This is a genomic window from Mycoplana sp. BE70 (genome assembly GCF_031455855.1).
In the GTDB taxonomy this organism is placed as follows: domain Bacteria; phylum Pseudomonadota; class Alphaproteobacteria; order Rhizobiales; family Rhizobiaceae; genus Mycoplana.
Genome location: NZ_JAVDTM010000005.1, coordinates 57,672 through 115,342, shown reverse-complemented (window position 1 = coordinate 115,342; position 57,671 = coordinate 57,672). Strand labels below are relative to the sequence as shown.

The following is a 57,671-nucleotide window of genomic DNA, read 5'->3' as shown; positions in this document are numbered from 1 at the left end:
CACGCAGATCTCCAGAAAACCATCGCGCGACGACGAGGCGAGCGAATAGTAGCGCGGGATCGTGCAGCCGGGCGGGACGATGCCGATGAGATCGCCGGCATCGAAGCGCGGCCATCCGCGTCCGGACAGGCGCTCAAGCAGGCTACGCTTTGCAGGCGCAAAGCGCAGGGTGGCGGTCGGCGCCTGGACCTCGGCGCCGTAGTCGCGGCGCGAAACCAGTGTCAGCGCATTGGTGCGCGGCATCCCCGGCCTATGGTCGAGCACGAGGTTCTTGCCGAGGACCGCCGACAGTGCCTGTCCCCAGCGGGCAAACTCCTGCGGGCACTGCCGGTTGATCGTCTCTGCAGGCATCAGGAAGCGCCAGCCGTTGCGGGCAAGTGCCGATTCGACGTCGCGGGAGAACTGGCAGAATTTCGGGAACTGTCGATCACCGAAGCCGAGCACGGCCACCGGATAGGCGGGCGGGGATCCGACCTTTTCGATCCGATCGAGAAACGAGCGGGAGTTGGCGGGCGCCTCGCCGTTGCCGTATGTGGCCGCAAGGATGAACATTTGACGGCAGGCTGGATAGGACTGTGCCAGCTTGTCCATCGGGGCGGCATGCACCTTGTGCCCGGCGTCTGCCAACGCCTTGTGCAGCGTCGCGGCAAACCCCCAGGTGCTTCCGCCCTCGCTGCCGACCAGAATGATCGTGTCGGCGGACGCAGTGGCGGCGTTTGCAGCGATCCGCGGACGTCCTTGCCGGCCGGACCACCAGACGATGGCGCCCGTCGCGCTGAAGAGCGGGACGCTGAGCGAGGTTATGCCGAGGATCAGGCCCAGCCACCACAGGCCTTGTCCGGTATGCAGCATCCGAATGAACCCGTAGATCTGCTGCGGCAACGGTCGATCCTGCCATGCCACCATCGCGCCGGTCGCCGGGTCGATCAAACCTGAGCCGCCAATGGTCTTGAGTTCCAGGGCGCCTTTGGGATCGCTCACATCGGGAAAGGTCAGATCGCGCAACTCCGACAAGTCGAATCCCTGCAACGCTTGGATCTGCTCGATCGGCAGGTGCGGGCCGCCGCTGATTTCGACGGGAGCGTCAAAGGCCGGCGAACCCTTGCTGGGAACGAGCCCGAATGTTGCTGCCGACATATAGAGCGCGGTGAGGGCGGACAGCAGAAGACCGGCAGCTGCCAGCCGTCCCATCTCGACATGCAGGCGCTGGGAGCGGCTGCCCCGCGCACGGCCGAAAAGATGGCGCCAGCCGCCCATGCGCCGCGCCGTCATCTGCAGCCCCGTCAGGGTCAGCAGAAGCATGGCTGCGGCGCCCAATGCCGCAGCGACCCGCCCGCCATCGCCGAGAAAGAGCGAACGGTGCAGGTTCTTCGTCCAGCGTTCGAAGGATGATCGCTCATAGGCGCCAAGGGACTGCCCTGTGTTGGGATCGACGACAACCGCCGCCGGGCGGTCGTTCTCGAAATGATGGACGATGATCGTACCTGCCGGGGTTCGCTCGATCTCTTCGATGCCCTGGTAGGTTGCCGCGATCCGTCCTGCCAGTTCCGCAACGGTGACTTGGCCTTCGGCAACGCTGATCGCCCCGGCCCGTTCCATGGCTGGGACCACCGACAGTATCGCGCCGCTGACCGCGAGAACACTGACGAGAAGAGCGGCAAGAAGGCCGGAAAACTTGTGCAATTGACGCAGCATGGGGTCAATCCTCGATACGTGCGTTACATGCTGTAGGTGAAGGAACGGACATAACGGCGCCCCGATGTCGCCTGACCGGAACCGCCGGCGGTCAGGGGTACGACCACATCGGCGGGACTGTCGCGCATGTCTTCGACTGCCGCATCGATGTGCAGTTCATAGCCGGCGTCGAACAGGGCGTCGGCTAGGTCCAGGGTGATCTTCAGCGTTCGGCCGGCCCCGACGCTCGCGCCGGTGATGCCGCTGATCTCGGCGGTGTCTCCGCCTGAAAGGCGTGCCCAGTCGCTGAGGTGGCTGTAGTACTTGGATTTGCCTCCCGCCATCCAAAGGGTCCCTTTGTAGGCACCGGCCGCGTCGGTGACGTAGAGCGTCAGATAGGCACCGTCTCCGCCGTAATTGTCGAGCGTCGTCGTCAGGGTGACAGGCCGGGCCAGGGCCAGCCCCGGCAGGGTCAGCGCGGTGGTGAGGACCAGACCGGCGATCAGCGACTTCAGCATGGGTATCTCCATTGGTTGTTATGGCCCGGAGATTGTGGTTGCCGACTGACCACCCCCTGAAGCTTCGCGCAATTCTGCTTCAGCTTGCCGTCAGCTTTCCGCCGCTCGAAAACAAAACGCCCCGCACAGGGCGGGGCGCGCGTTGTTTCGGACAGGCTGACGGGCGTTACTGGACCTCGACCTTTGGCGGGGTGCCGCTGCCGAAAAGCCCGTTATTGGGGGGTGTTGTCGTTCCCGAAGTGGTCGTCTTGTTGCCGCCGTTGCGGTCGCGATCGCCTTCATGTTCCTCCTCGTGTTCGCGACGCTTGTTTCGATCGCGGTCGCCGGCATACTTCATGCCCATGACCTCGAGCGTGCCGGGATTGACCTTCGCCCGCAGGTTCCGGCCGTCCTTGTCCTGTGCCCGGATCTTGTAGCAACCATCATCGGTCTTGATCTTTTGAATGGTCCAGCCGCGGGCTTCCGCCATTTTTTGCACCGCCTCGCGAGGCTGCCAGCTGGCCATCGGGACGTTGCAGTCGTCGTCGTCATCATCCGCCATGACGGCGCCGGCGCCCAGTCCGCAGAGGACAATGGCCGCAAACAGGATGGTCTTCTTCATGATCGTACTCCGCATCAGGCTTGTCGTAGGCTTGTTTTGAGGCCACATCCTTACCGGCAGCTGAAGTTGGCCGATTTTCAGCTTAAGCGAGCCGTCAGTTTCGCGCGGTAGTGAAAGGCGGCAAAGTCGAATGGAACTTCCGATGCGGATATTGCTGATCGAAGACGACACAATACTGGGCGCTGCGGTGCGCGACCAGATCAACGCCGACGGCCATTGCGTTGATTGGGTCAAGCGGCTCGACATTGCGGCCGACTATGCCAACAACGCCGCCTATGACCTCGTTCTGCTTGATCTGATGCTGCCCGACGGACGCGGGATCGGCTTCCTGCGAAACCTCCGCGCAAAGGGGGATGTCACGCCGGTAATCATCCTGAGTGCCCTCGACCAGGTCTCCGACCGCATTGAGGGACTGGACGCCGGCGCCGACGACTACATGATCAAGCCCTTCGACCTGTCGGAACTGTCCTCCCGGCTCAAAGCTGTTGCGCGGCGCTATGCCGGCAATCCCAACCCCCTCATCGAGATCGGCGACCTGCAGATCGACCTGGCGTCCCGGTCGATCCGGCGGAACGGCAAGAACATCGGCCTGACGGCGAGAGAATGGGTCCTCTACGAGGCTTTCCTTCAGCGACCAGGACAACTGATGTCCAAGGCGCAACTGGAGGAGCGCCTCTATTCCTTCAGCACCGACGTGGACAGCAACACCATCGAGGTGCACGTCAGCCGCTTGCGCAAGAAGCTCGGTCACGGCGCCATCGATACGGTGCGTGGTGTCGGCTATCGCCTTGGGACGACCCCATGAGGGCACCTCGCAGCCTGCAATGGCGCCTTTCCCTCTGGCTGGGAATGGGCATCGCATTGCTGTGGCTTGCAACGGCGCTGGTCACGATCCGCAACCTGCGCCATGAGTTGGACATTGTCTTCGACAGTGCCCTGGAGGAGACGGCGCAGCGAATTCTGCCCCTTGCCGTCCTTGATATCATCGGTCGCGAAGACGAAGGCGTCACCAGCCAGAAAATCGCCACCCTTCGCACACACGACGAATACTTCACCTACGTTGTTAGGGACGACAAAGGCAACGTTCTCCTGCGCTCGCACGGTGCGGACGATGCGAATTTTCCGCCCTATAGCGGGATGGGCTTTGTCAATTCGCCGACCCACCGCATTTATTTCGATGCTGCGTTGCAGGGAACGGTGACGATTGCGGTTGCCGAGCCGCTGGCGCACCGCCGCGCGGTGGGGAACCAGACGTTCTTCGGGCTTATGCTGGCCTTCGGCCCCCTCGTGGTGCTCAGCCTTTTGGGCGTTTGGCTCATCGTCCGGGTATCGATGGCGCCCGTTCGGGCGTTCCGCACCGGCATCGAACAGCGTGGCGGCGGCGATCTGACTCCACTTCCCGCCGTGGAATTGCCCTCGGAAATCGAGCCGGTTGCGGAAGCGCTGAACAACCTGCTGGATCGGCTGCGCCGCGTGCTCGAGGCCGAGCGCAGCTTCACCGCGAGTTCCGCCCACGAACTGCGCACGCCGGTGGCTGCGGCGCTGGCCCAGACACAGAGACTGATTTCCGAATCGACAGATCCCTCGACCCTCGAGCGGGCAACGCAGATCGAGACGGCCCTGCGCCGGCTTGCGCGGCTATCGGAGAAGCTGATGCACCTGGCGCGGGCGGAGGGCGGGCGTCTTCAGGTGGAGCAGGCAGCCGACATTGCGCCGGTTCTTCGGATGGTCACGAAGGAGATGGCGAAGGACGCCGCCGACCGCATCGAACTGTGCCTACCGCTCGGTCCGGTCCTGTCGAGGATCGACCCGGATGCCTTCGCCATCCTGTCGCGAAACCTGATCGAGAATGCGCTGAAACATGGGGCGCATGACGACGCGATCCATGTCGGCTTGTCGGAAGAGGGTGTCCTTGTCGTCACCAATGCCGGATCTGCAGTCACGCCGGAGACGCTCGCGCGCCTCACCCGCCCCTTCGAGCGCGGCGACACGCGCGCCAGCGGTTCCGGGCTCGGCCTTGCGATCGCAAAAGCGATTGCCTCCGGTGTTGGCGGCGCACTGACGCTCACCTCCCCGCTGCCCGGGCAGACTGGTGGTTTCGAGGCGAAGTTCGACCCCAGCCCGGATGACTTCCGCAAGGGCGTCTTTTCGTGATGCACTTTACCCGATCTTCTCGACAACCGGCGGAATCTGCACCACTTTCAGGTCCGAGTTGCCGGAATCGATGATCTCGAAGACCGCGTCGAGCATTCCCGGGACATCCTGCCGAACCATTTCGATATGGTCGCCAAGCATGGCGACAAACGGATCCCAGTCGAAGCAGCCGAGCATTGGCATGCCGTCGGTATACTGGCCCGAACGACGGATCCAGCGCATGACGCCTTCAAGGGAAATCGTCGAGTTGACAAACATGCCTTTCGGCAAGGTCCCGGTCTTTTCCGCAAGCTGCCGCATGGCAGTCTCGGCCTTTTCGGGAGCGTAGCCGCAGGTCAGGATGAGCGATTCATCGATGGCCACGCCCGCTTCGGCATGGGCGGCGCGAAAGCCCCTGACGCGCTCTGACGTATTGTGGTCGGTGCCCCGTCCGCCGATGAACAGGAGCGGTGTCATTTCCCCATACTCCTTCTGGCAGTTTGCCAGCACGCGCCGCGTCAGCTCGAGGGCACCGCCGAAGTTGTCGGAAATCACGGAGGGGGCTCGTGATCCCGGCAGGTCGAGGTTCACGGTGCGAACGCCGGCCGCCGCGCATAGCTCAACGATGCGATCCGGATCGGTCGCACCGGTCGCGATCAGACAATCAACCCGATAAGAAAGCATCGCACGCGCCGCCTCCAGTTCCAGAGCCGGGTCGCGGCGTGTGCAGGTCACGATCGGAAACAGTCCCCTCTCGCGGGCCATGGCTTCGAATTGCTCCACAATGGAGCCGAAGTAGCGGTTGTCGTACTTGGGCACGATCATGCCGATGATCTTCGATCGGTCGCGGCGCAGCACGCTCGCCTGCATGTTCAGCGCATAGCCCTGCTCCTCGGCAAGCCGGGTGATCCTTTCCGCAAGCTGGCTGCTTATGCGGCGCTTCTTCCAGTTGCCGTTCAGGACGGCACTTACTGCGCTCGCCGACGTCCCCGCCAGCTCCGCCAGATCGTAGATCGTCGTCCTCTTGGTCTGCATTCCACGCTTCACGAATAACGCCTCCACTTTCGAGTCACCTTGACATCAATAGCCATAGGTGGCAATTCTGCTTCATCGATTGAGCAAGCGTGCTCAATCGATGAAGTGCCCCAGCAAAGCGCAAGCTGACTCAGGGAGGAGTCGGATCAGGAACCGATGTGATCGACGCGGCAGCGCAGCTGCAACGAACGATCACGCGCGCCGCGAGAGCGCGTGGCGGAACGAGATCCGAAGTCTGACAGCCTCCCCCGGAAGCTTCTGCTCGCCGGCCCAAATCATTTGTGGAGGAAACATATGAAGACGCTCACTTACTTGCTTGCCACGACCGGTCTGGCCGTGTCTCTCGGCGGCGCTGCGATGGCGCAGGAAGCAGCAACCGTTGCCTTTCTCATGCCGGACCAGGCTTCGACCCGCTACGAGCAGCACGACTATCCGGGCTTCAAGGCGGAGATGGAAAAGCTTTGCCCGAGCTGCACGGTCATCTATCAGAACGCGAACGCGGACGTGGCGCTCCAGCAGCAGCAGTTCAATTCCGTGATCGCCCAGGGCGCCAAGGTCATCGTCCTCGACCCGGTCGATTCGGCCGCTGCCGCAGCACTGGTCGAGATCGCCCAGTCCCAGGACGTCAAGGTCATCGCCTATGACCGCCCGATCCCGGACAAGCCGGCGGACTACTACGTTTCCTTCGACAACGAGGGCATCGGCCGGGCGATCGCCCAATCGCTCGTCGATCACCTGAAGGCTTCCGGGATTGCCGACGGCGCCGGCGTGCTTCAGATCAACGGCTCGCCGACCGACGCCGCCGCCGGCCTGATCCGCGACGGTATCGATTCCGCGCTCGACGCATCCGTCTACAAGACGCTCGCCGAATTCGATACGCCGGACTGGGCGCCGCCGAAGGCACAGGAATGGGCTGCCGGCCAGATCACCCGCTTCGGGGACCAGATCAAGGGCATCGTCGCCGCCAACGACGGCACGGGCGGCGGCGCCATCGCGGCCCTGAAGGCCGCCGGCGTCAAGCCGGTTCCGCCGGTGACCGGCAACGACGCGACGATTGCAGCCCTTCAGCTGATCATTTCGGGCGACCAGTACAACACGATCTCGAAGCCTTCCGAAATCGTTGCGGCCGCAGCGGCAAACGTTGCCGTCAAGCTGCTGAAGGGCGAGACGCCGGAAGCCCCGAACTCGCTCTACAACACGCCCTCGCAGCTGTTCGTCCCGGCGGTCGTCACGGCGGAAAACATCAAGGCCGAAATCTTCGACAAGGGAATCAATAAGCCGGAAGAAATTTGCACCGGAGAGTATGTTGAAGGTTGCCGCAAACTTGGCATCATCAACTGACGCTGCCCACTAACGTGCCCGGCCGCAGACATTGCGGCCGGGTGCCCCTTTCGGTCGAGAGGTCATAAGGCCATGACAGCTAATATCCAGAGCATTCCGGCAAAGGGCGAGCCCGTGCTGCGCCTCCGCGGTATCTCCAAGCATTTCGGTGCCGTCTCCGCGTTGACCGACATCGAACTCGACGTCAACGCCGGCGAGGTCGTGGCTCTCGTGGGCGACAACGGCGCCGGCAAGTCGACGCTCGTCAAGGTTCTCGCCGGTGTGCACCAGCCGTCCGAGGGGACCATCGAATTCTGCGGAAAGGGCGTGACCCTCGACAATCCGGCCAAGGCGCTCGACCTCGGCATTGCGACCGTGTTCCAGGATCTCGCCCTGTGCGAAAACCTCGATGTCGTCGCCAATCTCTTCCTCGGCCACGAAATGTCGCCATGGCATCTGGACGAGGTTGCCATGGAAGTGCGGGCCTGGACACTGTTGCGCGAGCTGGCCGCCCGGATCCCATCCGTCCGCGAACCCATTGCCTCCCTGTCGGGCGGTCAGCGCCAGACGGTCGCGATTGCCCGTTCGCTGCTGCTCGACCCCAAGGTCATCATGCTCGACGAGCCGACGGCGGCGCTTGGTGTGGCCCAGACCGCCGAAGTGCTGAACCTGATCGAACGCGTCCGCGACCGCGGGCTAGGCGTCATCATCATCAGCCACAACATGGAAGACGTGCGCGCGGTGGCGGACCGGATCGTCGTGCTGCGCCTCGGTCGGAACAACGGCGTCTTTGCGCCGGATTCGTCCAACCAGGAGCTCGTTTCCGCGATCACCGGTGCCACGGATAACTCCGTTTCTCGTCGCCTCGACCGCAAGGCCGGCCTCGTCAACGAAACAAGCGGGGGAGCCGCATGAGCCAGAACCTTTCGCCCACCCCCTCCCAAGGCCAGCAGAAGCTGGACCGCAGCGATGAACGCGTGCGCCATGACGAGGGCATCCTCGGCATGGCGCGCGGGTTCATCGATCGCGTTCGTTCCGGCGATCTCGGCATGCTCCCGGTCGCCGTCGGCCTCATCGTCATTTCGGTCGTCTTCTCGACCCTTAACCCGGTCTTCCTCGCGCCCAACAATCTGGTGAACCTCCTCTTCGACTGCGCCACCGTCGGGGTGATCTCGCTTGGGGTCATCTGCGTGCTGGTGCTCGGCGAAATCGACCTCTCGGTCGGTTCGATGAGTGGGCTTGCATCAGCTACCGTCGGTGTGCTGTGGGTCAATATGGGCTGGCCGGTCGCTGGAGCGATCATCGTCGCGCTTCTGGTCGGCGCCGCAGTCGGGCTGCTCTATGCAACCCTCTACAACCGTCTTGGCATGCCGAGCTTCATTGCGACGCTTGCCGGCCTTCTCGCACTCCTTGGCCTGCAGCTCTACATTCTCGGGTCGACCGGTTCGATCAACCTTCCCTATGCCTCGCCGCTCGTCCGGTTCGGCCAGGTGCTGATCATGCCGGACTGGCTGTCGCATGGACTGGCGCTCCTGCCGGGGCTGGTAATGATCGGCAAGGGCGTGCGGACCATGCGCCAGCGACAGGCTGCAAACCTGTCCGCCCAGCCGCTCCGCGCGCTGGTCCTCAAGGCTGTGGTGCTGACCGTGGCGCTGGAGCTGGCCGTTTTCTATCTCAATCTCGGACGCGGCGTGCCGTGGATGTTCGCCCTGTTCGTCGCGCTCGCGGTGATCCTGAACTATGCGTTGACGCGCACCAAGTGGGGCCGCTCCATGTTCGCCGTCGGCGGCAACAAGGAAGCGGCGCGGCGTTCGGGCATCAACGTGAAGCGGATCTACATGAGCGCCTTCGTCCTTTGCTCGACGCTCGCAGCCCTCGGTGGTGTCCTTTCGGCCTCGCGCCTTGCCTCCTCGAGCCAGCAGGCCGGTACCGGCGACGTCAACCTCAATGCGATCGCGGCAGCCGTCATCGGCGGCACCAGCCTCTTTGGCGGACGCGGGAGCGCCTATTCGGCGCTGCTTGGCATCATCGTCATCCAGGCGATCTCGAACGGCCTGACGCTGCTGAACCTCAGCTCGTCGCTTCGCTACATGATTACCGGCGGCGTGCTCGCAATCGCGGTCATCGTCGACTCGCTGGCCCGGCGCTCGCGCGTCAGCCACGGCCGCGCGTGATCCAACAGATCAGAATGGAGTTTTCAAAATGGCAGACCTCATGAAGGGTAAAGTCGCGGCGATAACCGGCGCCGCCTCCGGCATCGGGCTCGAATGCGCCCGCACGCTTCTGGCCGAAGGTGCCAAGGTCGTGCTCATCGACCGCGCCAAGGACAAGCTGGAGCAGCTCTGCAGCGAACTGGGCCCGAACGCGCTGCCGCTCGTCGTCGACCTGCTGAACCCGGCCGAAGCCTCCGGCATGCTGCCGCGCATCATCGAGATTGCCGGCAAGCTCGACGTGTTCCACGCCAATGCGGGCGCCTATATCGGCGGTCCGGTCGCCGAGGGCGATCCCGACGCGTGGGATCGTATGCTCAACCTTAATATCAATGCCGCCTTCCGCTCGGTTCATGCGGTGCTGCCCTACATGATCGAGCAGAAGTCGGGCGACATCCTCTTCACAAGCTCGATCGCCGGCGTCGTTCCGGTCATCTGGGAGCCGATCTACACGGCCTCGAAGTTCGCCGTGCAGGCCTTCGTCCACAGCACTCGGCGTCAGCTCGCCCCGCACGGCGTGCGCGTCGGTGCGGTCCTGCCGGGCCCGGTCGTCACCGCGCTGCTCGATGACTGGCCGAAGGAGAAGATGGACGAAGCGCTTGCCAATGGCAGCCTGATGCAGCCGAAGGAAGTGGCCGACGCGGTGCTCTTCATGCTGACGCGTCCCCGCAACGTGACGATCCGCGACCTGGTGATCCTGCCCAACAGCGTCGATCTGTGATGTGAACCGGCGCAAGGCTGCGGCCCTGCGCCAATCCAAACTCCTGTTTGCAGGCGGTAAGACCATGACCAACACTTCCTCCGCACGCCCCGCGGGCGGCGAACGGTATCTCATCGGCGTCGATGTCGGCACCGGAAGCGCCAGAGCGGGTGTGTTCGACCTGAACGGCCGGATGGTGGCGTCGGGCAAGCGCGATATCACGCTCTTTCGCGAGGCTGGGTCCGTTGTCGAGCAATCGAGCACGGAGATCTGGTCAGCCGTCTGCGCAGCCGTGCGCGAAGCGGTCGCAACAGCGGGTATCGATCCGCAGAACGTGGCAAGCCTCGGCTTCGACGCGACCTGCTCGCTGGTCGTTCTGGGCGAAAACGGCACGTCGTTGCCCGTTGGGCCGTCGGAAGACCCGCAGCGCGATATCATCGTCTGGATGGACCACCGTGCGGTCGAGCAGGCCGAGCGGATCAACGCCCAGGGCCATGAGGTGCTGCGCTATGTCGGGGGCCGCATCTCGCCCGAAATGGAAACGCCGAAGCTTCTCTGGCTGCGCGAGAACCGGCCACAGGTCTTCGATGCCGCCTGGCAGTTTTTCGACCTTGCCGACTTCCTGACCTGGCGGTCGACGGGGGACCTCGCGCGTTCGACCTGCACGGTGACGTGCAAGTGGACCTACCTGGCACACGAAAAGCGCTGGGATCCGAGCTACTTCCACCAGATCGGCCTCGGGGTTCTCGCGGATGAAGGCTTTGCCCGCATCGGCCAGCACATCGTCGAGCCGGGGACCCCGGTCGGAAACGGCCTGACCGAGCGCGCCGCCGAGGAACTCGGCCTGCCGGCGGGCACTCCGGTCGGCGCGGGGATGATCGACGCCCATGCGGGCGGGATCGGCACCGTCGGCGTCGACGGCCCGCCCGAAAGCAATCTCGGTTACGTTTTTGGTACGTCTTCCTGCACGATGACGTCCACCAAGGAACCCGTTTTCGTGCCGGGCGTGTGGGGACCGTACTATTCGGCGATGGTACCGGGGATGTGGCTCAACGAGGGCGGCCAATCGGCTGCCGGTGCTGCGATCGAGCAGTTGCTGTCGTTCCACCCGGCAGCGGGCGAGGCAACGGAACTGGCGAGGAGCCAAGGTTCGTCGCTCCCCGTCCGGCTGACGGAACTGGCCGCGCAAAAGGCGGGGTCGCTCTCGGCCGCGGTCCGCCTGGCGGACGGGTTGCACGTCGTTCCGGAGTTTCTTGGCAACCGCGCGCCCTTCGCCGATCCGAATGCCCGGGCCGTCGTCGTGGGGCTCGGCATGGAGCGCAACATCGACAATCTTGTCTCGCTCTACATCGCCGGCCTATGCGGTATCGGTTATGGACTGCGGCAGATCGTCGACGTTCAGGCCTCGTCGGGCGCACCGATCGACAAGGTCGTGATCAGCGGCGGCGCAGGCCAGTTCGATCTCGTTCGCCAGCTTCTTGCCGATGCAACCGGAAAGCCGGTGCTCGCCACGCAATCGGAAGAGCCGGTGCTGCTGGGCGCGGCCATCCTCGGAAGCGTCGCGTCGGGTTCATTCCCGGATGTCGGAACGGCGATGGCAAAACTCTCGCGGACGGATCGCACATACGCGCCCGCCGGTGCCGAGATCGCAGCGGCACATGCACAGCGATACGAGGCTTTCAAGAAGCTTCAGGCGCTGGCGCGGGAAATTCGGTAAGGCTTTGAATCGGCGGGTTGAAAAGTGCTCAGGCAGAGCGGTTTGCCTGAGCCGCCTCGCGATGTCGAATTTTGCCGTTGCGAACTCAACCGAACCGCACCGTCGCGGCGAACATAACCAATTATTAAGCCTGTTTTGATCTTCTAAGCCCTACGAGCCAATCGGCGCAACGCAGCAGGCCAATGTATACCGCCAGCAGTAACAACCGCGGTCCGAAGATCCGGATCCCCGCCCGTACCGCAGCGGTGACGGGCCCATCGCCACCGATCGTGCGGGTCAGCACGCGCGCGGGGGAATGGCGTGCGACACAGTCGGCGCAGGATGAACCCGTCCATCCTGTCGGGCAGGAGACGGCCGCCGCGGCAATGGTGGCGCGAAACGAGTTCGGAACGACCGTTGCAGCATGGCTTGAGGTTGTGACAATCGGCAATGCCTTTCGCTGGCTGTTGTCCTACAAGCTCCTGATCATCGCCGCGGCCGCGGCGGGCGTTCTTGCGGGATTGGCATTCGTCGTGACCGTGCCGCCGCGCTACAGCTCCAGCGCGGAGCTGTTGGTGGAGCCCACCGATCTCAACCTGGTCGCCGACGACATTTTCGTTCAGAGCCTTCAGAGAGACTCACAGTTGCTTGCCGTCGAAAGCAAGTTGCGGCTGCTGACCTCGGGCAATGTCCTGGCGCGGGTGGTCAAGGATCTCGATCTCGTCAATGACCCGGAGTTTGCCGGGCAGGGAAGCAAGAACCCGACCCGGGATGCGCTGGGCGCGCTGGAGAAGCGGGTCGCCGCGAGCCGCGACACGCGCTCTTTCCTTGTGAGTCTCAGCGCATGGAGCCGCCAACCGGAAAAGTCCGTCGAGATTCTCGACAAGCTGATCGCATCCTTCCAGGACGAACTCGTCAGTGCGCAGGCGGAAGGTGCCGGGCGCGCTGCCGGTGCTTTGGCCTCCCGCCTTGAGGCGCTCAAGTACGATGTGCGGCAGGCCGAGGAGAAGGTCGAGGAATTCAAGCGCAGCAACGGCTTGCGATCAAGCGCCGGCGAACTGGCGAGTTCGACCACGGCCAACCAGGTCAATGCACAGATGGTCGATGCAAGGGAGCGCCTCATCCGGGCGCAGTCCCGATACAAGGAACTCACGTCCGATTCGGAGGAAAGCCGGCTGAATGCCGCGAGCCTGCAATCGGACACCATGACGGCGCTGCGCACACAGTATTCGTTGATCCGCCAGCAGATCACCTCGCAATCGGCCGTCCTTGGTCCACGCCATCCCGAGCTCATCGCCCTTCAACCGAAGGCCAAGGCGCTCGAGGCGCAGATTCAGTCCGAGACCGGGCGCCTCGTCCAATTGGCCCGCGCCGAGCTGGAACAGGCGCAGGGGGCGGTCAATCGGCTGGCCAAGGAAGCGGATGCCGCGAAGGGCTCCGTCTTTACCGATACCGCCGCGCAGGTCCAACTGCGCCAGCTCGAACGCGAAGCGCAGGCCAAGGCCTCGGTGTACGAGGCCTTCATGACGCGTGCGAGCGAGGCAGCCCAACGACAGCAGATCGATGCGACCAACGTGCGGGTGGTGAGCCAGCCGCTGCCGCCGGTCTCCCGCAGCTTTCCGCCGCGAAGCGCGATCGTCCTGGCTGCCGGCCTGGTCATGGGCGCCGTCGTGGGTGCGGTTCTCGCACTGCTGTTGGGCTTCCTGCGGGAAGTGTTCGGAGAACGGTGGTGGAAGAGACCGTTCCGAGCCAACGCGGCATGAGTGGCGTCAGCGCCGCGTCTGCAGCGGGAGGCAGGCGCCTCACCGTTCTTTTGCTGGCGGTCATGGGCTATTTCTGGGTCACGCTTTCGCCGCTGCCGAACATGTCCGGACTGACGTCGGATACGCCGTGGGGCGGGACGTCCAACGTCATCAACCAGATTGTCGTCCTTGCCATGTTCGGCGTCCTCCTTTCCTGCGTGGGGACGCGGGGCGTTTGGGGGCTGCTGTTTCAGCAGCGGCTGCTGCTTGCCGCCCTGTTGTTCTGGTTTCTCCTGACCGCCATTCTCGGGGACGATCCGGGTTCGGCTCTGCGCCGCGTGATCTTCGGCGTCATCGTGATTTTCTGCGCCAACGCCTTCCTGCTGCTGCCGCGCAATCAGACCCAGTTCAACGCGGTTATCACCGCTGTCCTCTGCGTCGTCGTACTGCTGTCCTATTTCGGTGTCGCGGCGATGCCGGGACGGGCGATCCATCAGGCGACGGACGGCCTCGAAAGCTCGCTTGCAGGCGACTGGCGCGGAATCTACAGCCACAAGAACATCACCGCCGCCGCCATGGCGATGTCGGTTTTCTTCGGTCTCTATCTCGCCGCGACCGGCTCCAGGAGGCTTGGGTGGTTCCTGGCGGCCGGCGCCTTGCTGTTCGTGCTCTTCTCGGGAGGGAAGACCTCCACGATCATGGTGCCGTTCACGCTGCTGGTCGCCTGGCTCTTCGAGCGCTGCAGGAGCCTTCGCGCGCTGTTGGTGTGGGGGACGCTGATCGTTGCCAATACGATCATGATCGGCGCTGCCGTTTCCGACCAGATTGGCGGCGCGCTGTCGAGCCTTGGCATCGATGCCACCTTCACGGAACGCAGCTCGATCTGGCGGCTGGCGATGTCGGCAATCGCAGAGCGGCCGCTTCTCGGCCACGGCTTCCAGTCCTTCTGGCAAACCGACAAGTTGTTCACCGGCCAGGCGGCGACGGAAACCTGGGCCGTGACCGCGGCAAATGCGCATAACGGCTATATCGAGGCCGTGATCAATGCGGGAGTTCCCGGGCTGATCCTGACGCTGCTCTGGCTGGTGCGCTCGCCGATGCGCAGGGCCGCCGACGCCCTGGACGGCGGCAACGACATCCAGTTGACCCGGCTGTTTCTGCGCATCTGGCTGTTCGGTATCTTCCTCGCCTGCCTGGAAAGCGCATTCTACGTCAACACCGGGCCAGTTTGGTTCACGATCCTGATCGGCGTCCTCGGCCTCGGCTTGCAGGCACGCTCGACCCTTGCGCTGGACGGCGAAACCGCCGTCCACTCAGCGGCGCCGATGCGGCCCATGGCTATGGAGCCTGCCGCGCCACGGCCCGCCTATCCCGTTGTCCAGCCGGCCATACGGATCGGGGCGAAGATGACGGGATCGCCGGTCATCCGGATCAGCCGCGGCGCCGGTTAGCTCTTCGCCTCATACGGCTTGGGCAGAAGCCCGAGCAGCGGTGCCATGCGTCCAACCGACATCAGCAGGGGATGCGTCGCCGGCACCAGTTGGCCCGTGCTCACCAGAATCAAGAGCGAGCGCACCATGCCGAGGCCGAGGCTGACGAGATTCTTGACGATCACCTTCGGTGTTGCAAACACGCCCATATGCAGGCGGTCGATGACGCAGTTGATGCTGCCGGTCCGGATGGAGCGCGTCATCAGCCATCTGGCATTGGCGCGGTCCGCTGGCACGGTCTCGTGGATCACGGCCTCGGCGCACCACCAGAAGCGATATCCCGCGAGGCGGCAGCGGGTGAAGAACTCCATGTCGCCCCCGCCGAGGAAGTTGAAGCGAAGGTCGAAAAAGGGAAACGGCATCCGCTCGAAGACATGGCGACCGATCAGGCAGTTGCCCGAGCCGTGGATCATGGACACGGCGCGGCTTTCGCCATCGATGCAGCCGAACAGGCTGTGATTGCGAATGGCAGCAGGTGCCGCCGTTTCGAAGGTGCGGATGACCGGGCCGCCGACAATATCGGCCTCATTCATGCGGGCGGCATCCACCATGTTCTGCAGCCATGCGTCGCCTGCTGTCTCGTCGTCGTCGATCATCAGCAGGTAACGGGCGCTCGGATAGCGTTCGAGCGCAAGCCGGAACGCGGCATTGATGGCGTGGCAGTTCCCCTGTTTCCGCTCCACGTCGACCGCGTGGGCAATGCCATGCTCGCTCAACAGTTGACCTGCGACCGCCGCACCGGCGGGATTGACACCGTCGTTGTCGATCACCACGACGGCGAACGGGAAATCGATCTTCTGCGCCAGCAGGGACAAAAGCGTCCCTCGTAGCCATTCCGGCCGGCGGAAGGTCGGTATGCAGACGACCGCTTCGATCGCTGCGCCAGAAGTGGGCTGGTTCATCGGATTCTACCGCAACTTTAGCGATCGCTTGCGCAATCGGGCAATTCCTCGGGTTGGGCCGGAGCCGGCCAGACAGAGCCCTGCGCACACTAGGGCTGCAACCTGAAAGACGGGTTAACGGTGGTCTTTAACGCTCCGATCACATCTGCGCGCTATCCTGGATGCATATCAGACGTGCTGTCGGCGCTCCGGACTTGGCGACGCGAGACGCTGGCGCACGCCAACTGAGAGAATTGTTTCATGCGCAGAAGAGAATTCGTCGCGGCGACAGCGGCTGCCACCCTGGCGCTTTTGCATCGCGGTGCGACCGATGGCGCTGCCGCGGCTGGTCAAGCGAAAATACCCTTTGGTGCCGCGGTTCGCGATGGTCCCCTGCAGGAAGACGAGGCCTACCGGCAAGCGCTCGTGAAATACTGCCAGCTCGTCGTCGGGGAAGGCGGCCTGAAATGGGTCGATCTGCGTCCTGACCCGTCGACCTTCAATTTTCACCAACCCGACCGTCTGCTGGCGTTCGCTCGCCGGAACGGCATGAAAATGCGCGGCCACACGCTGGCCTGGTATGCCGCCATGCCGGATTGGGCGAACGCGATCACCGGTGCAGCCGAGGCGGAACGAGAACTGACCACGCACATCGAAACCGTCGTCGGGCGCTATCGCGGCGAGATACCGAGCTGGGACGTCGTCAACGAGGCGCTATCAGATGATGCGAAAGCAAGCGTCGGCCTCCGGGACTCGGTGTGGGCCGCGGCTTTGGGCGAAAGATATATCGACATCGCCCTTCACACCGCACGCGCCGTCGATCCGCAGGTCCAATTGGTCATCAACGACTATGGCCTTGAGGCTGCGACGGAGAAGGCCAAGGCGCGGCGCCTTGCACTGCTCGACCTCGTTCGACGGCTGCGCGACCGCGGCGCACCGCTCGATGCCGTCGGCTTCCAGGCGCATCTGCCCGGAGATCTCGACATCGATACGGATGGCGTGTCGCAGTTCGTCGCCGACTTGAAATCCATGGATGTCGATGTCCTGGTCACCGAACTCGACGTCATCGACGACGCGCTTCCGGCCGAGACCGCAGAGCGCGACGCGATCGTTGCAAGGCGAGTTCAGGACCTGCTTGCGGCCATCTTGTCGGTCACGCAGCCGTCGGCAATCCTGACCTGGGGATTGACCGACCGCTACACCTGGGTGCCGATCTGGTACAAGCGAAACGATGGCCATCCCAACCGACCGCTGCCGCTCACCGACACCTTCGAGCCCAAGCCGATGATGCAGGCCATCCAAGCCGTGGTGGGAGGCTAGGCAATGCTTCGCCAGGCATCGACCTATCTTGCCGCGCACGCGGTCTCGGCCCTGTTCGGCTTTGCCTCGATCGCCCTCTTCACGCATCTCCTGAGCCCGGCAGAGTATGGTCTCTATGTGGTGACGATGAGCCTTGCGGGCGTCATCTCCGCCGTGCTCTTTTCCTGGATCCGTTTGTCGATCGTCCGCTTCAATCAGGGGACACGGGAAACCGATATGCGCGGCACCGCGTTGGTCTGCTATCTCGCGCTGATGCTCGTCAGTCCGGCGGTCGCCGCCATCGTCGCCTGGGTGTCGAATATCCCGCTCTGGCAGGGCGCGTTCGCGGTGCTGGTCGCCTTCAGCCTTGGATTTTTCGAGTTCGGACAGGATATCTTCCGATCACGGCAGACGCCGGGAGCCTATGCCGGTGCCCTCATCGTGCGTGCGGCCACGTCGTTCGCCTTTTCGATGGCGCTCGTGCTTGCCGGCTACGAAGGCGAAGGCATGCTGATCGGTATTTGCCTTGGATATGGATTAGCCGCACTTCTCTTCGCCCCGAAGGTCTGGCGTATGCCTCTAAGGGGCTTTGATCGGGAAATTCTCCGCAAGCTCGCCGTTTTCGGGATACCGATGACGGTGTCTGGAAGCGTGTTCGCCCTGCACGCCCTGTTCGACCGGCTGATCATTCTCGCCTATATCGGCGAGGCGGGGGCGGGGGCTTACGGCGCGGCGGCAGACCTGGTGCGGCAGATCATCCTGTTTCCCGCGATTGCCATCGGATCTGCCATCATACCGGTCGCAGCACGCCTGCTTGCCGATTCGGGACCGGAAGCCACGCACCGCCATCTGGAACGCAGCGCCGAGCTTATCGTCGCTGTCCTGCTGCCCGCCGTCGTCGGCCTCGCGCTGGTCTCCGGTCCTCTTTCCGACCTCATGCTGGGGCCGGAATTCCGCGAGGCGGGGAAAGAACTCATCCCGATCCTCGCCTTTTCCTGGCTGTTCCAGGCGGTCACGCAGCAATATATCCATGCGAGTTTTCATCTTGGTCAAAAACCGGTCCTGCTGCTGGTCCAGGCATTGGCCATGCTCGCGGTGAACGCGGGCGCAATGTTTGCACTCGTTCCGCGCTATGGCCTCCAGGGGGCGGCCTGGGCTCTCGTCATTGCGGAGCTGTTCGGCATGGTGATCGGCTACGCCCTGTCCTTCCGCGCGCAGCGCCTCTTCTTCAAAGTGTCGGATTTCATGAAGAGCGGAGCGGCAACGGCCGTGATGGCCCTGTCCACTACGATCTGCCTGCATCTCGGCCCCGAAGGCTCGTTCCCGACCCTGATCGCCAGCATCCTCGTCGGTATTGCGTCCTATGCCGCGGCCGCCGTGTTGTTGAATGTCCTTGCGCTGCGCGGGGAAGCGCTTGGTTTCCTCCAAAGACTCAAGGAGCGGCTCGCCTGATGGACACCACGAACCTCCGCAGCGGGTCGGATGTCGCCGGCGCGTCGAAACCGGTGCCTATGGAACGCTATCTGGTCCTGACGTCCGAAGCCGCCAACCTGTGCGGGGTCGAGGCCTTCACCCGGCACATGGCAGCGCATCTGGGCAAGCGGGCCGATACGCTGGCTATGACCGCGAATGTAGGGCGTTTGAACAAGGCCCTTGAGAAATGCGACGGTGTCATACTGAACTTTCCCATTGTCGCCTGGAAAAAGCGGCTTGTCGAACCCGTCATCGTGGCACTGCTCGCGAAGCTCAGGCGCAAGCGGCTGACCGTCGTTCTTCATGAGTGGGCGAGCCTCGACTGGAAGCGGCGGCTTGTGCTCCTTCCGGTCGTCAAGCTGGCCGATGCGATCCTGTTTTCGGCCCCTGAGATCCGCGACGAATGGTCTCGAAGCCACTCGGCAAGCCGCTCCAAGAAAATCGCCCTGATTCCAATCCCCCCAAACCTCCTCCCATCGCCCATCGAGTCGGACGTCCCGGCCGCCACCGCAATCCGCGGGCTGCGGCAGGATGGGCGGAAGATCATCGGCCAGTTCGGCTCCATCTATCCGAAGAAGAACTGCGCCGAATTGCTGTCGATCGCGGCCGAGCTTCGCAAGGCGGGGCAGGACGTCGCCGTCGCCTTCATCGGATCGTTCATCAAGGCCACGGACAACGTCGAGGACGAATTTCATGCGCAGGTGAGGGCACACGGCCTGGAAGACCGGGTGCTGGTCACTGGCTACATCGCCGAGGACAGCCACGTCTTCGCGGCACTGCGCGAACTCGATGTCGTCTGCTACAAATTCACCGAAGGGCTGACATCCCGGCGCGGCAGCGTGCTGGCCGCTGCCCTGTCCGGTCGGTGCGTGGTGACGAATGGCCCGCGGGAGATGTCATCGCTGTCTCATCATGGCCTGTTCAACGCCATGATCGCAAATGGCAACATCAGGCTGACGGCAACCGACGCGGATTCATCCGCCATGGCGGGCGAAGTCGGCCGGGCGTTTCAATGCCTCCCCGGAACACTCGATTTCGAGCGTGAGCTGGATATGCTCTGGAAAACGATCATCGATCGGCTCGATGCGGTTCATGCCGGTGAATCTGCCCCGTCGCGCTACAAGTAATGATTGTTAAAAATTAGCTAAAACTTTCCATTGTTATTGAAATTGCTGCAGTTTTTTAACGACGACACCAATCCTGGTTTGACATAGTTCCCCTATAAAGTGCATAGCGCTCCTATGAGTATTGCGTGTCTTGAGCGTTCCGTCATGTCTGTGCAGATCGACGAGTCCTCTGAAGCGGAGGATGGTCCCGTTTGGGCGACCACAGTGCTTGGCGGGCTTCCGATAACGGTCATCGACATGCAGGAGTCGGCGGACGAGTTCGTTCGAATTGCCCTTGAGGCCAGAGGCCGCGACCAACTCCCCTATTATTCGACCTCGGCCAACGGTCAGGTCATCGCCATGGCGTCGCGCGATCCCGAGTTCAGGGACCTTTTGCTCACCGCCGACCAGATTCATGCGGACGGCATGCCGATGGTGCTGTTGTCACGGATGCTGACGCGCAACCCGCTGAGCGAGCGTATCGCCACGACCGATCTCGTGCACGCGGTGGCCGAGACCGCCGAAAAGCAAGGTCTCAGCTTCTATTTCCTTGGTGCAGACGCCGAGATCAACAAGCGCGCTGTGGCAAAAATGCGCGAAAAATACCCGAAGTTGAAATTTGCCGGCGCCTCCCATGGCTATCTGTCCGGCCAACAGGAAGTGGACGTCGTGGACGAGATCGCCCGCCTCAAGCCCGACATTCTCTGGATCGGCATGGGGGTTCCCTACGAACAGCAGTTTGTGGCACGCAACCGCGAAAAGTTGCGCGGTGTCGGCGTCATCAAGACGGCCGGCGGGTTGTTCGATTTCCTCGCGGGAAAGAACAGTCGCGCGCCAAAATGGATGCAGAGGATCGGTCTTGAATGGGCATACCGGACCATTCTGGAACCGCGCAGGCTGGCGTTGCGATATCTGACGACCAATCCGGTGGCGCTGCGGCAGATCCTTTTGAACTCGAACTGACAATGCCGGGTCGGGCGCGCTTTCCGCAGCCCGGCTGGCAGGGAAACAAGGAAGACAGGATGTCTTGGTTGCCCGTCGCCGCCACCGTTTACCTTGTCGGAGCGGTCTTCTTCTTTGCCTGCACCTATCTTGAGGGCATGAGGCGCGTCCCCGCATGGGACTTCCACCGTTTTATCGGGCTCGCGGCCTCGGCGGTCTGGCCCCTGGTGATTGCCTATGTCTGGCTGATTAGCACAGATCTCCGGAAAAATGCTGCAGCAATTGACCGATAGGCCGCCGGCGCTGCGCCTTCGCCGACAAGACTCAAGCCTTTCTTAAATCTCCGCTGCTATGACGCGCCGATGCGGATGCACGCGCGTCATCGCTGATCGGATGACGAAAATTCGACAGGGTGAAGCAATCATACCGGGAGCGAAGTGAGCAAAGAGGCGACACAGAGGACTGCGGACGCGGCCGGAAGCCCGATTGCCGAAGCCGTGGCGGCCCCGCGATCTGATGGGGAAGATCGCCCCGCCGTTGCGGTGCCGGTTACGCTGAGCGTCAGCCATGCCCTCTTCACGCCAGCAACCGCCCGCGATGCGCGCAACCTTTCAGTTCTGTTCATCAGTCCGTGGGGACTGGAAGAACTGTCGACCCGCCGCTTCTACCGGGTGCTGGCGGAAGCCTTCGCCGAGGCAGGCATTGCCAGCCTGCGCTTCGATTTGCCGGGCACGGCCAACGCACGCGATTTCCTTCCGGACCAGTCGGGTCTTGCGCCCTGGCAGGCGGCGGTCGCCGAAGCCGTGACGCGCCTGCGATCGTTGACGGGAATCAAGCCGGTCGTGCTGGTCGGACAAGGGATCGGCGCCACCCTCGCTCTCACGAGCCCATTCGACCGGCAGTGCGTCGCCGCCGTCGCCGCGCTGGCGCCGGTCGTAAACGGCCGCGGCTACCTGCGGGAACTGTCTGCCTGGAGCATGATGGCCGATGCGGCCCTGTCGATCAGACGCGGCGATGATTTGCCACCGCCCGGCGCGATCGCCGGCTTCGAGCCGCCTCCGGGCATCGCCGAGGCATTGAAGACGCTCAAGCTGCCCCATGATGGGCTGCCGGAGATCGCCAATTTGCTGGTCGCCGCGCGGCCGGGGGATTCTACGCTGGCGCCGCTTGCCGACCATTACGCGACAAAGGGCAGCAATGCGCAGGTGATCCCCTTCGAAGGCTACCAGGATCTGCTGCAAAGCCCGATGTCGCAAACCATTCCCGAAGGCCTGGTCTACCAGTTGCGGGATTGGCTCGTGTCGCTCGATGAGCCCTTGCGGCCCGTTTGCCACGCTGAAGTTGCAATTGCCCGGTGCGATGCGGGCGCGTTGGAAGACATTGAATTTTCCGAGCAAGCGACGCGTTTCGGCCCCGGCGGGCGATTATACGGGATTGTTTGCGAACCACGCTCCGGTCCGGCAAAGGCGACCGTCATCATCGTGACGACGGCGCACGATCCTCTTTCCGGCTGGGCACGCTTTTCGACCGATCTCGCCCGGCGACTTGCGCGCCGCGGCATTGCCTCGTTTCGCTTCGACAGCGCCGGTGTCGGCGACAGCCTGCCCATTCCCGGCCGGCAGCGCCAAATCCTCTACGATCACGCCCAGATCGAGGACATGCGCGCGGCGATCGACCTGCTCGAGGAGCGCGGCCTTCACCGCAACCTGACGGTCTTTGGGCGCTGCAGCGGCGCCTACCTCGCCTATCACGGTCTGTTGGCCGACGAGCGGCTAGGAGGTTGTATCTCGGTCAATCTTCGACTTTTCCGTTGGCGTGCCGAGCCGACCGACGAGCAGATTTCGCAGGCCCCACGTTCTCTCGATACCTACGCCCGCAAGGCCGTTTCCATCGGCACTGCACGGCGATTGATCGCCGGTGAGATTGATGTGCGCAAGGCTGCGACGAACATCGCCCGGAAGATTCACGAGCGGCTCGAACTGAAGGTGATGCGGTTCACAGGCTCGCTGCTCGCCGTCGGCCGCTTCAACCGGCTCGTGCACGAGGATTTTCGCCGCATGTCCGCGAGTGGGAAAAGAATCGTCCTCGTCTATTCGGAGCACGACGAAGGCGAAGAGAGCTTCGCCTTCCATTTCGGCAAGGACGGTTCCGGCCTGCGCCGCTATCCTGGTGCGCAGCGCTACCGGATCGAAGCGACGGATCACAACGTGACTGACAAGGCCGCGCGGGCCGAACTCTTCCGCATTGTCGAAGAGGCGATCGACCTTGGCATCCCCTGACACGACTTCCTTGCCGATCATCGCCCGGGTCCGGCGTGGCCAGGTAGTCAATCCAAAGGCCTGACGTGTAGCGCGAGCCAAAGGTTCAAGAGGATAGCATGACGCACACTTCATCGAGCACGGCGTTGTCGCCCGTATTGCTTTCGGCGTTCACGAGCCTTCGTCGGGAACCCACAAGGCCCGTCGCCTTTCGAACGGACGGTTTTGACGAGAAGTTCGACGACGATGTCCTGTTCTATGACGTCTTCCGCCGTGCCGATGGCCTGGTGACGCTGCTCGGGCCGCCGCTGTTCAATCTTGCGCAGTTCATCCGCCCCGACAGCATCCGCACCATGCCTTCCCGGCAGCCGTGTCCGTTCCGCGTTCGCCATATGGACAGGCAAGTGCAGTTGATCGCCAACGTCCCGGACACGTGCAAAGCGCTCGAGATAAGCCTCGACGGTGCGTCCATCGTGGTCGAAATCCGACCCAATATGGCCGCACTGTTTTCCGGTCGTCGTGTGCTGCTGACCGAGTCGAAGAACAATGAGCTGACCTGGATCCGGGACTGGGCTGCATTTGCCCAGCGTTTTCACGGCGCGGACGCGGTTCTGCTCTACGACAACGCATCGGATCGCTACAGCACGGAAGAGGTGGAAGACGAGCTCCGCCGGGTCGACGGCATCAAGGCGATCCAGGTTTTGTCATGGCCCTTCAAGTTCGGGCCACAGGGTCTCGATGCGACCCGCTTCTGGGACTCCGATTTCTGCCAGATGGGAGCATGGGAACATGCCCGCTGGCGCTTTCTGGCCGACGCGCGTAGCGTACAAGCTGGCGATGTGGATGAACTCGTTCTGTCGCGGCGAGGCAGAAGCGTCTTTGCCGCGGCCGAGGACGACCGGTTTGGCGTCGTGCGCTACCGGGGACGCTGGGTTGTTGCGACGGACCGGACGCCTCCGCTCGAGACCGGCACGCTGATGCGTCACCGCGACTACGACACCGTGATGCGTGAGCGCCCCGCCCGGCGATTTGGCATCTTCCCGTATGACACGATGGCGTCCGCACCGAAATGGACCGTCGTGCCGAAACGCTGCCCGCCTTCGTCGCAATGGGCGGTGCATCGCATCACCGGCTGGCTCGCCGCGCACCGCATTTCCAGGGAATTCTCGCACCGCCATTTTCGGGAGATCAGCAGCAACTGGAAATACGCCAGACTGACGCGCGACAGCTACGATCCGGAAATGCACGAGATCGATCCCGTGTTGGTCGCGCACCTGCGTGGCGAACCTCTTGAGAAGGTGGACGTGTAGCGAGTGCGAAGGCGGATAGCCAACGCACCTTCTGTACCGTGAATGTCAGACCGGCACGACGATCGGCGTGCCGTCGGGAAGCTGCATTCGCTCGATGTTGATATCGTAGGTGGAGCGCAGGCAATCCGGGGTGAAGACCTCCTGAGCGCGCCCAAACGCAACCACTTTTGCCTTGCGCATCATCAGCACCGTGTCGGCGTTTCGCGCCGCCAGATTCAGGTCGTGCATCGCCGATATAACGAGCGCACCCGACCGGGCGACATATCGCTTCAGGAGGTCGAGGACCATCACCTGGTGGCGAAGGTCGAGAGCGGACGTCACTTCGTCGAGCAGGAGCAGCGTGGGTTGCCGCATCAGCCTTTGCCCAAGGAGCACGGCCTGCTGCTGCCCACCCGACAGGGTCGTCATGGAGCGATCCGCAAGCTGGGAAAGACCCAGGTCTGCGAGGATGTCGGAGGCGGCGCCGATATCGACGTGCTTCACGCGCCAGCCGAGCAACTCGTGGCGGCCGAGGAGCAGTGTCTCCAGCACCGTCAGATTGGCGCTCACCTGGCATTGCTGCGGCATGAAGCCAACCTGCCGGTGATCAACGGTCTTGCCGCACCAGAGGATGCGTCCGGAGTGCGTCGTCCATCCGGCAATTGCCTTGAGCAGCGTGGACTTCCCGGCCCCGTTCGGCCCGACAAGGGCAACGAGCTGACCGGCGTGAAGCTGGATCGTAACGTCGTCCAGCAGAGTGGCATTTGCGCGGCGAACAGTCACCGTGCGCAGGACAAGTCGTTTGGTCATGACGGATATCTCCGGGTGGTTCCAATGATGATGAAGATGAGCAGCGGCACGCCGGCTATCGCCGTGACGATGCCGACCGGCAGCGCGCCGGCAGGCGAGATCAGCTTGCCGACGACGGAAGCCGATATCAGCAGTGCGGCACCCGTTACGCCCGCGAGCGGAAGCGACAGGCGGTGGTCGTCGCCGACCAGTACGCGCGCGGCATGCGGGGCGATCAGCCCGATGAAGCCGATCGTGCCGACAAAGCTGACCGCGGCGGCGGTCAGGAGGGCAATGAGGACGAAGCTGCGGCGCCGCAAACGCTCGATGGCGATCCCGAGGCTCTCGGCATTCTCGTCACCCATTCTCAGCGCAGTGAGCTGCCAGCAGTCGCGCGCCAGCAGCGGCAACGAAAGGGCGAGCACCGCGCCGACGACGGCCGCACTCGTCCAGCTCGCCTTCAACAGGCTGCCGAACAGCCAGAAGACGATCTGCTGCAGCACCTCTGGGGTTGCAAGGAACTGCAAAAGCGCCTGCAGCGACTGGAAGAAAAACATCACGGCGATGCCGGCGAGCACCAGGATCTCGGCGCGCGCCCCTCGCGACATGGCGATCAGATAGACCAGTCCGCAGGCGAACAGCGTCATTCCGAACGCCGCCAGCGGCGTCAACAGATAGGATGCGATCGGCAGCAGGCCGCCGAAGGTTATGGCGAGTGCCGCGCCGAAACCGGCCGCGGCAGAAAAGCCCAGCGTGAACGGACTGGCGAGCGGATTGTTGAGGATCGTCTGCATGGTCAGCCCGGCGAGCCCGAGCGACGCACCGACCAGAATGCCCGTCAGCGTCTGCGGCAACCGAAGTTGCCACAGGATCGTCGCGTTCATCCGGTCCGCGCCGTTCGGACCGGCGAGGAGCGTCGCCCAGACATCGCCGACCGTCATGCCGGAGGGGCCGAGCACGAGGTCGGTCAGCGTCAGAACGAGCAGCAGGGCGACACTCGCCGCGAGGGTCGCCATCCGCAGGCGGCCGGCGCGGCGATAGCTTTCATGCAGGCTCAGGGCCGTGGCTGTCATTGCCCGGCCGCCTGGTAGGGCAGGACGAATACGCCTTCGGCTTCGATCGGCAGCCAGGTGTTGTAATAGTCGCGGATGTTCTTGGCGGGGTGCACGTCCTCGAAGGCGTCCGGATAAAGCTGCTTGGCGATGTACTGGGCGTAGACATAGTCGGACAGCGTGCGTGCCCCGCCATGATAGATGGCATGGACAGCGCCGTTCTTGACCGCCGGGAGATCGGCCCAGCCCGGCCGGCCGAGATAGGCGGCCATGCGATCGCGCGCTACCGCCGGGTCTGCTCCGAAACCGACGGTCACGGCCTGCGGCTTGTCGACCCACTCCGAACCGGCGAGAAAGATCAGATCGGGCTTTTGGGCGAGCACGTATTCCGGGCTGAGCGGACCCCAGTTACCGACTTGGTCCTTGGCGATGTTGATGCCGCCGAGCCTGTCGATCAACGCGCCCCACATGCTGCCGCCGTAGGAGTTGCCCACTTCCGAAGGGCCCTTCTGGGCGAGTTCGACATAGACCTTCGTGTCCGTCTTCCCGGCCTTGGCGATGCGGGCCTCGATGTCGGCCACCGCGCTTTGGTAGTTTTCCGCCAGCTTCTCGGCGCGCTCTTCCGAGCCCATCACCTGGCCAAGGACCCGGGTGGACAGGACATGCTTCTCGACCGTCTGCGCATTGTAGTCGAGTGTGACGATCGGGATGCCGGCACTTTCGATCTGCTTGATGCCCTCGCCAAGCGCGTCGTAGGCCCACGCGGCCAGGATCACCAGGTCTGGTTTTGCGGCGATGACTTTTTCGACCGAAAAGGTCCCGTCCTCGGTGTTGCCGACATCGGGTATCGAACGGAGCTGCGGGAGCACCTTTTCGTAGGCGGCGAACTGGTTCGGCCGCCAATCCTTCCAGGTGGACAGCGACAGGGCCACGACCTTGTCGATGGCGCCGGGACCGGCAACGGCCAGGTAGTCCTCGTAGTAGAAACCGAGCACGACCCGTTCGGCGGGCTTGGGCAGCGTCACCTCGCGCCCCTTGACGTCGGTAACCTTGATCTCTGCGGATGCTGGCGCTGCAAAGGCGACGAGGGCGGCAATGAGTGGGATTGCGAACTTGATCATGGAATTCTCTCTTGCTTGACTGGTTTGTTCCGAATGCGCAGCCATTGGCGGCAAGCGGGAAGCCTGCGGAGTTTGCGCGATCGTTGACGGTCGGCTGCTTTGGAGAGGTCGGAAATCGGCTGTCATGACGGCGGGCGCGGGCGCACGGTCAGGCCGAAGGCCCGGTCGCGCCATGGGGTCTGGGTGGATTTCGTACCTTGGTCAGACCCAGAACGTCATGCTGGTTGCCGATGACCGACCCGCGCCCGCGGGCTTGCATCGGACGGTCGTTCGGGAAAATCGACGGACGACCGCCTAGATGAGGGCGGGAGCGGGAGGCGCTCGGGGCGCTGCATTTGGCGGGAAGACGTGGCGCGGACAGAATAGCGCGCGCGGTGGCGTCAGCGTGTCGAGCAGAACGAGGTTCGGGCTGACGGCAGAATCGAGTGGAGGAACAGGCAAGAGCACTGCCGACGAAATGAGGCAGGCCTCGCAGGCGTTCAGCAACTGGTCGCTGCCGCCATCCTCGTCGTGCGACGACAGGCAGAGCACCGGAAACGAGCCATCGGGTAGAACGTAGTCAGCAAGCTCTATCTGCGATGCCGCAGCGGCCGCGGCTGGTACTTTGTGGGCGAAGCCCACGAGGACCAGCGCCAACGCGCAGACCAGCCGTATCACCGGCGACAAGGATGAGAGCCTGTGCTTCAAGGGTAGTATCCTTAGCTTGCGAGGACACTAGCATGGTCCGGTCCCGTCAATTTGTGCAAAATCAAACACCGACGCCCTCGCACGTGAGGTGTTCGGGCAGGTCGATTTCTCTGCCGTTGCAGACAGGCTTCAGCCTCGGATGACTTGCTGGGTTGGGCGCCGGGCCACCAGGCAGGTGCGGTTTTATTCTTAGCATTTGGTCGAAAGCGCTCGTCTGATCTATGCTCGGCAGATGGATTCGCCCGCGTCCGCTCCGCTTCCAAACCCTGCACCCCGCGTCGTGCCCGGCTGGGCGCTGTCGCGCGGCGCCGCGGCGAGCGAGGCGGACGCCGCCTTCGCCGCGGGCTCGGCGTTGAACACCCTCGACAATCTCATTCGGACGGAACCCGTCTGGGGCGGCTGTTGGCGTATGCGGCTGGCCCTCAAGTCCGCCGCTGCTGATGTCCGGATGGTGGGTCGGACCGAGGACGAGGCGGGTCTCCGCGACGCCGTCCTGTTGGCAGTTGCCGGCGGCGATCCGGGTCCGGCGGGCCGGATGTATCTCGCCCACAGAGCGCTCGCTGGACGCAGAAGGGCGATCGATACGGGGTTTTTGGCCGAACTCGCCGACCTGCTGGCCTTGAAATGGGACGATCGGCTTGCGGAGGCCGCAGAACAGGTCGACGAAGCTCTGCAATCCGGCCGGGCCGTGCCGTTCGCAGCGGCAGGGCTCATCTCGGCACTCTGCGCTGCGCGGCCGGATGCGGAAGCATTGGCCGGGTGGCTGGCCGACTGGGTGATCGCACACAGACTTAAATGGGAGTGGCCAGTGCCGTTGCTGGCGAGCGCGCGCCACGGGCCGGCTTTCCGGGTTTCAGGCGGTAGGGGACGCGTTCGTCCCGGTGACGACGGCTTTGCCCGAGCGGTCTGTCTGGCGCTCGTCGAAGGCGTAGGCGAAGCCTTGCGGAGTGCAAACGAGATCGGCCGCCGTGCCGACCGGCTGTTGGCGGTGGCGCCGAAGGTGCGGACCAAGGGAGCCGACCGGGTGATCCGGACGCTGCTCGACGACGATGCCATGTCCGCCTCGGCCCCCGGCGCCGGCCTCTCGCGCTGGGCGAGCCGACGGCTGTTCGAACGGTTGGAGACACTGGGCGCGGTGCGGGAGCTTTCCGGCCGGTCGACGTTCCGGATCTACGGGTTGTGACGATGGCGGGAGGAGGCGCGCAATCGGGCAGGAGGGCGAGGCCGCAGCAGGAGACGGGTCTTGACCGCGAACTCGAGCACCTGCCGGCCGGCCTGCGCTGGCGGGAATGGATGATGCGGGTGGAGGCCGTGATCTTTGCCTCCGTCGAGCCGGTGCGGCGCGAAACGCTCGCGCGTGTCGTGGGAGCGAACTGCAGCATCGACCTCATTATTGACGACCTGCGGGAAGAACTGCGCAATCGTCCCTATGACATTGTTCCCGTCTCCGGCGGTTGGCAGCACCGGACACGCTCTGCCTATGCCCCTTGTATCCTTGCCTCGGATGCGTCGACGCGTTCGGTGCCGGCAACGCTTGCCGAGCATGAGGCGGCAGTGCTGATGGCGGTGGCCTATTTTCAGCCGGTCACCCGCGGCGATCTGTCGAAGATCTTCGGCAAGGAAATATCGCGCGACACGATCGCCAACCTGCGCGCCGACGGCTTCCTCGGGCCTGGGCCGCGAAGCCCCACGCCGGGCGCGCCCTACACCTATGTGACGAGCAAGCTGTTTCTCTCCGCCTTCGGTTTTGAGACGCTGCGCGACCTGCCCGATATCGAGGCGCTCGAGGATGCGGGGTTGCTGAACCGGAACGCGCACATTGACGTTGCCCCCGACCAGGCTGCCGTAGGGGCGGAGGACGACGAATGACCTGCTCCGACGTCGGTCAGGCCTCCCTTGATTGATCGGCCGAGAGCGCCCGCTCGCGGGTCCCGGAGACGATGATCTCCAACACTTCCTGCTCGTCGGAGTGCTGGATGTAGCGGTCACCGACATATTCGCCGCGCTTCAGCACCATGACACGGTCCCCGACGGCAAAGATATCGACAAGCCGGTGCGATATGATGATCTGGGCGACGCCCTGCTTCTTCAACTCCAGCATGGTTTCCAGCAGACGCTGGGTCGCCATCACCGAAAGGTTGGCCGTCGGCTCATCGAGGATGACCACCCGTGGCTCGAACGAGATGGCGCGGGCGATTGCCACCGATTGCTGGCGGCCGCCCGACAGGCTTTCGACCTTCTGATAGACCGAGTTGACGTCGACCTTGAGCCGCTTGAGCACCTTGTCGGCCTCGGCATACATCTGCCGGCGATTGACGAACGGTCCGGTGACCGGCCAGCGACCCAGGAAGATGTTCTGGCCGACGTCCATGTTCCCGCACAGGGCAAAATCCTGGTAGATCATCTCGATGCCGGCGTCGCGGCTCTCGTGCGGGCTCTTGAAGTGCACCGGCCGGCCGGCAACGAGGATCTCGCCTGCATCGCGCTGATAAGCGCCGGTAAGGATCTTCATCAACGTCGACTTGCCGGCGGAATTGTCGCCGACGAGGCCCAGGATCTCGCCCGGATAGAGCACGAGATCGACCGACCGGAGCGCCTGCACCGCCCCGAAGGCCTTCTCGATGCCGCGCATCTCCACGATCGGCGTACTTTGGCTGTCACCCTGCATGAGTGCTCTCCGACGCCAGCCGGCGCTGTCCCCAGTAGGATCGCAAGCGCCCAAATATGTTGGCCTGCCGTACCCAGATGTCGACCAGTACGGCCACGATCAGGATGACGCCGATGAAGACGTTGATCCAGTGCTGCGGCATGGTGAACCCCTGGACGTTCAGTTGCAGCAGCGCCCGAACCAGGGTGATTGCGGCGGCGCCTGCGAGCGAACCGATGATCGTGCCATAGCCGCCGAAGATCGACCCACCGCCGATGATCACCGCGGCGATGGCGTCGAGTTCGCGGAACTGCCCGGCAACCGGGTTGAAGCTGCGAAAATAGGCGATGTTGATGATGCCGGCCATCGATGCGCAGAGCGCCGACAGAAGAAGCGCGACAAAGCGCACACGGTTTGTGTTGATGCCGGCATAGGCTGCGGCCCGCAGATTGCCGCCGGTCGACAGGGCCTTCAGGCCGAAGGGCGTATAGGCGAGCACGAGACCGGCAAGCAGAGCGACGAGAAACATCCAGATCGTCTGCACGCTGACCACCTCGGCGACGGCGCGGATGAACCCTTGCGGCAGCGAAACGCCGAAATGCAGGAATATGTCATTCGCCTTGCGGCCAAGCAGGTTGTAGCTCTCGGGCCAGCCGGTCAGTTGCTGGCCGGCGACGAACCAGGCAGCCAGGCCGCGCGCGATATAGAACATGCCGAGCGTGGCGATGAAGGCCGGCAGCTTGAAGCCGACCGTGATGGTGGCGTTGACAAGTCCGGCGGCCATTCCGGCGGTAAGACCCATCGCCACGGCGGTCATCGGATCGGCGCCCAGGACCTTGAGGAAGTAAGCGGCGGTGCTGCCGGCAAGCGCCAGCACGGCCCCGACCGACAGATCGATATCGCCGGCCGCGATGACATAGGTCAGTCCCACCGCGATCAGCGCGAGTTCGGTATAGTTGAGCAGGATCGCGAACGTGTTGGACAGGTTCCACCAGTAGTCGGGCCGGAGGACCAGCCCCGTCAGCCACAGCAGGACGGTCAGGATGATGGCGAGAGCGTCGCGACGGGCGAGAAACTTGCCGAACCCGGCAGCGTCGAACGCCATGTCGCTGGCCACCGCGCCCTTCGTCTGGACGCCCTCGAGGGCGACGCCGCCCATTTCATAGGCGGGCGGCGGAGGACGCTTGCGCAACCGTGCCCAGATTCGTGCCGGAATCTGGCGGCGAATGAGGTAGGGCTCGATGAGCACGGCAGCGATAAGCAGGAGGCCAAGGAACACCAGGACTGCCCCCGCCGGCAGGGTGAACCGGGCATTGACCGCAATGCTCTCGCCATCGATGACGACGGTGCGGGTAATCGGCCAGCCTTCCCGCAACACCTTGTCGATCAGGACGACGACCGCGGCTCCGAGGCAGGAGCCGAGCACGCGACCACGGCCGCCGAGGATGGATGCACCGCCGATGATAACCGATGCGATCACGGTCAGTTCCCAGCTGACGCCATAGAGCGGCGTCACGCCCTTGTCCTGAGCCGCCGATAGAAGGGCTGCAAGGGTCGCGCAGAGCGCCGAGATCACGTAGGCGCGAATGCGTACCCAACGCGTGGGAATACCGGCATAGACCGCCGCCTGTTCGTTGCCTCCAGTGGCGAAGGTCTCGTAGCCCCAGCGTGTCTTGGCCAGCACGAGGGCTCCGACCGCGGCAACGACAGCGAAGATGAGGATCTGATTGTTGAAGCCGAGAACGTTCGTTTCGCCGAGGTGGAAGAGGAATGGATACTCCGCCGCCTTGTCGGAGTAGTAGATCGCCTGGCCATGGGTCAGCGCCAGCACGAAACCGCGGCCGATGAAGAGGATCGTCAGCGTCGCGATGAACGCCGGCACCTTCAGCACGGTCACGAGCATGCCGTTGACGAGCCCGATCGCGGTTCCCAGCAGCAGGCACAGAACCACCGAGGTTAAAATGCTAAGATCGAGGAAACTCGGTGCGAAGAGGCGGGCGAACATGACCGCCACGAGGCCATAGGTCGACCCGACCGACAGGTCCAGGTCCTTGTTGACGATGACGAAGGTCATCCCCACGGCGATGATGCCGACGCGGGACGTGTCGCGCAGAAGGGCATGAAGCGCTTCAATCGATGCGAAGAAAGCCGGATTGACGAGCGCGCCGACAACATAAAGCAGGATCAGGAATAGAAGCAGCCCCACCTCCCAGCCGCCGGCGAGCTGTGGAGGCGCGCGGCCGAGCGATGTCGACGTTGCATGCGCCATGGATTTGTCCGGCCGATCTCCGCTTATACGGGCGAGGGGCGCCGAACGCCCCTCTTTCCGCATTTGGCGGCTTGCACGTTCAGTTCTCGAAGCGCTTGCCGACGTTGGCAACCGTCTCCTTCGTCACCAGCTGAGCCCGCGTGTCGAGATTGGCAGCGGAAATGCCGCGGTCGATTTGCAGGTAAAGCTGCATGACCGGCCAGAAGCCCTGCAGGAACGGTTGTTGACCCAGCGAACCTGTCAGGTTGCCGGCAGCTATGCCTTCCTGTTGCGCCGGGCCGAGGTCGAAGCCATAGGCGCAGATCTTGCCGGTCTTGCCGGTCTGGGCGACTGCCTTGACGAGCGGCGGGGTAAAGACGTTGTTGGCGGTGAAGACGCCGACAACATCGCCGCGCGACTCGAACAGCGAGACGAGTGCGTTGACCGGATCGTTCGGATTCGTATCGATACCGACATTCTCAGGACCGGCGTCGACCTTGAAGTTCTCAAGCTTGCCGGCGTCCTTCAGCGTCTTGACGATGGCGTTGAAGGCGGAGGTCACCCGATTGTTCACCTCGATGTTGCCCATCGCGGTGGAGGATGGCAGCACGATCGAGCCCTTTTCGGCGCCGCTGTCGAGCACGCATTTGGCCAACGCCTCGCCGCCGATGGCGGCCGCGGACGCATCCTGCCCGGTGTGACTGATGCTGCTGCGGTTCAGCAGCGTGCCGTCAAAGGAGTTCGTCGTTGCGATCGGAATGCCCTTCGCTTCGGCGGCCTTGACGATGTCGTTGTAGGCGCCGACTTGCGGCGTCGTCATGATGATGCCGTCAACCGTCGGATCCTGAACGATCTGGTTGAGGATTTCGATCGCCCGGGCCGGGTCGTCTACCGGGGATTCGGAGCCAAGCAACAGGACCTTGGCGCCGATCAGATTGGCGGCAACCGTTGCACCGACATAGACCGGGTCGAAGAAGCCGTTGCCGGCCGTGTGCGTGACGATGGCAAAGGTCAGATGGCCGTCCGCCGAATGGAAATCCTTCGTACCGGGGGCTTCCTTTGCGGCCTCTTCGAAATTGTAGCCGCCGACCGCCTTTTCGACACTGCCGGATTGTGCGAATGCATACGAAACGCCAAGCGAGAGCGCCGCGACGGATGCTGCCGCGTGCAACATAGTACGCCTCATGACTGGTCCTCCCTTGAAAAGGGGCGAAAGCCGTTCGGGCGCTTGGATGAGAGGGCCGAATGCTTCCTCCCGCTCCGCTAATCTTCCGCGTATTTCTATCATAAGTAAATGGTCAACGGATCGTACCGCCGCCATTTGTTCGGTGGGGCTACACCGATGTACACCACATGGCTGTTCCAGAATCCTGCCGCGCCGCGCACACGTTCGCGACGCGGCGGTGAGGCGGCACCCCCGTGGGCACCCCCTACAATATGAAATCGCTCCTGGTCAGGTTGATGATGCCTGCAAGTTCGATCTGGAAGTCGGCGCGACCGTCGCGGTTGACGTCGCCGTAGACGATCGTCCGGTCGTTGGCCGTGCCCTTGACATCGAAGGTGCGGAAGATCAGGTCACCCGCCTTGCCAGAAAACTCGCCCTTGCCGCGCCAGGCAAATGCCTGGTCGCCGGCGATCTTGGTGTCCGCATCGATCTTCGAGACGTCGAGCCTGTCCTCGCCGCGGACGAAGTCGGTGACGATGTCGCGCTTGCCGCCACCGGACAGCGGGCTGAAGCCACCGTTGTTGACGAAGCCGGAATAGCCGGGCGCCGAATCCTTCACCGAGGCGAAGACGAAGACGTCGCGCCCGGCCCCACCGGTGAGAATGTCGACGCCGGTGCCGCCGATCAGCGTGTCATTGCCGGCACCGCCCTTGATCACGTCGTTGCCAGCCTTGCCGTCCAGCGTGTCGTTGCCGGACGTTCCGGCCAGCGTATCGTTGCCCGTCGTGCCGGGCTTCGTCTCGGCGACGTCCTTGACGGTGACCTTGAAGGCCTTGGAGGCCTCGTAGCTCGTGCCGATCGAGGGATCGTCGAGCCGCACGGTGACGTCGAGCGACGGGTTGGTCTCGAAGTCGAGCTTGACGCCCTTCTTCAACCACAGCGCACCGTTCTTGATCTCGAACAGCTTTGCATCCGCGCCGGAAAGCGAGAGGCGATTGTCGCCGCCATCCGGATCGACGATCGACAGCTCAGCCACTTTTCGCGCGCTCGCCATCGAGGCGTCCTCGGCAATCGCCGTCAGGACCTGCCTTGCGCCGAGCTTCGGTGCGTCGTTGACCGGGGTGACGATAAAATTGAAAGTGGAGGCGACCGGGGTCGAGCCGTCCTCGTCGCCGTCCTCGACGAAAACCTCGAACGAGGCCGTCGTCGTTTCCGAGCCGTCGTGCAGGAAGGTGACCTTGCCGGCGGCAAGCTCGGCGCCGGTGAAGCTCGTCGCCGCCGTGCCATTGACGAGCAGCTTGCCGGCCACCTGGCTGGAGACGGTGAAGCGCACACCCGAGGCGCTATCGTCCGGATCGGAAAAGTTCAGGTCGGCGGTGGTCAGCTTATAGCTGCCGCCTTCCTTGACCGTCGCCTTCAGGTCGCCGGTCAGTACGGGTGGCGCGTTTACACCTGTGTCGATGCGGACGCCTGCGGTCGCACCGACATTGTTGAGCGTCGGGGACAGGTCGTTGCCGACAGTATCTTTGATTGCCCCGCCGCTCAGGTCGAGCGCGCCGACCACAATGCCGTTCCGGTCTGCCTGACCGTTGGCCACTGTGAGCCGGAACACGAGCGCAGAAGAGCCGCTGCCGGAAAGATATGACGCATAGACCGTGCCGCCGGTGTCGAGCGTGATGGCGATGCGCGGAGTACCGCTCGCTGTGTTGACGACGACGGCTTCGGAGAGATTTACGGTGAAGTCTAGATTCTGGCCTGCCCCATAGGTGCCATTGGCTGGCACAACGACGCTGGAAACGGTGGGCACGACGCCGTCGATAACGATGTTGTGTCCGTGAGATATGGACCCGCTGCCTCCGGGCGGCGGCAGTGTCAGCTGCACATCGGTGCCGTCACCCCCCTTAATCGTGCTGCCGTTCAACGACAAGGCACTGGTGAAGGTGAAGTCGAGATCGGCACTGACGTCGCCCGCCTGCACCGTATAGGCAAAGGTCAGCGTCTTGCCGCCGGAGCCGCTCGTATAGCTCGCGAGACGATCGGTGAGACCCGTTTCGAGCCGGATCGTCGGAGTACCGCCGGTCGTATTGACCCAGACGTTCTCGTCGAATGTGACGGTGATATGAATGGTATCGCCGACCTTATAGCCCCCGTTAGCCGAGCTTGCGCCGACGGATGCCACGGTCGGGAAGGGATCCTTGATCAGCAGATTGATCGTGTCGGTATCAGTCTTGTCGCCGCCGGAACCGGTCAGGCCAAGGTCGTTAGTCGTGATCGTGATCGTTCCGGGGCCGCGGTAGCCGGGCTGTGCGGTAAACGTCAGGCCGCTCAGCGCCGCATTGATGGCCGCCTGCGTGCCTGAAAAGGTCATGGTGGCGGCGTTGACACCGTTGCCGTTGCTGAAGGTCAGCCCGGCTGTGCCGCCCAGCGTGAGCACCCCATTGGTGGCCGTCAGCGTAACGCTGATGGTTCCGCTGCCCGCATCCACGTCGTGCACCGAGATTGCGTTGCCGTTGCCGGTGCTGAAAACGACGTGGCTATTCTGCGTAACGCGTATGTCGCCAGCTGGAACGGTGTTGACCGGCGCATCATTGATGGCGGTAACGGCGAGCGTGACGGTGGTCGAAGTACTGATGCCCCCGTCGTTGATCGTCATGTCGAGCGTGACATTGGCAGTCGCGTTTGCCGCCGTCCGGAACATCACCTGGCCAGATGCGATGAAGGTGTTGAGATCAACGATCGTGCCGACCAGAGTGAGCGTACCGGTTCCGGCGCCGGAAACATCGATGCCGCCAGCATCGATTGCCGACAGGGTGCCGCTGGCGACCGAGAGGGTAACGGTGAGGAGACCGCTGCCCGCATCGACATCCGAAAAGGTAAAGCCGGTGAGCGGGGCAACTGCATCTTCGTCGACAGTGATGCTGGCGGGGGCGGTTATGACCGGCGCGTCGTTGACCGCGTTGACCTGCACCGTGCTCGCAATCGCTGTGGCTGTGGTGTCGACGCCGCCGTTCGCCGTGCCGCCGGTGTCGGTGATGGACGTGATGGTGATGATACGGCCTGCCGTGGTCGGGGATTCGCTCGTGTTCCGATAGCTCATGCCATCGAGCAGCGTCTGAAGCGCTGCCGTGCTGAAACCGGCATGGCTGAGCGTGAGGGTGGCAACGCCGCCCGACATGGTCACGGCGTAGTTCCATCCCCCTCCCGCCGTGACACCGTTGGCCGTATTTCCAAGCGCGACGTCAGTTCCGTCGATCCGCAGAATTTCCTGCGCTCCATCCGAGACATTGCTGACCGTCAGCGTCAGTTGCTTGATCAATTGGCCAGCTTCCACCGTCGAAATGGAAACCCCTGAGAACAGGTCCACGGCTGAGCCGTTTTCGGTGAAGGTCGGATTTGTGGCGGTGGCGGTGATGGTTGGTGCGTCGTTGGCAATGAGGATGCCGGCGGTCGGTCCCACGTTGTTCAGCGTTGTTACGACATTGTTTCCGGCCGCATCCTTGATCGTGCCACCATTGAGCTGAAAGTTTGATGCAAGAGCGATTCCATCCGCATCGATATCTTCAGCGGCCACGTAGAGCCTGAAGGTCAGCGCGGAGCTGCCGCTGCCGCCGATATACTGCGCATAGACCGTTCCCGAGGACAGATCGATGGCGAGCCGGGGCGTGCCGCCACTTGTAGTGACGACGACGGCTTCACTCAGGTTGACGGTGAAATCAATCGAGCTGCCCGTCCCGTACGCTCCGTCGGCCGGAACCGTGACGCTCGATACGACAGGAACAACGCCGTCGATCACAATTGCCTTGTTAGCCCCAAGCGATCCTGCGGCGCCAGGGGACGCCACGGTCAAAACAGCGTCTGAGCCGTCTACATTCTTGATCGAGCCGCCGTTGAGCGAGAGCGCGCTGGTGGAAATGTAATCCAGGTCCGCCGATGTGTCGCCTACCTGAACCGTATAGTTGAAGGTCAGCGTGTTCCCGCTAGCGGATGCCAGGTTCACGACGCGATCCGTCGCTCCCGTCTCCAGCGTCAGCTGCAGATTTCCCGTTGCCGTGACCACCTGGTCGAAGGTGACCGTTATCGAAATAACGTCCCCGATCTTGTAGGTGCCGTTGCTGGTTGAGGAGGAAACGCTTGTGACGACTGGCGGAGGGCCAGGAACGGCGGCCACCGCGATGTCATCGATCACAAAGGCTATGTCGGCGCCGCCATCGTCTTGGACAATGCGGAATTCGTCGATATCCTTCCACGCAGCATCCACAAGCGTGACAAACTTGTCCACCATATTGGCGACGGTGAACGCCTGCTGCACGACGGGCTGGCCGTCCCGATAGCCGACGACCAGAACTGTGTCGGCCTGAAGCTCTCCTCCCGGCCCAGTCCCCATTGAGTAGTTATCTATATGGAAACTCTTGAGCCAGAAGTAAGTGTGGCTTGTCGGGGCAAAACTTGCTGCCGTCGTAACAGAAGGTTCACCCTGAACGCGCAGCGCCAGATCGCTGGGGCTCGACAAGGGCGATTGGTCCGCGCTTCCTATGACATCCAACCAGTTGGTCTCGGCAGGGGAGACCTGATCGTCGCCATCCAGCAATCTAACCGTCCAGCTCCCGATAGTGCGCGAACTGCCCCCAAAGCTGGCGGTGCCGCCATCATCCACGAGCGCTACACCTTCGAATGTCAGTGATTCCAGCGCGGCCATCTTGAGCTTCGCTCCCTCAGCAAAGTTTGGAGACAGATCGTGTTCGTGACCTTAGTGCCTTGAGCTACATCCGCCACTTGAGCCCGACGCGGATCGTGTCGAGCGTTACGTCGTTTTCGAAGCGCGGAAACGCGCCTGCGGGCTCGATGGCCTCGCCGGTGGCAGTGACCGTCCCGAAATCGTAGTGCAGGTATTCCAGCCCGACCGACCAGTTCGGCTGGAAGCGCCATTCGACACCGCCGCCGGCCACCCAGCCACCCTCCGCGCCGCCGCCTGAAACGTCCATCGCGTTTGGCCCCTGACGGTCGTAGGCACGGACGTCGACATTGGCGAGCGCGTAGCCGCCGGTGACGTAGAAGAGGACATCGGAGGCGGCGACACCCGCGCGGACACGCGCGCTCGCCGCCCAGTCGATGTCGAAGTTCGTGTGCGTATCGCTGCTAATTGCCGAGGTGCCGGTGGCGCCGAGATTCATCAGCGAGAAGTCGATCACGCCGCCGAGCACGAAGGCGGTGCCGCCGAGATCGAACTCCCTGTCGCAACCGGCCTCGACACCGCCGGCCAGCCCGCCGTCGTCCATGCCGATCGCCTCGAAGGGAGCGCCAGCACCGTTCCAGGAGAGCCAGGTGTCTATGTCGGGATCATAGAGGAACGGGGCGTCAGTCGCGTCCGCATCAGCGCGGGCATAGCCGGCGTTGGCACCGAGATAGCAGCCGGACCAGGATGCCGCATCGGCGGCCGGCAACTGATCAGCGGCGAATGCGCCGGTTGCTGCCGTGGACAGCATCAGCGCCGCAGCCGAAATGACCGCGAGAGAGTAGCGATAGGACACAGGTTCCCCCGGCGGAACAGTATTATTGAACAACAACTAAAACGCTCGAATCGAGCCATTTGCCACCAAGGCGCGATATATCGCGTCGATGCGGCCTGCAAAAGATCAAAAATTCGATAAACTTATGGAACTGTTAATTAGCCACAAGCATTCGCTGTGCGAGACGCGACCAACCACACCCATTGCTAGCAAAAAGCAAGGCAGCAGAGCAGCGCGATTGAACCGACCGAGACGCCCCCTTTGGGCGATCGATCAGATCTCGTAGTCGACGGTCACGTTCAGCGAGGCGATGAAGCGCTTCGTGCGTTCGCGTTCGGGCCGGGAGAAGATCTGCGCCGGCGGTCCGCTCTCGACAATGACGCCGCCGTCGAGAAACACGACCTTGTCGGCAACGCGCGAGGCAAGCCGCAGGTCGTGCGTCGCCATCATCATCGTCGTGCCCTCGCGCGCCAGCCGGCCAAGGACGTCGACGACCTCCTCGGCCAGCTCCGGATCGAGCGCCGACGTCGGCTCGTCGCAGAGAAGCACGCGTGGGGAGGGGGCAAGCGCGCGGGCGATCGCGACGCGCTGCTGCTGCCCGCCTGAAAGTGTCGCGGGCCAGGCGTCCGCCTTGTGCGCCATGCCCACCTTCTCCAGCAGCTCCATCGCCCGGCTCCGCGCGCGCTCCGACGGCCATTTCAGCACCGTCACCAGGCTCTCCATAACGTTCTCGATCGCGGTGCGGTGCGGAAAGAGCTGAAAATTCTGGAACACCATACCCGTCTGGCGACGCAGGCGCTGAATGTCGGCCCAACCGAACCGTGCCGTTTCCGAGAAGGAAAGCATCTCCTCGCCGATACGCACGGTTCCGCGCGTCGGGATCTCCAGGAGGTTGACGCAGCGAAGCAGCGTGCTCTTGCCTCCGCCCGAGGGGCCGACCAGCGCCGTCACCGTGCCTTCCGGCATGTCGACACTGACGTCGTTGAGCACGACATTGTCGCCAAAGCGCTTCTCGATGTGTCCGAGTTCGATCATGCGCGTGCCTCCAGGAAGCCGCCGTAACGGGAGAAGCGCTTCTCCAGCCGCACCTGCAATGCGGATAGGACCGAACTCATGGCGAGATAGATCAGCGCCGCCTCGATATAGAGGATCAGCGGCTCGTAGCTGGTCGCGACGATGCGCTGTGCCGTCTGGAACAGCTCCGGAACCGTGATCGCGGCTGCGAGCGAGGTGTCCTTGACCAGCGAGATGAAGGTGTTCGACAGCGGCGGCACGGCGGTGCGGCCGGCCTGCGGCAGGATCGTGCGGCGCATGGCCTGGCCCCAGCTCATGCCGATCGAATAGGACGCCTCCCACTGGCCCCGCGGCACCGAGGCGATCACCGCGCGGATGATCTCGGAGGTGTAGGCGCCGACATTGAGGCTGAAGCCGATCAGCGCGGCAGGGAAGGCATCGAGCAGAATGCCGACGCTTGGCAGGCCGTAGAAGATCACGAACAACTGGACCAGAAGCGGGGTTCCGCGGAAAATCCAGACATAGAACCGCGCGATCGCCACGAAGGGTTTGGGCGCAAACAGCCGGACGATGGCGGTCAGAAGCCCGAGCGCCAGCCCGAAGGTGAAGGACAGAAGCGTCAGCGGAATGGTGAAGATGAGGCCGGCCCACAGAAGGGGGGCAAGCGAATCGAGCATCAGTTGGAGCCAGTGCGGCAAGACAAACCTCGGAAGAAGCGTGCGGGCAACGGCCCCGACACGGATACTCGGAAATACGGTCAATCTACAGGAGAAGCAGCAAGGGCGTCACGTTCCTTTTGGGACGCCCTGCAGCAGAAAGAGTTGCGGCAGGGCCGGGCACCTTTGGATTCCCGGGACCCTGCCATCTCATGCCAGCGGTTACTTCGATACGTCCTGACCGAAGTACTTGTCGGCGATCTTCTGATAGGTTCCGTCAGTTTTGATCTCTGCCAGTGCCTTGTTGATGGCCTCGACGAGTTCCGGCTCGCCCTTGCGCACGATGATGCCGGAATAGTCGGCATCAGCCTGCTCGGCGGCGATCTTCACGTTGGCGTCCGGCTTGTGCTTCTTGAAATCGAGAAACGACAGGCTGTCGTTGATCGTCGCGTCGGCGCGGCCGGTCAAAACGAGCTGGATGGACTGGTCGAAGCCGTCGGTCCCGACGAGCTCGGCACCGTTTTCCTGGGCGAGCTTGCCGAAATTGCTGGTCAGCGACTGCGCCGACTTCTTACCCTTCAGGTCTGCGAAGTCCTTGATGCTGGCGTCGTCGCCGCGCACGACCAGCACCGCCTTGGAGGCGATGTAGGGCTCGGAGAAGTCATATTTCTGCTTGCGGGCATCGGTGATACCGACCTGGTTGATCACCGCGTCGTAGCGGTTGGCGTCGAGGCCGGCGATCAGACCGTCCCACTTGCCTTCCAGAAACTCCGCCTTCACGCCGAGCTTCGCGGCGACGGCCTCGCCGATCTCGACGTCGAAGCCGACCAGCTTGCCGGTTTCGTCATGATAGGTGAAGGGAGCATAGGTGCCCTCCGTGCCGACCTTGAAAACACCGGCAGACTGGATCGCCGCCAGGTTCTCGCCGGCCAGGGCCGGAACCAGGAAGGCCGCCTGCAACAGGCTTGCGGCGGCGATGGACTTGAACCAGGACATGTCGTTCTCCGTTTCTGGTCATTGAACTTGTGTGCTCTAGATCGCAAATATTCGGCCCGTTTGGAGCAAACGAAACTGCTTTCAAAACGCTGGAAGGCGAATATTTTTCCACTTTGCCGTGAATTGGCGCCATCGCCGCCGTCTGACGAAAATCGATCGGCAAATCTGCGCGCGACGCGGCTTAACGCCGGTCGCCGAGCAGCGCCAGCGTGCGTGAGTCCGGCACACCATTATAGAAGCGCTGCAGCGCCGCCTCGAAGAGCGAGCGATCGGCTGCCGCAGCGGCAAACAACGTCAGAGACGATCGGAACTTCATGTCGTCGGGCGACCCGAAGATTTCGTGGGCGGATTTTTCCGGGACGGCGAGGACGGCCTCCACGCATTCCGAAAGACGTCGTCCGAGAACCGGGTCGGCCAGATAGGCCGAAGCCTCGCCAAGCGAGCCTACGGCATAGCGCTGCGTCATCGCCGACATACCAAGCCCGTCGATCTGGGGAAAGACGAACCACATCCAGTGGCTCTGTTTTCGCCCAGCCCGCAGTTCTGCCAGCGCCCGCTGATAGATCGGCGCCTGAGCCTCGTGAAAACGGGAAAGATCGAAAGTGGTGGGCTGCTGCATCGTTTCATGCCCGATGAATGGACGGAAGTGAAGGTTAGCACGAAATCCGCCGCGCGACGCCGCCAAGTCCGCCGACGCGCGAGCTATTGCACCGACAATCGGCGGAGTTCTGCGCGAGCCCTGTGCGCGAGGCGATGTTGCAGATGTCGGGCGATGAACCGCGTCCAGGCCTCGGCCGTGCCGCTTGACCGGGCCAGGGCGAATTCCTCCATGACCGCGATATCCGGATCTCGTGCAGGCGCCGCGATCCCGGTGGCATCTCCGGAACCTGCCCACGCCTGCTCCGACGTTCCCTCGGCATGCAACGTCACAACAAGGGCGACGATCGATAGGCGCCGGATTAACTGTTTTGCAAGTACGGGCATCGGTGGACCAGCCAAATTCGACGTCGCACTTGCGTCGATACACAACTCTCCCTAAAGGTGTAATACACGTATTTATATTAGGCAGGTTGCATGAACTCCCCTGGAGTTCACTGGGGGAAATTCATGGCAACAGTAGTAGAAGCGTCGCTGTCTGGCGACAGCTATCTCGACGGCTTGCTCTATGGCACTCAATGGCAGGTCGGTGCGACGATCACGTTCAGCTTTCCAACGGCCGCGGATTTTGTGGGCTACCCTCATTCATTTGGTGGGTTGGCGCAGGTCGGCATCGACCAGCAAAACGCAACCCAGTCCATTCTGCTGGGCAAGGTTGCGGGCGGCACGGCATTCTTCACCTATGGCTCGTTCTCGCAGGTCGCCAACTTGACCTTTTCCCTGGTGGCGCCCGGCTTGGGCGCGGCCGACATCATGATTTCCCAGGCCGTGACACTGGGTGGCAAGACTATCGGCACCGCCCAGGTCGTGGATTTTCCGCTTCTCAACCAAGGACTTACAGGCGGAGATGTCGTCTTTGGCGCCAAGGAAGATTATCGCGCCCCGAAACTCGGCGATTACTCCTGGTTCACCCATATCCACGAGTTCGGCCACGCCATGGGCCTGAGCCACGGACACGTGGGCCACGCAAAGGATGATTTCAACTTTGCCATCCCGCATGATCGCGACGCGATAGAATTCTCCGTGATGACCTACCGGAGTTATATCGGCCATCAATATCCACCATATTACACCAACGAAGAGTACGGCTACGCCCAGACGCTGATGATGTACGACATTGCAGCACTCCAGCATCTCTATGGCGCAAATTTCGGAACGAACGCGGGCAACACCGTCTACAAGTGGTCGACGACGACCGGCGAAATGTCGGTGAACGGCGTTGGGCAGGGTCAGCCCGGTGCCAACCGGTTGTTCCTGACAATCTGGGACGGCGGCGGCACCGACACCTACGATTTTTCGAACTACACGGAAAATGCCCTGATCGACCTGGCGCCTGGTGCATGGTCCTTTGTGTCACAGGAGCAGCAGGCCAATCTCGGCGAGGGCGCCTACGCCAACGGCAATGTCTACAACGCCTTGCAGTACAAGGGTGACTTGCGTTCGCTGATCGAGAACGCCAAGGGTGGCTCGAAAGACGACCACATCGGCGGCAACCAGGCAAAAAACACGCTCTGGGGCAACAACGGCAATGACGTGCTGGTCGGCCGTGGGGGCTCGGATACGCTCTACGGCGGAAATGGCAACGACACCCTCTACGGCGATTTCCGCACGCCTTCGGCAACCTACAAGGGCTCTGGCCTCTACAGGGAGCTCGTGCGCAACAACGACACCAGGACAACGGCCATCGATCTCGACGACCATATTGGGTTTCGAGCCGACGTCGCCCTGGACCGATCCGACACGAACCCGAGCGTGAAGGTTCTGGGAACTGGCAATGCAGCCCTCGACTGGTTTTCCTTTGAGGTCAAGGCGCCTGGCCAGATCACCATCGACATCGATGGCGGCCTGGACAGCTTTATTGAACTCGTCGACGCGAACGGCAAAGTGCTGGCCTTCAACGACGACTCAGCACTACAGGTCGGCGACAATCCCGACACGAGTCACAGTCAACAGAGTTTTATCGCCTACACGGTGAAGACCGCCGGCCGCTACTACGTCAAGGTGGGAAAGTATCACGACGTCGGTAACGGCCCGACGGCCGGGCCAATTCCCGACAAGTTCCAGTATATCCTCGGTATCGTCCTGCCCAATCCGGTGGAAAAGAGCACCGGCGGCTCCGGAAACGATATCCTCGACGGCGGCGCCGGAAACGACATTCTGGATGGTGGTGCGGGCAATGACACGCTGATCGGCGGCGCGGGCAACGACACCTTCGTCCTGGGTTCCGGGTTCGACAAGGTCTCGGACAGCTCGGGGACGGACACGATCACAACGACCATCAGCCGCTCGCTCGCTTCCTACAAGACCATCGAAAATCTGATGCTCCTCGGCTCCGGCCACATTGGCGGTACCGGCAACGACCTTGCCAACCAGATCGTTGGCAATACTGGCAACAACGTGCTGAAAGGCGGTCTCGGTGCGGATACCATCGACGGCAGCGGCGGCAACGACAAGATCTATGGCGAGCTCGGCAATGATGTACTGACCGGCGGCAGCGGCAAAGATGCATTCGTCTTCAATACGAAGTTGAGTGCGACCTCAAACGTCGACAGGATCACGGACTTCTCGGTTGTCAGCGACGTGATCCATCTGGAAAACGCGATCTTCACCGCTCTGACGAAGCTTGGCACACTGGCAAGCAGCGCCTTCGCCAAGAACACCACAGGAAAGGCCACCGACAGCAGCGACCGGGTCATCTACGAGACCGACACAGGCAAGCTCTTCTACGACAAAGACGGCTCAGGACGTGGCGGTTCCACGCTGTTTGCCACAGTCGACAAGAATCTAAAGCTGAGCCACGATGACTTCCTCGTCATCTGATGCAGCCCACAGGAAGGCCCGCAGCGATCCGGGTCCGGGCGCCTCACAACAAAGGCGGGAGGGGGCCGGCAACTTGCTCCCGCTCAACCCCGTTCCTGAAGGTAGATCGGCGCATAGATCTCGATAATCTGCAGCGCGGCGTTGCTCACGGGCGTTGCAAACACCCGCTCTGGATCGCTTGCGCTTTTTGCCTCCTGAGGAAAGAACTGCTCCCAGGGATCATCTCGCCAGTCCGAAATGTCCGCTTCCGCCACCTGCGGTTTGCCCGTCCGAACCGTGAGAATCCGGCCGATCAGTGCGCCGGTCGACGGAAACGCCGGTGCGGCGTTGGTCTCGAAGGGCTCGAGCGGGATCGCCTCCAAGGAATTGTCATAGCCATCCGGGGAATGGTACAGGCCGATAAAAATCTCATCGTCGTCACCCGAGACGCTGGCAATACCCGCCGTGACGAGGAGGAGATTGAACAAGCCCTGGTTTTCCATGCCAGGACCCCTTTCGGCCCTGAGACCGTTGGTCGATAGCCAACCGCCTCCCGCGTCCAAGAGAAGGTTTGTGGGTTTTTCCGGATCGATTCTCAGCGACAGGCTGTCGAGCGGCACCCTGCCAAGACGCCCAAGCACTTCCATATTCGGTAGAAACTGTGTCCAGCGTCCCTCTGTCGGCTCGGACACCTGCAGCGCGTGGCTGACCCGAATTGGTCCCACTACAGTATCGGTCGGCGAGACTTCGAGCGAAAGCGTCAGTTCCGCCTCGGACGTGTCTACCGCCGGATGTGGTGGTGCATCAAACCATCGGGTTTGCCAGGCGACGAACCAATGACCGTTGCGCTCGCGGACAAGCAGCAGGATATCGAACCAGGCAAACCGCTGGCTCGCGGCCGGATCGATGAGGGAGGTGTGACGAACCGCCAGGATGCGCAGGTCGAAACTGGTATCCTTCAGTGTAACCGCCTCGCTCGTTGCGCCGTCGATGACGAGCGTACAAGTGTCGCCATCCCACTCGATCCCGACCTCCAGCGAACATTGCGCCGTTTCATCGGCCGTGATTTCCAGTTGCGCCTCGATCCGGATGCTCGCCGTTGACGCATGCGGCGGAGCTGCAATTGCGTGCTGCGTGATCGACAGTTGACCAGATGTCGAGCGGGCCGGGACGGCGGAACTGCCCGCCCAATATCCGGTGATTCCTTCGGCCAGCACGATGCGGCGGAAAGCGAGCTTGCCCATCCACCACGCATCCGAATCCTCCATCGCAAAGTCGGGCGGGCGCACGACGAAGGAACTGTTGAGGAAGAGCCCGGTTGCCGTTCCGGTGTCGAACCCATGCCCGAGCGGGCCGCGGACTTCGACCGGCGCGACGGTCCGCAGTTCGCCGACGGTCGTGGGTGAACGCTTCTGGAGCGGCGTTTGATTTGACAACCCGTAGGTCCGCACCAGCGGATCAGGACCGATTTCCACCGCCCGCGCCGACACCGGTGCACTCGTTGCCGGCTCGAGCAGCTTGGAGCGATTGGCAACCTCGATGCCCGCCAGCATCCAATCGGCGAGCCCTGCGTGCTCGTACCAGGCGCCATCCGTGATGGCGAGCACGCCGGATACCGGCAAGGCTTCATCGCCCTCCTTCAATGCGCGTGTGAGCGGGAGGATTGCCTTGATGCTCGGCTTCGGAACGTCGGCGGGCGCGGCGGCAGGTCGCAGAATTCGGTACCAGGGGGTCGTCCAGAGCCCGCTGGAACTCTCCCGGTTCGCCGAGCGTGGCGCCAGTTGGATGCCGATTGCCGCATAGGCTGCTTCATAGCGCGACCTCGCGCTTGCCCGGAACCGCAGATACCGTGCGACTTCCATCCGCTGCGGCGAATTAAGGGCGATGCGCTGTGGCGCGGGCAAAGCCCTGCCACTTGCGTTGACGCTTTCGGCGATCGGGACGGCGACCGTGGCATCGCCGAGCGTTTCGTCCAGCCGCTCTGCAAATCCGGCAACATCCCAAAGGAACGGATACTTCGAAGCCGATGGCGGCGGTGCGCGTTTGGCTGGATTGGTATCGTACGGATCGGACGGATCGCCGTGCGGAAACGCATTGAAGCTCCGGGGCGCCTTGAACGGGAACGGGGGGAGGGGGCGACCCGTCCAGCTCCAGGCCTGCGTTCCCACGGTGACCGAGCCCACCGCATCCATTGCCACATTCGCGGTGCGAGTGAAGTCGAGCCGGACATCGCCGGCACGCTCGTCCGCGCCAGCAGGCATGTAACCGACGATCTGGCCGCCGATGGCAGCTGCGAGTTGCTGCGCCGACGGCAATTCCTGCGATGCCGCTTCCATCGCAATTTCATACAAGCTGAAAAGCCGGTAGGCGCCAGTGCCGTCGCTCGGCAAGTCCGTATCGTCGAGATTCCCGACCGAGGCTTCCCGTACGGAACGGTCGAAGCGGCGTATGCCAAGGGGCGGCACGGCATCGCTAAACCGCTCCTTCCGGACCGCGGCGAAAAGTTGCACCACCACCACGTCTCCCGCCGCGAGTGCGACGGTCCGGCGGCTCGGGTCGAAGGGCTCGTCTGCGGTTGGATCGATTTTGCAGAACAGCTTGATCGGCCCGCGATCGACGAAGGGATCGTCGGGATCCAGGCCGGGCCTCCACTGCCATCCCCATGGAATGAAAACCGGAGCGAGCGATTTTGCTGCGTCGTTTGGCAGCCCCCCCTTTCGCCGAACACGCCTGACCGAGATGGCCAAGGCATCGACTGCCGGATCCTGGAGGAGGAGGGAGCTGCCGAGTGCTTCGATCTGTCTCTTCAGTGTTTTCGCCGCCTCGCCTGACGCTTTTGAACGTCGTGCTTCACGGTCGTTCAGTTCGAGCGTCAGGTCGATTTGCCGATCACGTATCGCCTTGCGAAAGGCCCTCAGCTCCCCGCGATTCGGTTCGGACAGAAGCGGTTCCTCGAACGCAATCCAGCGATCAAAGTCCTCGAGCGAAGTGACCGGAGGGGCGATGCTGAGCGTCAGCCGGCTGCAGCGGTCATTGAGATGCCCGCCGTCCGCCGCCGACAGCAGAAGCGCGGTTTTCATCTTCAGCGGCCGTCTTTTATGGGAAATTAGGATCGGCAGCCACGGCTCGACCGCCTGTGGCGGAACAAGGATCTCCTCCGCTATCGGCCTGGTCTCTTTTCCCGGTACCATCGGATGATAGGCTGTCGCGTCGGGCAGGGGCTCTGCGGCGACATTCAAGGCGCCGATCCCGGTGCGCCTGAGATAGGTGAAGCGACGCAGGTACTCGCTGTCGGGCGGAAACAGTTCCGGAGTCAGTTTGTCCGGATCAAGCAGGGCGGGATAGTCCGACCGGCGGATCTCCTCTGGCAACGCCCCATGGTTGGTTGCACCGAACGGCGCAATCTCGAAGGTCGCGCCGTAGGACAGAAATGGCAGAAGTGTCTCCTCGGGCGGACTGTGCTGTTGCACCGGCTGCAACAGCCGTATGATCCGCGGGTCTGCCGGCTCCCCCTCTTGTGGATCGATGCTGGAGTCCGCCTGCCCGTCGCCGACGATCGGTCGGTTGTTGTAGAGGAGGCTGGCTTGCGGTGCGAGCCCGATGTAGCCGACGGGCAAGGTTCCCACCACGGTGCGGGGCGCGTCCACAAACTCGACTGGCGTTGTCTTCCCCGACAGTGTCGTTTCGGGATCGATCTCGGCAAACGATGCCGTGAGGCATCGCCAATTCTCCTGCGAATCGGTGCGCCGCATCAGGATTCCATAGCCCGCCAAGTCTTCATTGAAGTCGGGGCCCGCTGCCTCGCTGAGAACCATCCGATCGACCTGAATAGCCACAGGGTGGGCATCCGCGGTGAGCGGGCCGGTGAGCAGCGTGTCGCCGTCGGCATCCTGCTGCGGTTCGTCGAACCAGCTTCGAACGCTGCCGCCGATCACGCCATCGATCGCTTCGACGACGGTCGAGCGAGCAGTTGCCGGCAGTGCCCCCATCCTGCCGTGTCTGGACGCAAAGACCTGCTCAAGGTCCGTGGCGGTACCGATTGCCTCGCAGGCCGTTCCAAGCACATAGGCGCTGATCGTTTCGCGGATGCTGCCTTTCTCTGTCTCGGTTCCGCGCAGGACGTCGATGTCGCGGGTCCGGCCCGGCTTCATCTTTCGCCAGATCCCACCGTCTTCAGTCCATGGCAGGTCGAGATTGGCTTTCCGCAGGGTCCCGACCAGATCGAAGCTCTCGGCGAAAAGGCGCTCAAAGGCACCAGTGGCAGCGAAAAACCATGCGTCATAGTCACGGTGCCGACAGCCTTGCGCCACAATCCGATCTGGATTTCGGCCGCACTCATCGGCTCGACAGCAGCATCCAAGACGCGGCGCAGCCAGGTGGGATCGTAAGCACCGGCGGTAACATCTTCGCCGGCAATGGCGTCGGCGATCGCCTCCGCGAAGGCGGCGCCGGTTCTCGCAAGGCCGACGCGCGGCCCAACGACGGCGGCAAGGAGGTCGAACCACTCCAAAAGGCGGGCATCTGCGCCGGCTCCGCCCGGCCTGAAGGCGTCACGAAACGCCTTGTCATCCGCTTCAATGGCGGTCATCAGGTCATTTGCCTTCGTCTCATCCAGCGCCGTTCCCGCAGCGGCTTGCCTGATCAGTTCGACAATCGTGCGGTGCGCTGGCGAACCATTCGGACCTTCGATGGGCTTTTTGTTGGGTTTCACAATACAGCCCGGCCCGACGATATCGCGCAGCGCTGTCAGGAAGGTGTGGGTGAGGCAACGCGCACCCATCTTGCGATCGCCTGCCGAGATTGCAGCGCTCAATGGTGCGCCAGGCGTCTTCACGTCGTCATAGAGCGCATTCAGCAGAAGGCGCGGCAGGTCGAATCCTTCGCTTGCACGTCCTGCCAGCTGGGACAGCCAATCATCGAAACCAACGCCGTCGCGCGGATCATCGGCTTGCCTGGTGTGGTTCCGCCGCACCCAGTACGTGTTGAGGTCGATGAAGCTGGAGGCGCTGGTCGCGGGGGCCGTCAGATCGATCGCGCGACAGATGGCCTCGACCGGGTAGTTACCGAAACTCCCGATATAGGGGATCGTTGCGACCACGTGCAAACCCGTCTTCGTCCAAACGATCGGGGCAGACGCACTTAAATCCGGCTCCAGGATTATTGCTGAATTGCGCAGTTTCAGACGCGGTGCCGCGACCATCAGGGCGTGATCGCCGGTCGCGGGCTCGTCTACCCTCGTCAGTTCGCCGAAACGAGCAAGATTGAGGCGCCCGTGTGGAACCGGTGCTGGGACCGACGCGAGACCGGCCATGAAGGCTTCGTAGCGGAACGACCGGTCCTTTCCGGAGATTTCATCGATCCGTCGCGTTTCGTTGTTGTCGTTCAGCCCGGACAACACGAAGGGCTCAAGAAAAGCGAACTTGTTCGTTCGATCTGTTCCGATGAGGTCCTGCAACGCCGCGTGTCGCAACGCGGCGAGTACGGTGTCCTTCATCTCGAAATTCGGCTGGCTGGCGGCAGTGCCGTCGGGCAGGACGATTTCCTGCATCGCAATCCCGGCTGCAGAAACGGCGCTCGGCGTTATCGGCCCTGTTGGTTCGTTCGGATCGACCGAGGCCCAGAGCGGGACGAACTGCACGTTGCCGCCAATCCAGGGAAACAGGGGACCCGCGCGACCAGCAAGAATATCCAGATACGTGTTGAAGCCAGAATGCTGCGGCGCGGGGATATCTTTATTCGCAACTCTGGCGAAAAGCGCTTTTGCCGCCAATAGGACGTCCGCTTCCTTCTCGCCATCGCTCGGGCTCAACGCCGCGCCGGAAAGACGCATGCCCACAATCGGATTTCCAGAGCTGGGCGCCCGGACGATATCGCAAAGCAGCACGAATTTCATGGTTGTCCCCTCAGGCGAAACTGTCGAGATAGTGCGGCATGGCGGCCGTTTTTGCCTTCCCGGATGTCTTGCTCAGCTGATAGGTGACGCCCTGGCGAACCTTGATTTCGCAACACCAGCAGACCCGAAAGCTGACCTCGATCGTACCGCGTCCGACCGCCGTTCCATCGTCGCGGTAGACCAGTTCGAGAAGCAGCGAGAGCCCGATGTTGAACCGTCCGAGGATCACGATGCCGCCGCGCACGACAAAGATGACGGCGATGGAGAAACTCTTGCCACCGCCTCCGTCATTTTCGAACTCGGCATAGGCGCCGAACATGGCATAGACGAAGCCCCGGCAGGGACCAAAGGCGAAGTCGAGGCCGAGGCCAGCCGTGAGGCCGATCGATACCGCGCTCGAGAGTTTGCCGGAGGTTGGGAAATACTTCGCCCGGGTTTCGAGCCAACCGGCACCGACGAAGATCCAGACGCGTAGCACGAAGGGCTCGCTCTTGCGGCCAATCGCCAGCGCCGTCGACAGCGCAAAGTCGCCACGCTTGGCGCCGCTGTCGCTGCTGGTCTGCAACGCGAACGTGCTGGAGAAGCGCAGGCCGGTGGCGGAGAAGGCGCCGAAGGACAGGGGCGGAAGCGGCAGGTCGATCCTTGCGGCGATGCCGGCGGGCATGCCCTGCTCTTCCAGCATTTCGAGAAAGAAGCCAGAATCCGGGGCGCCATACGACTTGATCAGGTCGGATAGGAACCTGATGGACCTGTCCAGGCGCACGCGGGCCGGATTGATGTCGACGTCCAGCCCGTTGCCGTCCTCGAAGAAGACCCGGGTCTGCTCCAGTGTCACGAGTGGCCGGCCGCTGAAGGCCAGTTCCCAGTCGCCGACGATTTCCCCCCTGGCCGTCCGCCTCGTCACGCCATCGGGGTCGACCGCGAGGTTGGCGGACGCGTCAAAGCGGCCACCGACCATCGACAGCTTCAGCGGGCCGTACTCGAATATCTCGGATCGATCCGGAAAAGCCGAACTCGCCTCTGCTTTTGCCCAGGCGGAGAGACTCGCCTTGTCGAAACCCTGCGTGACCTTGACCCTGTCGTTCAGGGCGGCCGGCATGCGCAGGTTCTTGAAAAGGCCATCGAGCTTGAGGCCGCCGAGATCCGGAAACAGCTTGCCGAAATCGAAGTTCTCCATTCCCTTGGGGATCAGGCGCTCCAGGATTTCGTCGGTGGGAATGCGAATGCCGAGCGCCTTCAGGTCGTCGTCCAGCCTGTTCATCAGCGCCACCACCGGTGATGTCCGGATGGCGTCGCGCGCATCGTCAAAGAAATAGGCGATCCGCTCCCGGTTGAAGGTGAGATTCGGCAGGATCGGCGAGGCGCCCGCAGCGCGCACGAGTGCCAGCGTGTCGCTGGGGTTCTGGAACGTCGGGGCCTTCGACAGGCGCTTATAGCCCTCCTCCAGAACACGAATGTTATCGGCGACCGCGGGCGGAATTTGTTGCCGTAGGCCGCTGGCAATAGCATCGGCGCCGGTCTTCAGCTTCTCGGCGGCGTCCTGGATGGCGGCGGCGAGGTCGCCGCTGTAGCCCTTCAGCGTCGCAATGCCATCGTCAATCGCGACGACGAGTTCGTTCTCGAGATCGGTGATCGTGGTGGTGGCCGCCACATTCGCCTGGTTGATCTGGTCGCCGAGCGCCTTCTCGACATCGGCGACATTGTTGCCGACCTCGTCAAGCACGCCGCCGAGGATGGCTCTCAGGTCCCTGGCTGCGTCGTGGGCCTTGCCCCTGAACCCGTCGGCGTTCTTTTGCAGGCAATTGAGCTGGCTCAGAACTGCGGCCTTCAGCGTTGCGATCGTGTGCCCTGTCTTCAGGCATTCTTCGCGGATCAGGTCGATGCTGGTCGCGACAACCGCGTCGAGACCGTTCGTCAGTTGCCCGAGCGCCTTGTCCGCGTTTTCGCCGGTCTGATGACCCAGATCGACCAGATCTTGCAGATCGTTCGTGGCATCCTCGACCGCGGTAATCGTCGCGGCAATGGCGTTGCCGATCTCTTTCAGCGCATGCTGTGCGTCCATCATCTCTGTCTGGATCGCAGCAACCACCCGGTCGTGCTCCGACGTGACCTTCCTATGCAAACCAGTCGGGTAGGTATCGAGCGTCCTTGTTTTACCGGAAAACAGTGGCGCTGACTTGATCGAGCGCGGCAGCCTGCGGCGCGCAGTCGTACCGGCCGCATCGATCGTGGCAAGCGCCGCCGCATGATAGGTTTCATAGCCGACGATCAGCGACCGCACGTCGCCTCTGTCCGCGGCCTCTCTAAACTGCTTGCCCAGAGCTTTGGCCTTGTCGAAGAGCGATTGCCGCGCGGCCAGCATCTCCGCCTGGCGTCCAAAATGTTGGCCGGCCTGCTGGTCATGGAACTGATCGTGCGGCAACACGGTGCGTTCGTAGACGATCACGTGCTTGGCGATGTTCCAGAACACGCCGATGCGACCGATGCGCTCGATGGCATAGGTATGGGTGCGGCCGATGCTCGTGTCGGAAACGATCCGTGTCTTGCCGTTGGCGAAGAAGGCACGGACGAAACCCGAACCGCCAAGCGCGGAGAAGCCGGGAGTGATGATCTGTCCGCGCGTGCTGGTTGGTTTGCTGACGACCTCCTCGTAGATCGCGCTGGATTCAAATCCTCGGGTTGCGCCACCCCCAAAACCCATTGGCGGGTCGGTCGGCATCCATGGCTCTGTGTCCATGCCCGCTTCCAGTCCCAGACGCAGTTCGAATGCCACCTTCTCCTCGACCGACAGAGGGTCGTCACTGCCTTCACGATAAGGCTCGAAGTGCGCTAGCCTCGTTCCATAAACCTTGGCAAACGAGGCGGACACATCCCGGAACCGGTCATAGAGTTCCGCCTCGACAAGCGGCTGACGCGAGCTCTCATCCTCGGGGAGCGCTCGTGTCAGGCCATAGGGGCGCGCCGGCAATGGATCGCGAATGCCGCCAATGCGTGCGCCCTGTTCGGCGAGCCGTAATCCCGGCGCGCTCAGGCGTCCGCCGAGGCCATAGAGATACTCGAATCGGGCAGTCTTCAGGGCGGCGCCTGGCGCTCGATCGCCGGCAAAGCCCAGCACGCGGCGAAGGTTCCAAGGCGCCTCCGCATAACGCTGCCGGTAGTAGGATGACTGCAGTTCCAGACGTGCCACGGTGCCGAGCCTGTAGTCGATCGTCGTTTCAGCCCCGGTCGCCGAAATCGGTGTCCAGGGGCTGCCCTTCTCGAGAGCCTCCCCAGTTGCCTGCGGCGGAAAATACAGATCGAACCCTTCGGTGATCCCCGCGATTTCCCATTTTGCCCCGCCCGCTTCCGATAGCTCCCAGTTGGCGAACTCACCGTCGTTCGCCTGTGCCGCGGCACTGTCGGCGCCCAGCGGCGGCACATCGACCATGGCAACGGCGAACGGCTCGCAATCGACTACGATGGCCCTCTTGCGACGAGCGGTTTCCAAGGCCGGATCGGGCTGCTGGTCCTGGCCGGATTGCGGCTCCGGCACCCGGTGCAAGGTGAGGGTAAATTGTCGGTTCTTCTTCGAAGCCGTCATCTCCCTGCCGCGGAGAAAGAACGGCGTGGCCTGGGGTGTTTTCTTGCCGGCACCGTCGACGACCACCACCGACGTAGCGCGTGAAAGATTGCGTGCAATTCGCTTCTCCCGCACGACGCGGGAATGGTCAGGGTCGCTCCCCTCCACGTCCCGCCAGGCGAAGTCTTCGACGACAGCATCGAAGGCACGGCCGGAATCGGGAACGGGGTCCTGCGCTCCGGGGCGGACGTCGTGCAGATCGAAGCGCTCGATCTGCGTGCGAATCCGCGGCACCGCTTCGCCAGCGCGTGGCAGCCTGGCCCGGCCGTCTCGGCCCTTCACGTCGCCTGCGGCGGCATAGCGGGCCCGGCTTGGATCGAGCGAGTCGAAGGTGATTGCGTAGTGGAGGCGAAGCCCACCCGTCGTCGCGGTGGCGGCGCTTGGCACATCAAGGTCGAAGGCGCCGATCCGCACAAGGCCGCCGACGCCCGACGCGCCGTTCGCTCTCGCCTCGATCGTGACGTTGATCTCGGGCTTCGCCGATCCGATCGGCCACGCATCGAACCATTCATACGTGTCTTCGATGCTTTGCTTTTCGACGGTTACCTTGACACGGCGGACGACCTTCTCGCCCTTGTGGGTGATCAGGCCGGGGAAGACTGCGTCGGCGAAAAAGGTGGCGCTCTGCCGCACCGGACGGATCGCGGCAATGGCTATTTCGGCAATCTGATCGCCTTTTGAGACATCCGGCTGCACGATGTCATAAAGCGCCTCGAAGGCTGCGCTTCCAGCTGAAACCGGAGTGATATTCTTGAGCACCGGCACGAAGGACAGGTCGGCTGCGTCGTCAATGGTTCGCAACGCGGCGAGATAGGGCGGGGCGATCGCCTCGTTCCACAGCTTCACGAACAGCTGTGGCGGCAACGGGCGGATGCGCAAGTAGGAAAAATACGCCGCGACCGCCGTCGTCTCGCCCTTCGTTATGTCCGGCTGCTGGAAGACGTCCGGGACGAGGTCCAGATAGATATCTTCGTCCACACGAATAGGAATATCGAGCCAGTTGTCGGCCTCATCAAGAACGAGCGTTGCCGTACCCGGCACGTCGGCCTTTTCCCGCCCCACCCTGATACGGGCGCCGAACGCAAGAAAATCGCAGGCCTCCGTTTTCGGTTTCGCGCGCCGGATGCCGACCGGGCGGACCATCATCGAGCGAGGGTCGGGGAAGTTTGGGAAGTGCACTGGATCCTTTGCGATTCCGTCGATGTCGCTGACGACGACTCCCACCGGACTCCGCAGCAGCCGGGTCAACAGCGGAAAGTCCCGCCCCTTTATCGTGACCGGCGCACTCGTCGCGAAGAGGCGGCGCTCGAACTCGTACAGGTCGGACGGGTTCGAGAGTGCGTGGAGCGTTACCCCGGGTACCGATTTGCTGGGGCCGGGTGCGCCGTGAGCGTGCGCTGGTCCAGATTTCAGGTTCAGCTTCAGGGAACCATCCTTGGCGAACATCTTGACGGCAAGCATGTTCATCTGGAAAGTTGCGAAGACCTCTGAGGAACGATCAAGACCATCAGCACCATCAGCGTAGTGCGCCAATGGAAATGGGAGGCCTATACGCAACTCCGGCGCTCCTCCCTTCGGGTAGAAGAAACGGCCGGGTCGGGCCCGAAGGCTCAGCCGCAGCCTCTCTTCGCTGCCGTCATACAATTCGATATAGTTGAACGACAGTTTCGTGATTGTCTTCGACAGCACGATGTTGTTTTCGGCGTCCTGACCCACCTCGAGTGCAAGGGTCTTTTTGCCCTTGCTGATGGTGTAGAGTCGCATTGCGAGCTTGATCGCGTCTGCCATCGTGCCCCCCTGCCTGGCCGTCAATGTCCGTCGCCGGGACGCGCTTGTCAGCGCCGTCGGCCCGATCACCCGACTGGCTCTTCCTTCATCTCAGATTGTCGCTTCACCTTTCGGCATAGAAGCAGGCGTTAGATGCGGCTCCACTGAAACGGCTCGTCGCCGAAAGCGCCGCCGAAGCCGCGCAGCAGAATTTCTCCATCACCGCTGGCAATCCCTGACAGGACATTTTTCAGCAGAACTGCCTTCGTGTCGCTGCTGTCATACAGTCTGATGTTCGCGGATCCGCCCGGGGTGCCGAGAGTCCAGTTCTCCCATAGGCCCGCGTCCGCTCGAAGGGATACACCGTCGGTCTTCCTCCAGGTTCCCTTGGGTGTCCCTTCTGTCAGGGACAGATAAACGGTCATTCTGGAACGAACGAGCTTCATGGTGAATGTAGTCAAAGTTGCCTCCATGATTTCCAGGAAGGACTGACAACAGACTGGGCCTTTTCCGCCTGTGTTACTTGCCGCATATGCGGCGTAGTTCAGACTACCATGAATTCTTTAAAATGCAATCAAAGCGGATAAATACAACTAAAAGCAATTTATAGTTGTCGCCAAAGGCGGGAGACGCTGAACAGCTAAGACCTTTATCATGGCGAAATGCCTGGAAGATCAGGCAAACGCA

Annotated in this window: 41 protein-coding genes (1 of these 41 only partly in view); 19 read left to right on the top strand and 22 right to left on the bottom strand. The window is 62.9% G+C overall.

The window, feature by feature from the left end:
- The 3 genes from J2Y48_RS10895 to J2Y48_RS10885 all read right to left on the bottom strand — a co-directional run.
- A protein-coding gene (locus tag J2Y48_RS10895) for a PepSY domain-containing protein (RefSeq protein WP_310417083.1) crosses the window boundary here: on the bottom strand, positions 1-1,695 show its 5' portion. The gene continues 516 nt to the left of window position 1, outside the view; the window shows 1,695 of its 2,211 coding nt (coding positions 1-1,695); it begins with the start codon at positions 1,693-1,695; the stop codon falls past the left edge of the window.
- Positions 1,696-1,718: 23 nt separating this feature from the next.
- On the bottom strand, positions 1,719-2,189 hold the full coding sequence (locus tag J2Y48_RS10890; protein ID WP_310417767.1) for a DUF2271 domain-containing protein: 471 nt from the start codon (positions 2,187-2,189) through the stop codon (positions 1,719-1,721).
- Positions 2,190-2,358: 169 nt separating this feature from the next.
- Positions 2,359-2,793 (bottom strand): PepSY domain-containing protein, encoded by a 435-nt coding sequence (locus tag J2Y48_RS10885; RefSeq protein WP_310417080.1) that lies wholly within the window; start codon positions 2,791-2,793, stop codon positions 2,359-2,361.
- 142 nt (positions 2,794-2,935) lie between these two features.
- Here J2Y48_RS10885 and J2Y48_RS10880 point away from each other — a divergent pair, with 142 nt between their 5' ends.
- Both J2Y48_RS10880 and J2Y48_RS10875 read left to right on the top strand, forming a co-directional pair.
- Complete coding sequence (locus J2Y48_RS10880; RefSeq protein WP_310417077.1) at positions 2,936-3,598, top strand: response regulator transcription factor; 663 nt, start codon at positions 2,936-2,938, stop codon at positions 3,596-3,598.
- Positions 3,595-4,947 (top strand): ATP-binding protein, encoded by a 1,353-nt coding sequence (locus tag J2Y48_RS10875; protein WP_310417074.1) that lies wholly within the window; start codon positions 3,595-3,597, stop codon positions 4,945-4,947. Before J2Y48_RS10880 ends, J2Y48_RS10875 begins: the two co-directional genes overlap by 4 nt.
- A 6-nt stretch (positions 4,948-4,953) precedes the next feature.
- Here J2Y48_RS10875 and J2Y48_RS10870 read toward each other — a convergent pair whose 3' ends face one another.
- The gene (locus tag J2Y48_RS10870) at positions 4,954-5,961 is read right to left on the bottom strand and encodes a LacI family DNA-binding transcriptional regulator (RefSeq protein WP_310417071.1); all 1,008 of its coding nucleotides are present in this window, start codon (positions 5,959-5,961) and stop codon (positions 4,954-4,956) included.
- Between the two features lie 294 nt (positions 5,962-6,255).
- On the opposite strand from J2Y48_RS10870, the gene J2Y48_RS10865 reads away from it, so the two are divergent.
- From J2Y48_RS10865 to J2Y48_RS10835, 7 genes are all read left to right on the top strand, one after another.
- Positions 6,256-7,302 (top strand): sugar ABC transporter substrate-binding protein, encoded by a 1,047-nt coding sequence (locus J2Y48_RS10865; RefSeq protein ID WP_310417068.1) that lies wholly within the window; start codon positions 6,256-6,258, stop codon positions 7,300-7,302.
- A 72-nt stretch (positions 7,303-7,374) separates the two neighbouring features.
- Complete coding sequence (locus J2Y48_RS10860; protein WP_310417065.1) at positions 7,375-8,196, top strand: ATP-binding cassette domain-containing protein; 822 nt, start codon at positions 7,375-7,377, stop codon at positions 8,194-8,196.
- Entirely contained in the window at positions 8,193-9,455 is a 1,263-nt protein-coding gene (locus tag J2Y48_RS10855; RefSeq protein WP_310417064.1) for an ABC transporter permease subunit, read from the top strand. The genes J2Y48_RS10860 and J2Y48_RS10855 overlap by 4 nt, the downstream gene beginning before the upstream one ends.
- A gap of 28 nt (positions 9,456-9,483) precedes the next feature.
- A complete protein-coding gene (locus J2Y48_RS10850) occupies positions 9,484-10,212 on the top strand; it encodes an SDR family oxidoreductase (RefSeq protein WP_310417061.1) in 729 nt (242 codons plus the stop codon).
- 64 nt (positions 10,213-10,276) lie between these two features.
- On the top strand, positions 10,277-11,908 hold the full coding sequence (locus J2Y48_RS10845; protein WP_310417060.1) for an FGGY-family carbohydrate kinase: 1,632 nt from the start codon (positions 10,277-10,279) through the stop codon (positions 11,906-11,908).
- A 182-nt stretch (positions 11,909-12,090) separates the two neighbouring features.
- A complete protein-coding gene (locus J2Y48_RS10840) occupies positions 12,091-13,650 on the top strand; it encodes a GumC family protein (RefSeq protein ID WP_310417057.1) in 1,560 nt (519 codons plus the stop codon).
- On the top strand, positions 13,617-15,080 hold the full coding sequence (locus J2Y48_RS10835) for an O-antigen ligase (protein ID WP_310417053.1): 1,464 nt from the start codon (positions 13,617-13,619) through the stop codon (positions 15,078-15,080). Before J2Y48_RS10840 ends, J2Y48_RS10835 begins: the two co-directional genes overlap by 34 nt.
- Here J2Y48_RS10835 and J2Y48_RS10830 read toward each other — a convergent pair.
- Positions 15,077-16,021, bottom strand: coding sequence for a glycosyltransferase (locus J2Y48_RS10830; RefSeq protein ID WP_310417048.1), 945 nt, complete (start codon positions 16,019-16,021; stop codon positions 15,077-15,079). The genes J2Y48_RS10835 and J2Y48_RS10830 overlap by 4 nt on opposite strands.
- Before the next feature lie 240 nt (positions 16,022-16,261).
- Here J2Y48_RS10830 and J2Y48_RS10825 point away from each other — a divergent pair, with 240 nt between their 5' ends.
- From J2Y48_RS10825 to J2Y48_RS10795, 7 genes are all read left to right on the top strand, one after another.
- Complete coding sequence (locus J2Y48_RS10825; RefSeq protein ID WP_310417045.1) at positions 16,262-17,320, top strand: endo-1,4-beta-xylanase; 1,059 nt, start codon at positions 16,262-16,264, stop codon at positions 17,318-17,320.
- A gap of 3 nt (positions 17,321-17,323) precedes the next feature.
- Positions 17,324-18,751 carry an oligosaccharide flippase family protein gene (locus tag J2Y48_RS10820; protein ID WP_310417042.1) on the top strand — a complete coding sequence of 476 codons (1,428 nt, stop codon included), beginning with the start codon at positions 17,324-17,326 and terminating at the stop codon, positions 18,749-18,751.
- Positions 18,751-19,899, top strand: a complete 1,149-nt coding sequence (locus J2Y48_RS10815; RefSeq protein ID WP_310417039.1) for a glycosyltransferase — start codon at positions 18,751-18,753, stop codon at positions 19,897-19,899. Before J2Y48_RS10820 ends, J2Y48_RS10815 begins: the two co-directional genes overlap by 1 nt.
- Positions 19,900-20,043: 144 nt before the next feature.
- On the top strand, positions 20,044-20,841 hold the full coding sequence (locus J2Y48_RS10810; RefSeq protein WP_310417036.1) for a WecB/TagA/CpsF family glycosyltransferase: 798 nt from the start codon (positions 20,044-20,046) through the stop codon (positions 20,839-20,841).
- Positions 20,842-20,900: 59 nt separating this feature from the next.
- Positions 20,901-21,113 carry a hypothetical protein gene (locus J2Y48_RS10805; RefSeq protein WP_310417034.1) on the top strand — a complete coding sequence of 71 codons (213 nt, stop codon included), beginning with the start codon at positions 20,901-20,903 and terminating at the stop codon, positions 21,111-21,113.
- A 144-nt stretch (positions 21,114-21,257) separates the two neighbouring features.
- Complete coding sequence (locus J2Y48_RS10800; protein WP_310417031.1) at positions 21,258-23,099, top strand: alpha/beta hydrolase; 1,842 nt, start codon at positions 21,258-21,260, stop codon at positions 23,097-23,099.
- A 266-nt stretch (positions 23,100-23,365) separates the two neighbouring features.
- Positions 23,366-24,388, top strand: a complete 1,023-nt coding sequence (locus J2Y48_RS10795; RefSeq protein ID WP_310417028.1) for a hypothetical protein — start codon at positions 23,366-23,368, stop codon at positions 24,386-24,388.
- A 45-nt stretch (positions 24,389-24,433) separates the two neighbouring features.
- Here J2Y48_RS10795 and J2Y48_RS10790 read toward each other — a convergent pair whose 3' ends face one another.
- The 4 genes from J2Y48_RS10790 to J2Y48_RS10775 all read right to left on the bottom strand — a co-directional run bounded on the left by J2Y48_RS10790 (position 24,434) and on the right by J2Y48_RS10775 (position 28,016).
- A complete protein-coding gene (locus tag J2Y48_RS10790; protein WP_310417025.1) occupies positions 24,434-25,177 on the bottom strand; it encodes an ABC transporter ATP-binding protein in 744 nt (247 codons plus the stop codon).
- Positions 25,174-26,229, bottom strand: a complete 1,056-nt coding sequence (locus J2Y48_RS10785) for an iron ABC transporter permease (RefSeq protein ID WP_310417022.1) — start codon at positions 26,227-26,229, stop codon at positions 25,174-25,176. Before J2Y48_RS10785 ends, J2Y48_RS10790 begins: the two co-directional genes overlap by 4 nt.
- Positions 26,226-27,329, bottom strand: coding sequence for an ABC transporter substrate-binding protein (locus J2Y48_RS10780; protein ID WP_310417020.1), 1,104 nt, complete (start codon positions 27,327-27,329; stop codon positions 26,226-26,228). The genes J2Y48_RS10785 and J2Y48_RS10780 overlap by 4 nt, the downstream gene beginning before the upstream one ends.
- Positions 27,330-27,623: 294 nt before the next feature.
- Positions 27,624-28,016, bottom strand: coding sequence for a hypothetical protein (locus J2Y48_RS10775; RefSeq protein WP_310417018.1), 393 nt, complete (start codon positions 28,014-28,016; stop codon positions 27,624-27,626).
- Positions 28,017-28,248: 232 nt separating this feature from the next.
- On the opposite strand from J2Y48_RS10775, the gene J2Y48_RS10770 reads away from it, so the two are divergent.
- Together J2Y48_RS10770 and J2Y48_RS10765 are read left to right on the top strand one after the other, a co-directional pair.
- Positions 28,249-29,199 carry a DUF1403 family protein gene (locus J2Y48_RS10770; protein WP_310417015.1) on the top strand — a complete coding sequence of 317 codons (951 nt, stop codon included), beginning with the start codon at positions 28,249-28,251 and terminating at the stop codon, positions 29,197-29,199.
- 2 nt (positions 29,200-29,201) lie between these two features.
- Positions 29,202-29,885: an SMC-Scp complex subunit ScpB gene (locus J2Y48_RS10765; RefSeq protein WP_310417012.1), complete on the top strand. Its 684-nt coding sequence runs from the start codon at positions 29,202-29,204 to the stop codon at positions 29,883-29,885.
- Between the two features lie 16 nt (positions 29,886-29,901).
- Here the strand turns inward: J2Y48_RS10765 and J2Y48_RS10760 are convergent, their stop codons facing one another.
- The 9 genes from J2Y48_RS10760 to J2Y48_RS10720 form a co-directional block, all read right to left on the bottom strand.
- Positions 29,902-30,684 carry an ATP-binding cassette domain-containing protein gene (locus J2Y48_RS10760; RefSeq protein WP_310417009.1) on the bottom strand — a complete coding sequence of 261 codons (783 nt, stop codon included), beginning with the start codon at positions 30,682-30,684 and terminating at the stop codon, positions 29,902-29,904.
- A complete protein-coding gene (locus J2Y48_RS10755; protein WP_310417007.1) occupies positions 30,674-32,932 on the bottom strand; it encodes an ABC transporter permease subunit in 2,259 nt (752 codons plus the stop codon). Before J2Y48_RS10755 ends, J2Y48_RS10760 begins: the two co-directional genes overlap by 11 nt.
- 79 nt (positions 32,933-33,011) lie before the next feature.
- Complete coding sequence (locus J2Y48_RS10750; RefSeq protein ID WP_310417005.1) at positions 33,012-34,097, bottom strand: substrate-binding domain-containing protein; 1,086 nt, start codon at positions 34,095-34,097, stop codon at positions 33,012-33,014.
- A 244-nt stretch (positions 34,098-34,341) separates the two neighbouring features.
- Positions 34,342-38,460 (bottom strand): cadherin-like domain-containing protein, encoded by a 4,119-nt coding sequence (locus tag J2Y48_RS10745; RefSeq protein ID WP_310417002.1) that lies wholly within the window; start codon positions 38,458-38,460, stop codon positions 34,342-34,344.
- Between the two features lie 376 nt (positions 38,461-38,836).
- Positions 38,837-39,604 carry an outer membrane beta-barrel protein gene (locus J2Y48_RS10740; RefSeq protein WP_310416999.1) on the bottom strand — a complete coding sequence of 256 codons (768 nt, stop codon included), beginning with the start codon at positions 39,602-39,604 and terminating at the stop codon, positions 38,837-38,839.
- Positions 39,605-39,856: 252 nt separating this feature from the next.
- Positions 39,857-40,618, bottom strand: a complete 762-nt coding sequence (locus tag J2Y48_RS10735; protein ID WP_310416996.1) for an amino acid ABC transporter ATP-binding protein — start codon at positions 40,616-40,618, stop codon at positions 39,857-39,859.
- The gene (locus J2Y48_RS10730; RefSeq protein ID WP_310416993.1) at positions 40,615-41,295 is read right to left on the bottom strand and encodes an ABC transporter permease subunit; all 681 of its coding nucleotides are present in this window, start codon (positions 41,293-41,295) and stop codon (positions 40,615-40,617) included. The genes J2Y48_RS10735 and J2Y48_RS10730 overlap by 4 nt, the downstream gene beginning before the upstream one ends.
- A 180-nt stretch (positions 41,296-41,475) precedes the next feature.
- Positions 41,476-42,249 carry an amino acid ABC transporter substrate-binding protein gene (locus J2Y48_RS10725; protein WP_310416990.1) on the bottom strand — a complete coding sequence of 258 codons (774 nt, stop codon included), beginning with the start codon at positions 42,247-42,249 and terminating at the stop codon, positions 41,476-41,478.
- A gap of 181 nt (positions 42,250-42,430) precedes the next feature.
- Positions 42,431-42,868, bottom strand: a complete 438-nt coding sequence (locus tag J2Y48_RS10720) for a DUF1810 domain-containing protein (protein WP_310416987.1) — start codon at positions 42,866-42,868, stop codon at positions 42,431-42,433.
- Between the two features lie 488 nt (positions 42,869-43,356).
- Here J2Y48_RS10720 and J2Y48_RS10715 point away from each other — a divergent pair, with 488 nt between their 5' ends.
- Positions 43,357-45,726, top strand: coding sequence for a M10 family metallopeptidase (locus J2Y48_RS10715; RefSeq protein ID WP_310416984.1), 2,370 nt, complete (start codon positions 43,357-43,359; stop codon positions 45,724-45,726).
- Between the two features lie 83 nt (positions 45,727-45,809).
- Here the strand turns inward: J2Y48_RS10715 and J2Y48_RS10710 are convergent, their stop codons facing one another.
- The 4 genes from J2Y48_RS10710 to J2Y48_RS10695 all read right to left on the bottom strand — a co-directional run bounded on the left by J2Y48_RS10710 (position 45,810) and on the right by J2Y48_RS10695 (position 57,445).
- Complete coding sequence (locus J2Y48_RS10710) at positions 45,810-49,856, bottom strand: hypothetical protein (RefSeq protein ID WP_310416981.1); 4,047 nt, start codon at positions 49,854-49,856, stop codon at positions 45,810-45,812.
- Positions 49,853-51,598, bottom strand: a complete 1,746-nt coding sequence (locus tag J2Y48_RS10705) for a hypothetical protein (protein WP_310416978.1) — start codon at positions 51,596-51,598, stop codon at positions 49,853-49,855. The genes J2Y48_RS10710 and J2Y48_RS10705 overlap by 4 nt, the downstream gene beginning before the upstream one ends.
- A 10-nt stretch (positions 51,599-51,608) precedes the next feature.
- Positions 51,609-57,005: a hypothetical protein gene (locus J2Y48_RS10700; RefSeq protein WP_310416976.1), complete on the bottom strand. Its 5,397-nt coding sequence runs from the start codon at positions 57,003-57,005 to the stop codon at positions 51,609-51,611.
- Positions 57,006-57,133: 128 nt separating this feature from the next.
- The gene (locus tag J2Y48_RS10695; RefSeq protein WP_310416973.1) at positions 57,134-57,445 is read right to left on the bottom strand and encodes a hypothetical protein; all 312 of its coding nucleotides are present in this window, start codon (positions 57,443-57,445) and stop codon (positions 57,134-57,136) included.
- Between the last annotated feature and the right edge of the window lie 226 nt (positions 57,446-57,671).

Bases quoted from the DNA above. Each gene is read 5' to 3' on its own strand.
- J2Y48_RS10720 (WP_310416987.1), bottom strand. From the start codon at position 42,868: ATGCAGCAGCCCACCACTTTCGATCTTTCCCGTTTTCACGAGGCTCAG.
- J2Y48_RS10810 (WP_310417036.1), top strand. From the start codon at position 20,044: ATGTCTGTGCAGATCGACGAGTCCTCTGAAGCGGAGGATGGTCCCGTT.
- J2Y48_RS10830 (WP_310417048.1), bottom strand. From the start codon at position 16,021: ATGAACCAGCCCACTTCTGGCGCAGCGATCGAAGCGGTCGTCTGCATA.
- J2Y48_RS10785 (WP_310417022.1), bottom strand. From the start codon at position 26,229: ATGACAGCCACGGCCCTGAGCCTGCATGAAAGCTATCGCCGCGCCGGC.
- J2Y48_RS10745 (WP_310417002.1), bottom strand. From the start codon at position 38,460: ATGGGGACTGGGCCGGGAGGAGAGCTTCAGGCCGACACAGTTCTGGTC.
- J2Y48_RS10735 (WP_310416996.1), bottom strand. From the start codon at position 40,618: ATGATCGAACTCGGACACATCGAGAAGCGCTTTGGCGACAATGTCGTG.
- J2Y48_RS10750 (WP_310417005.1), bottom strand. From the start codon at position 34,097: ATGAGGCGTACTATGTTGCACGCGGCAGCATCCGTCGCGGCGCTCTCG.
- J2Y48_RS10850 (WP_310417061.1), top strand. From the start codon at position 9,484: ATGGCAGACCTCATGAAGGGTAAAGTCGCGGCGATAACCGGCGCCGCC.
- J2Y48_RS10780 (WP_310417020.1), bottom strand. From the start codon at position 27,329: ATGATCAAGTTCGCAATCCCACTCATTGCCGCCCTCGTCGCCTTTGCA.
- J2Y48_RS10820 (WP_310417042.1), top strand. From the start codon at position 17,324: ATGCTTCGCCAGGCATCGACCTATCTTGCCGCGCACGCGGTCTCGGCC.
- J2Y48_RS10885 (WP_310417080.1), bottom strand. From the start codon at position 2,793: ATGAAGAAGACCATCCTGTTTGCGGCCATTGTCCTCTGCGGACTGGGC.
- J2Y48_RS10815 (WP_310417039.1), top strand. From the start codon at position 18,751: ATGGACACCACGAACCTCCGCAGCGGGTCGGATGTCGCCGGCGCGTCG.
- J2Y48_RS10855 (WP_310417064.1), top strand. From the start codon at position 8,193: ATGAGCCAGAACCTTTCGCCCACCCCCTCCCAAGGCCAGCAGAAGCTG.
- J2Y48_RS10765 (WP_310417012.1), top strand. From the start codon at position 29,202: ATGGCGGGAGGAGGCGCGCAATCGGGCAGGAGGGCGAGGCCGCAGCAG.
- J2Y48_RS10755 (WP_310417007.1), bottom strand. From the start codon at position 32,932: ATGGCGCATGCAACGTCGACATCGCTCGGCCGCGCGCCTCCACAGCTC.
- J2Y48_RS10725 (WP_310416990.1), bottom strand. From the start codon at position 42,249: ATGTCCTGGTTCAAGTCCATCGCCGCCGCAAGCCTGTTGCAGGCGGCC.
- J2Y48_RS10710 (WP_310416981.1), bottom strand. From the start codon at position 49,856: ATGAAGCCGGGCCGGACCCGCGACATCGACGTCCTGCGCGGAACCGAG.
- J2Y48_RS10840 (WP_310417057.1), top strand. From the start codon at position 12,091: ATGTATACCGCCAGCAGTAACAACCGCGGTCCGAAGATCCGGATCCCC.
- J2Y48_RS10870 (WP_310417071.1), bottom strand. From the start codon at position 5,961: ATGCAGACCAAGAGGACGACGATCTACGATCTGGCGGAGCTGGCGGGG.
- J2Y48_RS10700 (WP_310416976.1), bottom strand. From the start codon at position 57,005: ATGGCAGACGCGATCAAGCTCGCAATGCGACTCTACACCATCAGCAAG.
- J2Y48_RS10845 (WP_310417060.1), top strand. From the start codon at position 10,277: ATGACCAACACTTCCTCCGCACGCCCCGCGGGCGGCGAACGGTATCTC.
- J2Y48_RS10770 (WP_310417015.1), top strand. From the start codon at position 28,249: ATGGATTCGCCCGCGTCCGCTCCGCTTCCAAACCCTGCACCCCGCGTC.
- J2Y48_RS10715 (WP_310416984.1), top strand. From the start codon at position 43,357: ATGGCAACAGTAGTAGAAGCGTCGCTGTCTGGCGACAGCTATCTCGAC.
- J2Y48_RS10790 (WP_310417025.1), bottom strand. From the start codon at position 25,177: ATGACCAAACGACTTGTCCTGCGCACGGTGACTGTTCGCCGCGCAAAT.
- J2Y48_RS10880 (WP_310417077.1), top strand. From the start codon at position 2,936: ATGCGGATATTGCTGATCGAAGACGACACAATACTGGGCGCTGCGGTG.
- J2Y48_RS10865 (WP_310417068.1), top strand. From the start codon at position 6,256: ATGAAGACGCTCACTTACTTGCTTGCCACGACCGGTCTGGCCGTGTCT.
- J2Y48_RS10860 (WP_310417065.1), top strand. From the start codon at position 7,375: ATGACAGCTAATATCCAGAGCATTCCGGCAAAGGGCGAGCCCGTGCTG.
- J2Y48_RS10805 (WP_310417034.1), top strand. From the start codon at position 20,901: ATGTCTTGGTTGCCCGTCGCCGCCACCGTTTACCTTGTCGGAGCGGTC.
- J2Y48_RS10705 (WP_310416978.1), bottom strand. From the start codon at position 51,598: ATGAAATTCGTGCTGCTTTGCGATATCGTCCGGGCGCCCAGCTCTGGA.
- J2Y48_RS10760 (WP_310417009.1), bottom strand. From the start codon at position 30,684: ATGCAGGGTGACAGCCAAAGTACGCCGATCGTGGAGATGCGCGGCATC.
- J2Y48_RS10875 (WP_310417074.1), top strand. From the start codon at position 3,595: ATGAGGGCACCTCGCAGCCTGCAATGGCGCCTTTCCCTCTGGCTGGGA.
- J2Y48_RS10825 (WP_310417045.1), top strand. From the start codon at position 16,262: ATGCGCAGAAGAGAATTCGTCGCGGCGACAGCGGCTGCCACCCTGGCG.